This window comes from Streptomyces griseoruber, from assembly GCF_001514205.1.
Lineage (GTDB): Bacteria > Actinomycetota > Actinomycetes > Streptomycetales > Streptomycetaceae > Streptomyces > Streptomyces griseoruber.
On record NZ_KQ948763.1, the window covers coordinates 809084 to 865316 of the forward strand.

The window sequence follows — 56233 nt, forward strand, 5'->3', positions numbered from 1 at the left end:
CACCTGGGGCACGACGTTCTCGCCGTCGACCTCCACGACCGCGTCGGCGGGCGCGCGCAGGGCGGTGTGCAGGACCGCGCGGCCCTCGGTGGTGTTGATCTTCTCGCCGCGGAACATGGCGTCCCGCAGCCCGAACACACCGGTGGCGGCGGCCAGTTCGGTGAGCAGGGCCAGCGTCTCGTCGGTGACCAGGTTCTTCGAGTAGTCGATGCGCAGGTCGCCGACGCGCACCACGTACCGCTCCGCGCGCCCGGGGTCCGCCGCGAACAGCTCACGCAGACCCGGGGTTCCGTGCGCACGGTGGTCCGCCAGGGCGGCCCACTCGGGCCGCTCCGACAGCTGGGGTGAGTCAGACATGAGAGGGGTTCTCCTTGGTGCCCTCGCCCCTGAGGGCGATGGCGTACATCTCGTCCGCGTCGAGGCGCCTGAGCTCCTCGGCGATCAGTTCGGAGGTGGTGCGGACCTTCAGCGCGAGGGTGCGCGAGGGCTGGCCCGGCAGGGTCAGCGTGGCGAGGGGGCCCTCGGGGCGGTCGATGACGATCTCGCCGCCCGCGGTGCCCAGCCGCACGGCCGTGACGACCGGTCCGGCGGTGACGACACGGTCGATCCGGACCCCGAGCCGCGCCTCCAGCCAGCGCGCCAGCAGCTCGGCGGCCGGGTTCTCCGCCTCGGCCTCCACCGCCCCCGACACGATCGGCACCCGGGCCTGGTCCAGGGCCGCCGCCAGCATCGAACGCCACGGCGTCAGCCGGGTCCACGCGAGGTCGGTGTCACCGGGCGCGTAGGAACGCATCCGGGTCTCCATCGTCTGCAGCGGGTTCTCGACGGCATACAGATCGGTGATCCGGCGCTGCGCGAGCGCGCCCAGCGGGTCCTTCGACGGGTACTCGGGGGCGTCCACCGGCCACCACACGACGACCGGCGCGTCCGGCAGCAGCAGCGGCAGGACCACCGAGTCGGCGTGGTCGGACACCTCGCCGTAGGTCCTCAGGATCACCGTCTCGCCGGTGCCGGCCTCGGAGCCGACGCGCACCTCCGCGTCCAGCCGCGACTGCGTGCGCTCCCGCGGGGTGCGGGCGTGCCGCTTGATGACGACGAGGGTGCGCGAGGGGTGCTCGTGCGAGGCCTCCTCGGCCGCCTTGATCGAGTCGTAGGCGTTCTCCTCGTCCGTGACGATCACCATCGTCAGGACCATGCCCACGGCGGGTGTGCCGATGGCGCGGCGACCCTGCACCAACGCCTTGTTGATCTTGCTTGCCGTGGTGTCCGTCAGGTCGATCTTCATGGCCTGCGCCAGCTCCGTCCGTCTCGTGCGAGCATCTCGTCGGCTTCCTCCGGGCCCCAGCTGCCCGAGGGGTACTGCGCGGGCCGTCCGTGGGCCGCCCAGTACTCCTCGATCGGGTCGAGGATCTTCCAGGACTCTTCCACTTCCTGGTGGCGCGGGAAAAGGTTGGCATCGCCGAGCAGTACGTCCAGGATGAGGCGCTCGTACGCCTCGGGGCTCGACTCCGTGAAGGACTCGCCGTAGGCGAAGTCCATCGTCACGTCCCGGATCTCCATCGAGGTGCCCGGCACCTTCGAGCCGAAGCGGACGGTGATGCCCTCGTCGGGCTGGACGCGGATGACGATCGCGTTCTTGCCGAGCTCCTCCGTCGCCGAGGAGTCGAAGGGGGAGTGGGGCGCCGACTGGAAGACGACCGCGATCTCGGTGACCCGGCGGCCGAGCCGCTTGCCGGTGCGCAGATAGAACGGGACGCCGGCCCAGCGCCGGTTGTCGACGTTCAGCTTCACGGCGGCGTACGTGTCCGTCGTCGAGGCCGGGTCGATGCCCTCCTCCTCCAGATAGCCGCGCACCTTCTCGCCGCCCTGCCAGGCGCCCGCGTACTGCGCCCGCACGGTGTGCCCGCCGAGGTCCTCCGGCAGCTTCACCGCCCTGAGCACCTTGAGCTTCTCGGTGAGCAGCGAGGACGCGTCGAAGGAGGCGGGCTCCTCCATGGCGGTCAGCGCCATCAGCTGGAGCAGGTGGTTCTGGATGACGTCACGGGCCGAGCCGATGCCGTCGTAGTAGCCGGCGCGGCCGCCGATACCGATGTCCTCGGCCATGGTGATCTGCACATGGTCGACGAACGACCGGTTCCAGATCGGCTCGAACATGGTGTTGGCGAACCGCAGTGCCAGGATGTTCTGGACGGTCTCCTTGCCCAGGTAGTGGTCGATGCGGAACACCTGGTCCGGTTCGAACACGTCGTGCACGACCGCGTTCAGCTCACGGGCGCTCGCCAGATTGTGTCCGAACGGCTTTTCGATGACCGCCCGTCGCCAGGAGCCCTCCGGGGCCTTCGCCAGCCCGTGCCTCTTCAGCTGCTCGACGACCTTCGGGAAGAACTTCGGCGGTACGGAGAGATAGAAGGCGAAGTTGCCGCCCGTGCCGCGCGAGGTGTCCAGCTCCTCGACGGCCGCCTTGAGCTGCTTGAACGCCGTGTCGTCGTCGAAGTCGCCCGGCACGAACCGCATGCCCTCGGCGAGCTGCTGCCAGACCTCCTCGCGGAACGGGGTCCGCGCGTGCTCGCGCACGGCGTCGTGCACGACCTGCGCGAAGTCCTGGTCCTCCCAGTCCCGGCGGGCGAACCCGACGAGCGAGAAGCCCGGCGGCAGCAGCCCGCGGTTGGCGAGGTCGTACACGGCCGGCATCAGCTTCTTGCGGGACAGGTCGCCCGTCACCCCGAAGATCACCAGGCCCGACGGGCCCGCGATACGGGGCAGGCGCCGGTCACGGGGGTCCCGCAGGGGGTTGTCCCACACAGGGATGGTGCTCATTCCGCGTCAGCTCCCTTGCTCTGCAGCGACTTCGTGACCGTGTTCAGCAAGTCCTCCCACGCCGCCTCGAACTTGGCGACACCCTCGTCCTCCAAACGGGTGACGACCTCGTCGTAGGAGACACCGAGTGCCGCCACGGCGGCCAGGTCGGCGCGGGCCTGGCCGTAGCCGCCGGTGACCGTGTCGCCGATGACGGCGCCGTGGTCGGCGACGGCGTCCAGCGTGGCCTCCGGCATGGTGTTGACGGTGCCCGGCGCGACCAGATCGTCCACATACAGCGTGTCCTTGTATGCAGGATCCTTCACACCGGTGGATGCCCACAGCGGACGCTGCCGGTTCGCCCCCGCCCCGGCCAGAGCGGCCCAGCGCTCACCGGCGAAGACGCCCTCGTACGCCTCGTAGGCCAGCCGTGCGTTCGCCAGCGCCGCCCGCCCCTTCAGCGCGAGCGACTGGTCCGTGCCGAGGACGGTCAGCCGCTTGTCGATCTCGGAGTCGACGCGGGAGACGAAGAAGGAGGCCACCGAGTGGACGGTGGAGAGGTCCACGCCGTTGGAAAGCGCTTGCTCCAGGCCCGCCAGGTAGGCCTCCATGACCTCGCGGTAGCGCTCCAGCGAGAAGATCAGCGTGACGTTGACGCTGATACCGAGGCCGATGACCTCGGTGATAGCCGGGAGACCGGCCTTCGTCGCCGGGATCTTGATCATCACGTTGGGTCGGTCGACGAGCCAGGCAAGCTGCTTGGCCTCCGCTACGGTGGCCGCGGTGTCGTGGGCGAGGCGGGGATCGACCTCGATCGACACACGACCGTCGACACCATCCGATGTTGTGTATACAGAATGCAGGATATCGGCTGCCGCACGCACATCGGCCGTCGTCATCATTCGCACGGCCTCATCGACCGTCACACCCCGCACGGCCAGATCGGCGAGCTGCTCCTCGTAGCCCTCGCCGGAGCCGATGGCGGCCTGGAAGATGGACGGGTTGGTGGTGACGCCGACGACGTGCCGCGTGGCGACGAGGTCGGCGAGGTTGCCGGACTGGATCCGCTTGCGCGACAGGTCGTCCAGCCAGATGGAGACGCCCTCGTCGGACAGGCGCTTCAGGGCTTCCGCGGTGGGCGCGGTCGCTTCGGTCACTGTGATCATCTTCTTTCTGGCGTTCGGATCAACCACGCGCGGCAGCAAGGGATTCCCGGGCTGCGGCGGCGACGTTCTCAGGGGTGAAGCCGTACTCGGCGAACAGGGTGTCCGCGTCGGCGGAGGCGCCGAAGTGCTCGAGGGAGACGATGCGGCCGGCGTCCCCGACGTACCGGTACCAGGTGAGACCGATGCCCGCCTCGACCGCGACCCGGGCCTTCACGGCCGGCGGCAGCACGCTCTCGCGGTACTCCCGCGGCTGCTCCTCGAACCACTCCACGGACGGCATCGACACCACCCGCGTCCCGATCCCCTCGGACTCCAGCCGCTCCCGCGCGGCGACGGCGAGCCGCACCTCCGAGCCGGTGGCGACGAGGATGACCTCAGGGCTCTCCGTCGACGACTCGCGCAGGACGTAACCACCCTTCGCGGCATCGGGGTTGAGGGCGTACGCCGGCACGCCCTGCCGGGTCAGGGCCAGTCCGTGCGGGGCGGGGCGGGTGGCGTGCCGCCGGAGGATCTCGGCCCAGGCGACGGCGGTCTCGTTGGCGTCGGCCGGCCGGACCACGTTCAGCCCGGGGATGGCGCGCAGCGACGCCAGGTGCTCGACCGGCTGGTGGGTCGGGCCGTCCTCGCCGAGACCGATGGAGTCGTGCGTCCACACGTAGGTCACCGGCAGCTGCATCAGCGCCGACATCCGCACGGCGTTGCGCATGTAGTCGGAGAACACCAGGAACGTGCCGCCGTAGACACGGGTGTTGCCGTGCAGCGCGATGCCGTTCATCTCCGCCGCCATCGAGAACTCGCGGATGCCGAAGTGGATCGTACGGCCGTAGGGGTCGGCCCCGGGCAGCGGATTGCCCTCGGGGAGGAAGGAGGAACTCCCGTCGATCGTGGTGTTGTTGGAGCCCGCCAGGTCGGCGGAGCCGCCCCAGAGTTCGGGCAGGACCGCGCCCAGCGACCGGAGCACCTTGCCGGAGGCGGCACGGGTGGCGACGGACGTGCCCGGCTCGAACACCGGCAGTGCGTCCTCCCATCCTTCGGGGAGCTGTCCCGCCACGACCCGGTCGAACAGGGCGGCCCTCTCCGGGGTGCCGGCGCGCCACTCGGCGACCCGCTTGTCCCAGGCGGCGTGGGCCTCGGCGCCCCGGTCGAGCGCGCCGCGGGTGTGGGCGAGGACGTCCTCGTCGACCTGGAAGGACCGCTCGGGGTCGAAGCCGAGGACGCGCTTGGTGGCGGCGACCTCCTCCGCGCCGAGCGCCGAGCCGTGGGAGGCCTCGGTGTTCTGGGCATGGGGAGCGGGCCAGGCGATGATCGTGCGCAGTGCGACGATCGAGGGACGCGCGGTCTCGGCCCGCGCCGCCTCCAGGGCTGCATACAGGGCGTATACGTCGGTGTCGCCGTTGTCCGCGGGCTCCACGCGCCGCACCTGCCAGCCGTAGGCCTCGTACCGCTTCAGCACGTCCTCCGAGAACGCCGTCGCGGTGTCGCCCTCGATGGAGATGTGGTTGTCGTCGTAGAGGAGGACCAGATTGCCGAGCTTCTGGTGCCCGGCGAGGGAGGAGGCCTCGGCGGAGACCCCCTCCTCCAGGTCGCCGTCGGAGACGATCGCCCAGACGGTGTGGTCGAACGGGGACTCGCCGGCCGGCGCCTCGGGGTCGAACAGGCCGCGCTCGTAGCGGGCCGCCATCGCCATGCCGACGGCGTTGGCGACCCCCTGGCCGAGCGGGCCCGTGGTCGTCTCGACGCCCGCCGTGTGCCCGTACTCGGGGTGGCCCGGCGTCTTCGAACCATGGGTCCGGAAGCTCTTCAGGTCCCCCAGGTCCAGCTCGTAGCCGGAGAGGAACAGCTGGGTGTAGAGCGTCAGCGAGGTGTGGCCGGGGGAGAGGACGAAGCGGTCACGGCCCGTCCACTCCGGGTCCGCCGGATCGTGACGCATCACCTTCTGAAAGATCGTGTACGCGGCGGGCGCCAGGCTCATCGCGGTGCCCGGGTGGCCGTTGCCCACCCGCTGTACGGCATCCGCCGCCAAAAGGCGGGCGGTGTCGACGGCACGCCGGTCGAGTTCGGTCCACTCGAAACTGTTCGGAGTCTGCGTGCTCATCTTCAAGAAATCCTCGATGGGAGAGGGAGAAGCGTCCTAGCGCGTTCAAACTTAAAAGTCTGACTTTTACGGGGGAAGGTCTTCCTGTGTCAGCCTGTGGTGAAAGTGGGACACCGGCAGCAGCGGCAGGACGGCACGAGAACGACATGGCGGACATACGGCCCCAAGGCGGAACCGCCGGCGACGGCATCAGAACCCTCCCCTTCCCCGCCGAGCTGAGCGTCGGCGGTGTCGGTATGCAGGTCGGCCCCATGGGCGCGGGCCGCACCTGGCACGCCGACGACACACCGCTGGACCGCGTCCACCGCATCGACTTCCACGTGGTGATGCTGTTCGACGACGGCCCCGTACGCCACATGATCGACTTCGCGGAGTACGAGGCGACCACCGGCGAACTGCTCTGGATCCGCCCGGGCCAGGTCCACCGCTTCTCGAAGTCGAACGAGTACCGCGGAACCGTCCTGACCATGCAGCCCGGCTTCCTCCCCCGCACCACCGTCGAGGCCACCGGCCTCTACCGCTACGACCTGCCGCCCCTGCTCCGCCCGGACGCCCCGCAACTCGCCTCCCTGCGCGCCGCACTCAGCCACCTCCAACGGGAGTACGAGGACAGCGCACCCCTGCCTCCAGCCCTGCACACGGCCGTGCTCCGGCACTCACTCACCGCCTTCCTGCTGCGCCTCGCCCACCTCGCGACCAGCTCCGCGGAAGCCGGACGGCGCACCGAGTCGACGTTCACCCTCTTCCGGGACGCCGTGGAACGGGACTTCGCCACCCAGCACAGCGTCAGCGCCTACGCCGACGCCCTCGGCTACTCCCGCCGTACCCTCGTCCGCGCGGTCCGTGCCGCCACCGGCGAGACGCCCAAGGGCTTCATCGACAAACGGGTCGTCCTGGAAGCGAAACGGCTGCTGGCCCACACGGATCTGCCGATCGGGCGGGTCGGAGCGGCGGTGGGATTCCCCGATCCGGCGAACTTCTCCAAGTTCTTCCACCTGCATACAGGGATGTCGCCGGTGGGGTTTCGGGCGGAGCTGCGGTGAGGGGTGGGCGGGGCGGCCGGCGGTGGCGGCGGCGGTGGTGGATGGTGGATGGGTGTCGGTCTGCGGTCTGCGGTGGGCAGTCGACGGTCGGCGGTCGACAAGCGGCGGTCGACAGTCGGCGGGCGAACATGGACGGTCGCCGGTCGCCGGTCGCCGGTCGCCGGTCGCCGGTCGCCGGTCGCCGGTCGCCGGTCGCCGGTCGCCGGTCGCCGGTCGCCGGTCGCCGGTCGCCGGTCGGCGGTCGCCGGTTGCCGGTCGGCGGTCGCCGGGCGACAGTCGGCGGGCGATTGTAGACAGCCTTCGGCCGACCGGCGGGGTTGATCCCGGTGACGGTATGCGGTGAGACTCCCCTCTCATGACTGACTGGTTCCTTCAGCAAGGGCACGGCGTCCGGTTCGAGTGGGGTCCCGTCGGTGCGCGGGAGCTGGCCGGGGACGTCGCCTGTCTCGTGGTGGTCGACGTCCTCTCCTTCACCACCTCGGTCACCGTCGCCGTCGAGCGCGGAACCCACGTCTACCCGTACGCCTGGCGGGACGCGACCGCACGCGCCTTCGCCGACGCACGGGAAGCCGAACTCGCCGTTGGCCGAAGGGAGATGACCCCGGAGGCACCCTGGTCGCTCTCGCCCGCCGCTCTCCGTCGGGCGCCCTTCGCTTCCCGGCTGGTGCTGCCGTCGCCGAACGGTTCGGCGATCGCCGCGGCGGCCGGCGGCACGACCGTGATCGCGGGCTGTCTGCGCAACGCGACGGCCGTGGGACGGCGGCTCGCCGCTCAGGGGTACGGGACCGAGGACCGGCCGGTCGGTGTGGTCGCCGCCGGTGAGCGCTGGCCCGACGGCAGCCTGCGGCCCGCGCTGGAGGACCTGCTGGGGGCCGGTGCGATCATCGCGGAACTGCGTGCTCAGGGAGCCGGCCCGCTGTCGCCCGAGGCGTCCGCCGCACGGGCCGCCTTCATGGGGACTCCGGACGTGGCGGACACGGTGGCCGACTGCGCCTCGGGGCGGGAGCTGACCCGGGGTGGTTTCCCGGACGACGTGGTGATCGCGACTGAGCTGGACGCGTCCACCGCCGTGCCCGTTCTCACGGACGGGACCTTCACCGCCGTACCGGAGGCGGGGCGCCGCTGATCCGGTGCTGCCCTCTGCAAGGCTTGTGCCCGGTACGGGCCGGACGGTGAAAGGGCGCGCAGTGATCGCATTGGTGACCGGGGCGAACCGTGGCATCGGGCACGAGGTGTCCCGTCAACTCCTCGGTCTGGGCTGGACGGTACTGGTCACTGCCCGGTCCGAGCGGGCCGCGCGGGAGGCCGCCGCCCGGCTCGGTGCCGGCGCGCACCCGTTGCGGCTGGACGTGAGAAGCCCGGCCGACACGGAGGCAGTGGCCCGGGTGCTGCGGGAGCGGTTCGGTGGGCTCGACGTGCTGGTGAACAACGCGGCGATCACCTACGACACCTGGCAACGGGCCGTCGGCGCCGATCTGGACGTCGTACGCGAGGCCATGGAGACCAATCTGTACGGGCCTTGGCGGCTTGTGCAGGCTGTGCTGCCGCTGTTGCGGGCGAGCCGTCGGCCACGGGTCGTGAACGTCTCCAGCGAGGGCGGATCGCTGGCCGGAATGACCGGCGGCACGCCCGCCTACTCGGTGTCCAAGGCCGGGCTGAACGCGCTCACCCGGATGCTGGCGGGCGAACTGCGTGCCGACGGTGTGCTGGTCAACTCGGTCTGTCCCGGCTGGGTCGCCACCGACATGGGCGGTCCGGGCGGGCGGCCCGTCGCTGAGGGCGCCGCCGGGATCGTATGGGCCGCGACGCTCCCCGACGACGGCCCCACCGGCGGCTTCTTCCACGACGAGCGGCCACTGCCTTGGTGACGTTCCGTCAGATACCAGTCGGTGGTGGCTGAGTTTCCTCAAGTACGGCCCTTGGCAAGCTTGATGAGCAGCACCGCCTCGAGCGGGCGGATCGTCAGGTCCGGGCCTGCGGGACGCGCTCGGTTTGATCAGCCCGGCCCAGCCCGGCCCGGCCCGGCCCGGCCCAGCCCGGCCCGGCCCGGCCCAGCCCGGCCCGGACCGCCCGGCCCGTGCTGTCCGGTCCCGCCTCGCCCCGGCCGCAGTCGGGTCCGTGCCGGTGCTCCTCCTGTGCCGGAGCGGCGAAGGGGTCTTTCCCGCAGAGCAGTTGGACGGCAGCCGTGTTGCCGGCCGTGCGCCGCAGGGTGAGGAGGCGTTGGTCCGGCCCGCGGATGCTCGCCGAGGTCGCCGGGCTCTTGCGGGACGGGTCGGGGAAAGGGGCGGCGGGGCAGACCTCTTGCCCCGCCTGACGGGCGAATCGTGCGGTGCCGGGCCCCCGTTCGTGCGGGTGGGGGCCCGGCACCGGTGTGGGTCTGTGTCAGTGACCGAACGTGTACCAGTTGACGTTGACGAAGTCCGCCGACTGCCCGCTGGTGAAGGTGAGATACACGTCGTGCGTGCCGGTGACGGAGCTGATGTTGGCCGGAACCGTCTTCCAGGTCTGCCAGCCGCCGGTGTTGGCCACCGCGAAGCTGCCGATCGGGGTGCTGGTGGGGCTGTCCAGACGTACTTCGACCAGACCGCTGATGCCGGAGGCCGCGCCGCTCGCCACCCGCGCGCTGAACTGGGTCGCCGCCGTGGAGCCGAAGGTGACGCCCTTGTACAGCGCCCAGTCGCCGTTGGCGAGGTAGCCGATGTTCTGGCCGCCGCCGGTGTCGGTGGTGGTCTCGGTCGAGACGCCGGACTGGCTGTCGTAGGACTCGGCCTGGATCGTGGAGTAGGCGTCGCGGCTGCCGGACGTGGGCGAGGTGGTACCGCTCCCACTGCCCGCGGCCTGGAGCACCTGCACGTAGTCGACGACCATCGGGTGGCCCGACTCGGTGGCGCTGTCCAGGCCGCCGCCGAGGGCGTCGGGGAAGGCGCCGCCCATCGCCACGTTCAGGATGACGAAGAACCCGTGGTTGGTGGCGTTGGCCCAGGTGGTCGCGTCGACCTGACTTGCCGTCACCGTGTGGTAGTTGACGCCGTCGACGTAGAAGCGGATCGCCTCGGGGGAGACCGAGCGGTCCCATTCCATCGTGTAGGTGTGGAAGCCCGACTGGCAGGTGGTGCCGGGACAGGCCGTGGAGTTGCCGATGCCGGTGGTCTCGTTGCACGGGCCGCCCGGGTTGGTGCCGCAATGCATCGTCGCCCAGACCTTGTTGAGGCCCTGGACGTTCTCCATGATGTCCAGCTCGCCCACACTGGGCCAGTTCTGGTAGTTGCCACGGTAGGGGGCGCCGAGCATCCAGAACGCCGGCCAGTAGCCCTCGGCCGCGGTGCCGGTGACGTTCGGCATCTGCAGCCGGGCCTCCACGCGGAGTTTGCCGCCGGACGGGGGCTGGAAGTCGGTGCGGACCGTCTCGATCCGGCCCGAGGTCCAGTTGCCCGCCGAGTCGCGCAGCGGGGTGATGCGCAGGTTGCCGCTGCCGTCGAGGGAGACGTTGCTGGTGCTGCTGGTCATCGTCTCGACCTCGCCGGTGCCCCAGTTGGCGGGGCCGCCGGGATATGAAGTTCCGGTGCTGTACTGCCAGTTGGAGGTGTTGACACCGGTTCCCGCGGTGCCGTTGAAGTCGTCGAGGAAGACCTGGGTCCAGCCCGAGGGGGGCGTGGGAGCGGAGGCGTTCGCGGGCAGGGTGACGGCCGTCGCCGCCGCGGCCGCCAGACCGAGGGTGCCGAGGACGGCGATGAGGGCGCGTCGCCGTCTGGACATGCCGGAGGGAGCACTCATGGGGGGACCTCTCGGGTACGGAGGGGTGGGGTGCGGGTGACACTGTGGGAGCACGCTTTGAGAGCGCTCTCAAAGTGCGCCCAATGTGCTCTCCGTCCCGAGAGTCGTCAAGACTTAAAGCGAGGAAAGTCCTTTCGCTGCAAGGAAGTTCAGGGCGTGAAGCACGCAAACGGGCTAAACCGCGCTGCCCGCCTTCCAGTCCGCCCACGACAGGTTCCAGCCGTTGAGGCCGTTGGACGCCTCGACGGTCTTGTCGCCCGAGTTCTTCACGATCACCACGTCGCCGAGCATGGAACTCTCGTAGAACTTGTAGCCCGCGACCGAGCTGTCGCTCGCGCCCTTGGTGTCGTGCAGACCGACGCAGCCGTGGCTGGTGTTCTGGCTGCCGAAGACGGAGGTGGAGGCCCAGTAGTTGCCGTGGACGAAGGTGCCCGAGGTGGTCAGGCGCTGGGCGTGCGGCACGTCGGAGATGTCGTACTCGTCGCCGAGGCCGACCGTCGAGGACTCCATACGGGTCTGCTTGAACCGCTCGCTGATCACCATGATCCCGGCCCAGGTGGTGTGCTCGGCGTTGCCGCCGGAGACGGGGTAGGTGGCGTAGGTCGCCCCGTCCCGCTTGACCACCATCTCCTTGGACGACAGGTCGACGGTGCTGATCTGCTCGCGGCCGATGTGGAAGGTGACGTCCTTCGACTGTATACCGTAGACACCATCCTGTCCTTCGATGTCCTTCAATCGCAGACCGAGCGTGATCTTGGTGCCGGCCGCCCAGTACGTCTCCGGCCGGAAGTCCAGCCGGGTGTCGCTGAACCAGTGGCCCACGATCTCCACGGCCGGCTCGGCGGTCACCGTGATCGCCTTCTGTACGGCGGCCCGGTCCTTCACGGCCTTCGTGAAGTTGATCGACACGGGCATGCCGACGCCGGAGGTCGAGTTCGCCTCGGGGGTGAAATAGCCGACGAAGGTCTCACCGGGCGACTTGGTCGTGAAGGTGGCCGTCTCGGCGTCGGCGCCCTCGGCCTGCGCGGTGACGGTGTACTTGGTGCCCGAGTACGGGTTCTTCGACGACGTCCACCGGGTCTTCGCGTCGTTCAGGGAGCCCTCGAGCGTGGAGCCGTCGTTGCCCGTCACCTTCACGGACGCCAGGGTGCCGTCCGTCACCGCCACCTCGACGGGACTGCCGAAGGCGGCCTTCTTGGTGCCGTTCGCGGGGGTGACCGTGATCACCGGGGTCTTGGCGGCCGCCGAGGCCTTCGCCGCGGCGGACGCCTGGGCGCCGCCCGAGCCCTCCGAGGCGTCCGCCGACCCGGAACTGCAGCCGGTCAGCGCGGCGGCCGGAGCGACCCCCAGTACGGACAGGATCCCGCGCCGGGACCACCCCTGCGTCCGTTGCTCGGACCGGTTCGATATGTGCGAGACGCCCACGGCACGCCTTCCTGAGTTGTCCGCCTTTGCACCGGCATCCTGCGCCCCGCACATGGGTTGATCCTTTGAATACCCATACCGCAGGCTGAGATTTCCGTGAGGAGAGGCTGGGCGGAGGCAGGCGGAGAGGGGGCAGAGGAAGGAAGGGCGAAGAAAGGGAAAGAAAAGGATCGGGGTCGGAGTTGATCAGGGAAAGGAACCGGCGACACCCGTGATCATCGAGGAGCCCCGATGTCCGACGCGTCCGAAGCGCCCGCAGTCCGTGAACTCCGTCTCGTGGTGACCGCCGACGACTACGAGGAGGCCCTGCGCTTCTACCGGGACGTCCTCGGCCTCCCCGAGCGGGCCGCGTTCTCCTCGCCCGACGGTCGGGTCACCCTCCTTGACGCGGGCCGCGCCACCCTGGAGCTGACCGACCCGAACCACGCCGCGTTCATCGACGACGTCGAGGTCGGCCGCCGGGTGGCCGGACCCGTCAGGGTCGCCTTCCAGGTCGACGACTCCACCGCCGCGACCGCCCGGCTCGCCGCCGCGGGCGCCGAGGTGGTCGCCGAGCCGACCCGCACCCCGTGGAACTCCCTGAACGCCCGCCTCCAGGCTCCGGGCGCGCTCCAGCTCACCCTCTTCGAGGAACTCGGGGAGCAGGAGGACTGAGGAGCTTGGGGGGCGCCAGGAAATCGGGGAGCGGGAGGAAGCGCGACGGAGCTCAGTCCCGCGCCCCCTCCGGCTGCCACCCCAGCGCCCGTGAGATTCCGCGCGCGGCGACCCGTACGGCAGGGGCGAGGACCGGCACCTGGGCGTCGGCGTGGGGGACGACCACCGACACGGCGGCGACCACCGTACCGCCCGGCCCGCGCACGGGTGCGGCCACCGACAGGGCGTCGTCGGTGACCTGACGGCTGCTCACCGCGACGCCGGTGCGCCGGACTTCGGCCAGCATGCGGCGCAACCGGGCCGGATCGGTGACGGTGTGAGCGGTGTAGGACGCCAACCGTCCGGCACAGTACGTCTCTTGGAACGTCGCGTCGCCATGGGCCAGGAGGACCAGGCCGACCCCGGTGACGTGCAGCGGCCAGCGGGCGCCCACCCGGATGTGCACTCCGACGGCCGAACGCCCGGAGATCCACTCGGTGTAGACGACCTCGGATCCGTCCCGCACCGCCAACTGCACGTTCTCGTGGGTGGCTTCGTACAGGTCCTCCAGATACGGCAACGCCACCTGCCGCAGGGCCAGTCCGCGCGGCGCGAGCGCGGCGATCTCCCACAGCCGCAGCCCCACGTGGTAGAGGCCGGACGCGTCCCGCTCCAGCGCGCCCCATTCCGTCAGCGCTCCCACCAGCCGGTGGGCGGTGGTCAGGGTCAGCCCTGCGCGCCGGCCGATGTCGCTCAGGGACAGCGCCGGATGGGCGTGGTCGAACGCGGCGAGCACGGCCAGCAGCCGGTCGGGCGCGGAACGGGAGGTCATGGCGGGCCGGGAGTGCATGGCTGTGCCGGATTACAAGCCGGGCCGGGAGTGCGGGGCGGGGCGTCCCCGTTCCCCTCCGGTCGCTCCGGTCGCTCCGGTCGCTCCGGTCGCTCTGGTCGCTCTGGTCGCTCCGGTCGCTCCGGTCGCTCCGGTCGCCCCCATGGCATCAGCTCGGCCCGTCCTCGGTGACCCGCAGCAGCAGTGTGTGCAGCGTCTCGCGTTCGGCTGGGTCGAGCGGGCCGAGGAGCTCGTTCGTCACGCGCAGTCCGGCCTCGTCGGTGCCGCGCAGGAAGGCGCGGCCGTCCCCGGTGAGGACGACGATCCGGCTGCGCCGGTCGTCGGGGGCGGGCCGGCGTTCGGCGAAGCCCAGCTTCTCCAGGTCGTCGACCAGGCCGACGATCGCGCTCGGGTCGTAGCCGAGCCGTGCGCTGAGCTCGCGCTGGAGCGCGCCCTCGGCGGTGGCCAGGAAGCGCAGCACGGCGTAGTGGCGCAGGCGCAGCCCCGACTCCTGGAGGAAGGAGTTGAAGAGCTGGCCGGAGCGCAGGCCCAGCCGGTAGAGCAGATAGCCCGTGTCCGCGTGCAGTCCCCGCATCCACGGCTCGTTCCCGTCGATCGGGGCGGCGGCGTTCACTGCGTTGTCCTGGCGGGCGATGGCGGGCTCCCTGGTCTCGGCCCCCGTACGGCCGGCGGGGGCGGTGTGTCGTACAGATTCCAGCATGACTCACCCGCAGGTGGACAACAACTATTGACGTCAACAATTATTGCTCTTAGCTTCGATCTCGCAGCCGCACCTCCCGCCGCTCCACGTGACCCCCTCGTGGTCATGGCTCTTTCTGAAGGGACTCGCTCGTGACCAGCATCGATCTCACCGGCAAGGTCGCCGTCGTCACCGGCAGCGGCCGGGGCCTCGGCCTCGCGTACGCCCAGGCCCTCGCCGCACACGGCGCCCGCGTGGTGATCAACGACGTCGACGAGGCCGTGGCCGAGGCGGCCGTGAAGTCCATCGCGGAGGCCGGCGGCACGGCCGTCGCCGAGGTGGTCCCGGTCGGCACCACCGAGGCCGCCGAGCGGCTGGTGAACCGGGCGGTCGAGGAGTTCGGACGGCTGGACATCCTGGTCACCAACGCGGGCATCCTGCGCGACAAGGTGCTGTGGAAGATGACCGACGACGACTTCGACGCGGTGATCACCACCCACCTCAAGGGCACCTTCACCTGCGCCCGTGCCGCCGCCGTGCGGATGCGCGAGCAGGGCGAGGGCGGCACCCTGATCCTGGTCGGCTCCCCGGCCGGCCAGCGCGGCAACTTCGGCCAGACGAACTACGCCGCAGCCAAGGCCGGCATCGCCGCCTTCGCCCGCACCTGGGCCATGGAGCTGGGCCGCGCGAACATCACCGTCAACGCGATCGTGCCGGTCGCCGCGACCGCGATGACCGAGACGATCCCCGCCTTCGCCCCGTACATCGAGGCCATGCGCAGCGGCGAGCCGCTGCCGGACTTCCTGCGCAAGGGCGAGGGCTTCGGCACCCCCGAGGACTGCGCGGCGCTGGTGCCGTTCCTCGCCTCCGGGGCCGCCCGGGGCGTCACCGGCCAGGCCATCGGCATCGGCGGCGACAAGGTGGCACTCTGGTCGCATCCGCAGGAGATCAAGGCGGCCTACGCCGACGGCGGCTGGACCCCCGAGAGCCTGGCCGCCGCCTTCCCTACCTCGGTCGGCGCCGAACTGCAGACCGTCGGTATCCCGGCGCCCAAGTTCCCGGAGGCCTGACCCATGACGACCCTCAATGTCGAGGAACTCGTCGCGATCGACGTCCACACCCACGCGGAGGTGTCCTCCAAGGGGCACTCCTCCCTCGACGACGACCTGCACGACGCGTCCTCCGCCTACTTCAAGGTGGAGGGCAAGCGGAAGCCCACCCTGGAGGAGACGGCCGCCTACTACCGGGAGCGGAAGATGGCCGCCGTGATCTTCACGGTGGACGCCGAGTCCGCGACCGGCACGGCCCCCGTCCCCAACGAGGAGGTCGCCGAGGCCGCCGCCGCCAACGCCGACGTCCTCATCCCCTTCGCCTCCATCGACCCCTTCCGCGGCAAGGCGGGCGTCAGGCAGGCGCGCCGGCTGGTCGAGGAGTACGGGGTGAAGGGATTCAAGTTCCACCCCAGCATCCAGGGCTTCTTCCCCAACGACCGCGCGGTGGCGTACGACCTGTACGAGGTCATCGAGGAGACCGGCACCATCGCCCTCTTCCACACCGGCCAGACGGGGATCGGCGCCGGGGTGCCGGGAGGGGGTGGCATCCGTCTCAAGTACTCCAACCCCCTCCACGTCGACGACGTGGCCGCAGACTTCCCGCACCTCAAGATCATCCTGGCGCATCCGTCCTTCCCCTGGCAGGACGAGGCCCTCGCCGTCGCCACCCACAAGCCGGGCGTACACATCGATCTGTCCGGCTGGTCGCCGAAGTACTTCCCGCCGCAGCTCGTCCAGTACGCGAACACGCTGCTGAAGGACAAGGTCCTCTTCGGCTCCGACTTCCCCGTCCTCACCCCCGACCGCTGGCTCGCCGACTTCGACAAGCTGACGATCAAGGACGAGGTGAAGCCGAAGATCCTCAAGGAGAACGCCGCCCGGCTGCTCGGGCTGACGAGACCATAAGGGGCGTGGCAGATGCGCAACGAGGGACTGGGGTCATGGCCCGCACGCCGGGCACGCAAGACCCCGCACCGCACCGCGCTGGTCCACGGTGAACAGTCGACGGACTACCGCACATTGCATACACGCGTCACGCGGCTGGCCCACGCCCTGCGCGCCCGGGGCGTCCGGCGCGGCGACCGGGTCGCCTACCTCGGCCCGAACCACCCCTCCTACCTGGAGACCCTGTTCGCGGCCGGCACGCTCGGCGCGGTCTTCGTCCCGCTCAACACCCGCCTCGCGGGCCCCGAGATCGCCTACCAGCTCGCCGACTCCGGCGCCAAGGCCCTCGTCTACGGCCCCTCGCACGCGGGCCTGGTCGCGGGACTGCCGGGCAGCACGGACGTACGGACGTACCTCGAGGTCGGCGCCGAGTACGAGAAGGTGCTGGCCGCGGCCTCCGACGAGCCGATCGACGAGCCCGTCGGCGCCGACGACACCTGCATCATCATGTACACCTCGGGCACGACCGGCCGGCCCAAGGGCGCCATGCTCACGCACGGCAACCTCACCTGGAACGCGATCAACGTCCTCGTCGACACCGACCTGATCGCCGACGAGCGGGCCCTGGTCTCGGCGCCGCTGTTCCACACAGCGGGGCTGAACATGCTGACGCTCCCGGTGTTCCTCAAGGGCGGCACCTGCGTCCTGGTCGAGGCCTTCGACCCGGAGGCCACCTTCGACCTGATCGAACGGCACGGGATCACCTTCATGTTCGGGGTGCCGACGATGTTCGACCAGGTGGCCCGGCATCCACGCTGGGCCGACGCGGACCTGTCCAGCCTGCGCATCCTGACCTGCGGCGGCTCCCCGGTCCCGACCCCGCTGATCGCCGCCTACCAGGAACGCGGACTCACCTTCCTCCAGGGTTACGGCATGACCGAGGCGTCCCCCGGAACGCTGTACCTGGACGCCGAGCACGCGATCAGCAAGGCGGGCTCGGCCGGAGTCCCGCACTTCTTCAGCGATGTCCGTGTCCTCGCCCCCGACCTCACCCCGGTCGGCCCCGGCGAGACGGGCGAGGTCCTCGTCCGGGGTCCGCACGTCATGCCCGGCTACTGGGGGCTGCCCGAGGAGACCTCCGCCTCCTTCGCCGACGGCTGGTTCCGCAGCGGGGACGCGGCGAAGGTCGACGACGACGGTTATGTGTACATCGTCGACCGTATGAAGGACATGATCATCTCCGGTGGGGAGAACATCTACCCCGCCGAGATCGAGGACCTCCTCCTGGCCCACCCCGACATCGTCGAGGCCGCCGTCATCGGTGTGCGGGACGACAAGTGGGGCGAGGTGCCGCGCGCCGTCGTCGTGCCCCGCGAGGGCGCCGGACTGGACCCCGACGAGGTGCTGGCCTCCCTGGCCGGACGGCTCGCCAAGTACAAGATCCCCAAGTCGGTGGTGGTCGCGGACGAACTTCCGCGCACGGCCTCCGGGAAGCTCCTCAAAGCCCGGGTGCGCCAGCGCTTCGGCACCAACTCTTAGCTAAGGACAGCGATATGAGCATCACGGTCAACGGCCTCGACGAGCTGAAGAAGCTGGCCGGCAGCGACCTGGGCACCAGCGAGTGGATCGAGGTCACCCAGGAGCGCATCGACACGTTCGCCGACGCGACCGGCGACCACCAGTGGATCCACGTGGACCCGGAGCGCGCCGCGGCCGGTCCGTTCGGCGCCCCGATCGCCCATGGCTACCTGACCCTCTCCCTCTTCATCCCCCTGTTCACCGAGCTGCTGGACGTCCAGGGAGTGACGACGAAGGTCAACTACGGCCTGAACAAGGTGCGTTTCCCCTCGCCCGTGAAGGTGGGGTCCCGCATCCGGCTGGTCGGCAAGCTGGCCGAGGTCGAGGAGGTGCCGGGCGGGGTCCAGATCACCGTCGACGGGGCGATCGAGATCGAGGGCGGCGCGAAGCCCGCGGCGGTGCTGCAGAGCCTCTCCCGGTTCTACGCGTAGCGGAAAGCGGGGAACCACGCGACCGTCCTGGCCGGTCGCGTGGTTCCCCGACCCCTTTTCGGGATTCCTAGCGCACGACGTCGACGAAGACCGGGTTGGAGTAGAACCAGGTGTCCGCCCACGGGTCGCCGTCGCCCGGCTGGTGCGGGATCGGGCCGTGCGGGTCGACCGCCGCGCCGAGGTAGCCCGTTCCGTGCCGGTTGCCGTCGCTGCCGCGCAGCCGGACGTAGAAGGACTCGTCCCCGACGGTCAGCGGGATGCGCAGGGTGTACGTCCCCCTGCGGCCCGACACGTCGTCCGTGTGGACGACCCTCGTGTCGGGCGCCTGCCATGCGTCCCGGTCGGTCACCGGGCCGCGCACCGTGCCCCGGATCACGTCCACGTGCGCCAACTCCGGCAGGACCCCCTGGGAGTTGGTCCGGGAGGCGGTCGTCACGGTGACGTACAGCGTGATCCTCTCGCCCTTGCGGACCCGCAGCCGACCGCCGAGGGTGACGCCCCGGCCGCCGTCGCAGTCCCGCTTCACCCGCACCTCGAGCCCGTCCAGCAGATGCCCGTGGTCGAGCCAGACGCGGCCGGCCCGCAGGCCCTCCATCACGGCGCGGTAGCCGTAGCGGGTGACGCCGACATGGGTGCGGCTGAACTCGCCGGGCCAGAAGTCGCTTCCGGGCTGCGCGGTGTCCGTGTTCACCGGGTCGGGCAGTTTGCCGGTGTTGTCGAAGTTCTGCCCGGCCGGCCAGTCGCCGTTCTTCCAGGTGTCGAAGACGGTCCGGTGGTTGTCGGAGTTGGTGGTGATCGTGAACAGCCGGCCCTCGGCCAGCAGCGCGTCCCACAGACCGCCGACGGTCGCGGTCGCCCAGTCGAAGCCGCCGTACGTGAGATAGGCGTCCGCCGGGTAGCCCGACCACGACTGCGCCGAAGGCTTGTTCTCGTACTCGCCGCGGATCGAGGTGGCACCGCGCCAGCCGGGGATGGCCGCGCCCTGGGCGCCGGGCGCGCCCTCCATGCCGATCATGATCTCGGGGGCCGCGTCGCGCCAGTTGCGCATCTCGTGCGGGGAGTCGATGCCCAGGCGCAGCGGGTGGTTGGCGAGGACGAGGACGTCGTCGACATAGCCCGAACGGCGCTGCTCGGCCAGCCACTTGATCGCCTTCACGGCGTGGGCCTCGTTGCGGGCGGTGTCGGCGGCACCGGCGGAACCCTCGGTGTAGCCGAGCAGCTTGCCGTCGTAGGCGAGCTCGAACCGGGTCAGCAGATCGACCTCGTGGGCTCCCGGCGCGGCGAACACCGTGCAGTGCTCGGCGGCCGGGATGTACCACTCCAGACCCTGGAAGATCAGCCGGCGCGGGTTCTCCGCACGGGCCTTGAGGATCTCCTGGTGCTCCAGCGCGGCGCCGTAGTGGGCGTGGCCGAAGTTGGAGTGCTCGTTGAACACCATCCAGTCCAGGCCGTACCTGGCGGCGGCCCTGGCCTGCTGGGAGAACGTGTACTTGGCGTCGTGGCTGTAGACGGAATGCACGTGATGGTCGCCGACGAGGTACGCGAGGCGCGGGTCGTGGCCGCCGAGGCCGCCGAGGCCCCGGTCGGAGGCGGCGAACGCGGGCGTCACGGCCGGGCCGAGGGCGAACGCGGCGCCGAACAGACCGGCGCGGCGCAGGAGTCCGCGGCGGGAGACTCCCTGGGCGTCGAGGGAATCGGGGGAGACGGACGGGTCGGCCCACTCGGGGAGCTGCTGCTCGGTCATGTGGTGTGAGTCCTCTTCGGGGGCGTCAGTGGTTCATGAAGGAGGAGACGGGCAGCGCCCGCGCGACGATCCGGACGTCGCCGAGGCGGCCGTGCAGGATCTGGTCGATCTTCCCGCCGTACTCGTAGCCGCCGAGCAGCCACGGCAGTCCGACGGAGGTGATGCCCACGGCCTTCGCCTTCGGGTTGCGCACGACCGGGCAGCCCTCGACGTACAGCGTGGTGTGCGTGCCGTCGTTGACGACCGCGAGGTGCCACCAGGTCTCCAGCGGGGTCTCCTGGCCCCAGTTGGTGGCGATGCCCTCCTGGTTCAGCGGGCGCATCGCCCACTGCGGCTCGCGGTCGTTGGACAGCGACAGGGTGGCGAGCGGCTCGTCGGGGTCGTCGCCGGTCCTGCCCGCCGCGCCACCGGTTCCCGTCCGGCTGACCAGCCCCGACCAGGCGTGGTGCGCCGGGTCCCAGTCCGCCGGGAGACGGTAGAACGCCTCGAGGGTGTAACCGTCCTCGAATGTCGCGGAGTTCAGCGGAGCGCCGTCGACCGTGCGCAGGTACGCGCCCTTGAGCGGTGACTTGAAGCCGCGGAACTCCAGGCTGCCGTGCCCGGGTTGGTCCGGGTGGTGGTCGGAGGACCAGCCCAGGGTCCCGCCGCCGACGGTGACGAGGGTGAGGTCGTTGCCGCGTCCGGACAGGTCGCGGACGGTGCCGGAGACGGCCGTACCGTCGGCGTGGCCGTCGAAGCGCCAGTAGGCGGCCGTGTCGCGGACGAGGACCTTCGACGCCGGGCGCGCGGGGCGGGCCGGGACCGGGGCGAAGCCGGAGAAGCGGTCGGCGAAGTCGATGTCGACCGAGAACCGGTCGGCGTCACCGCTGAGTTCGATCTCCTGCCGCTCCAGTTCGTTGAGCCCCTTGGCGGCCCGGCCGAGGATCCACGGGGAGACGGTCTCCACGTCGATGACATTGCGGTCGAGATCGAAGCGGTACAGACGGATCATCGCCGCGCCGCCGAAGTAACGGTTCTGATAGTTCGTCAGGTGCAGATGGACGTCATGCCCCGCCGCGTTCTTGCGGGTCGCCCGGCCGGCGGGCCAGTAGTGCCCGTTGAGGGTGAGGAAGATCTGGTCGTGGCCGTGGATCAGCCGGTCCCACAGCTGCTGCCCGTACGCCGACAGGGAGTCGTCCTCGACGACCAGTTCGTGCGTGGTGAGGACGACCGGTGTCGTCGGGTGGGCGGCCAGGACCTCCTTCGCCCAGGCGTGCCCCTGGTCCGACAGCCGCCAGTCCAGCGCCAGCACCATCCACTCCCGCCCGGCGGCCCGGAACAGGTGGAAGGTGTTGTAGCCGTCGGGGGAGGCCCCGCCGAAGGAGGACTTCCCCCGGAACCGGCGGGGCCCGAAGGTGTCCAGGTACGGGGTCGACCCGCGCTGGTCGGTCGTCGAGGACTTCACGTCGTGGTTGCCGGCCAGGACGCTGTAGCCGACCCCGCGCCGGTCGAGCAGCTCGAACGCCTCCCCGATCGCGGCGAATTCGGCGGCCGCGCCGTTCTGTGTGAGGTCGCCGAGGTGGGACAGGAACACGATGTTCTCGGCGTTCCGGGACTTCTCGCCCCCGTGCTCCAGGAGGTACCGCAGGGACGCCTCCACCGGCGCCTTGTCGATGCTCGGACCGTCGAAGAGGTACTGGGTGTCGGGCATCACGGCGAGCGTGAAGCGGTGACCGGCGGTGTCCGGGCGCCAGGCGGCGGACGTCGCCTGCGCGGCGGCCGCCTCGGCGGAGGCCGAGGGCAGCGCTGCCGAGGCCGTGGCCGCGGCGCCGAGCAGCGCCGTGGCCCGCAGGAAGCTGCGTCGTCCGGCGCCGGCCTGCGCGGCCTCGCACGGTTCTTGGGCATGCGAAGTACACACGTGTGCTCCATTGGGGAAGAGCCGGGGAAGAGCTGGGGAAGAGCCGGGGAAAGTCCTTGCGGTGATGGGGGGTTACAGGGCGCGCAGGGTCCAGCTCCAGCGATGGACGCCCGGCGCGACGAGGTAGGAGGGGAAGGTGTCGGGACCGCACGAGGCCGTGCCGAGGCCCCGGTGCGCCGCGTCGACATGCACCACGCAGCCCGCGCGCGGCACCAGTTCGTCGTGATGGGCGGCGGCCGCCAGGTCGTCGGCGCGGTAGCGCGTGACGGAGACCTGCCGGGGCTCGTCCGGGGTGACCACGAGACCCGGCGCGTCCGGCCCGGAGAGCACGAAGCGCCGTACGCCGTGCCGGCCGCCGCTCTCCTGTGGACGCAGATAGGGGGTGAACAACTCGTCGACGGCAAGGGTGTGATGGCCCACCGGGGCGCCCCCGCTGCGGTCCGGGTAGGACTCCCAGGGGCCCTGTCCGAACCACTCCAGGCGGTCCAGCCCGGCGACCGTCTCGAAGACCGTCCCGACCCGCGCCACGTCGTCGAACTCCTCCGGCAGCTCGGCGAGTTCGTCCACCCGGATGCCGCCCTCGACAGGGGTGAACACCTGCCGGTGGCGGACCACGCCGGTGGTGCCCGCGTACTCCGCGAGCACGGTCACCGCGTCGCCGTCCCGCCGTACCGACACCACCTTGCGCACCAGGGCGTCGAGGCCCCACGTCCGCCAGCGCAGTGCCATGCCGCCCAGTTCGTCGTTGTCGGTGGGCGCCCGCCACAGGGACAGCACGGGCCCCGCGGTCAGCAGCGGATGGACCAGCAGCCCGTCCGCGTCGACCTCCACGGTGCCGGGCACCGGCAGCTCCTCGGCGGGCACGGCCGCCCGCAGCAGCACCTGCGGTGCGCACACCTCGGTACCGCGCGGAGCCCACGCCAGGTCCTCGGCGGTCGTCACCCGCAGCGTCAGCCATGCCTCGCCGCCGTCCTCCGGCAGCGCCAGCGGCAGCGGGACCACCGCCGTCTCACCGGGGAGCAGCGAGGGGAGTTCGGCGGGAGCGGTCAGCGTACGGCCGTCCGCGAGCGCCAGTCGCCACTCGCCCGCGAGCCACTGAAGGCCCCGGAAGTGCTGGTGGTTGGCGACGACCAGCCCCTCGTGCCGGAACAGCTCCAGCCGCACCGGCGCGGCGAGTTCACGGTGCTCGAACATGACGGGCTTCGGGGTGCGGTCGGGGAAGACCACGCCGTCCGCGATGAACGCGCCGTCGTGGTCCTTCTCGCCGAAGTCACCGCCGTACGCCCAGCGGTAGCCGGGGGCGGTGACACCGTTGTCGTAGAGCCCGGCGCCCCCACGCCCGACCGGTCTTCCGTCGTTCACGGACTGAAGGATTCCGTGGTCCCAGAACTCCCAGATGAACCCGCCCTGAAGACCCGGGGTGGCCTCGATGGCGGCCCAGTGGTCGGCCAGCGTGCCGTTGCTGTTGCCCATGGCGTGCGAGTACTCGCACTGGATGAGCGGCTTGGTCTGCTCCCCGGACAGCGCGTGCGCCACGCAGTCCTCCAGCGGCGCGTACATCGGGCAGGCGATGTCGGAGGCGAGGTCCGGGTCCGCCCAGCCGCGCTTGGCCGCCCCCTCGTACTGCAGCGGCCGGGTCGCGTCGTGCCGGCGCACCCAGCCGGCGGCCGCGTCGTGGTTGGCGCCGTAGTCCGACTCGTTGCCCAGCGACCAGATGATCACCGAGGGGTGGTTCTTGTCCCGCAGCACCATCCGCGACACCCGGTCCACGAATGCGTTCAGATAGCGCGGGTCGTCGGCGATCTCATGGGCGTGGTCGTGGGACTCGATGTCCGCCTCGTCGACCACGTAGAAACCGAGCTCGTCGGCGAGGTCGTACAGCGTCGGGTCGTTGGGGTAGTGCGCGGTGCGGATCGCGTTGAAGCCGAAACGCTTCAGCAGGACCAGGTCCGCGCGCATGTCGTCGTACGACACCGTCCGCCCGGTCAGCGGATGGAAGTCGTGCCGGTTCACGCCCCGGATGTAGATCCGCTCGCCGTTGACCAGCAGGTCCCGGCCGACGATCTCGACGTCCCGGAAGCCGACCCGGTGCCGTGAGCTGTCGGCGACGCCGCCGTCGGCGTGGTGCAGCCGCACCGTCAGGCCGTACAGTTCGGGCGTCTCGGCGGTCCAGGCGCGCACCTCGGGCACGCGCGTCTGCATCCGTGCCTCGCCGAGGAAGGCGGAGACCCGCTCGTCCTCGGCGTTGGCCCGGTCGAACCCGGTGTCCTGCGTGAGCTCCAGCCCGTCCAGCTCCCCGCTGACGTACCAGCCCTCGGGCAGTGCCCCGCCCGTGTCCCGCACCCGGCAGTCGACGCGCAGCTCCCCGTCCCGGGAGGCGCGCACGGTGACATCGGCCAGGTGCAGCGGGTCCGTCGTGTACAGCAGCACCGAACGGGTGATCCCCCCGTGCCACCAGTGGTCCTGGTCCTCGATGTGCGAGGCGTCCGACCACTTGACGACGGTCAGCCGCAGCGTGTGCCGGCCGCCCGGGCGTACGACGTCCGACAGATCGAAGTCGGCGGCGAGGTGGGAGTCCTTGGAGACGCCGACGGGGCGCCCGTCCACGTGCACCAGCAGCACGCTCTCGGCGGCGCCGACCTGGAGGACGATACGGCGGCCGGTCCAGTCGGCGGGGACGTCGATCTCTCGCTCGTAGACACCCGTCGGGTTGTCGTCGACGGGCGACAGTGGAGGGAATTCTGTATACGGCATACGGATGTTCAGATACTGCGGAAGGTCGACCGTCGACCGTAGCGGGTCGTCCGTGTTCTGCATGGTCCATACGCCCGGCACGGCCGCCGTCGACCAGGCACCGCCGACCGGCGCGTCCGGAGCGGACAGCAACTGGAAGCGCCAGTCGCCGTCCAGGGAGTGTGCTCCGGTGCGCCGGTCGACGGCGTTCATGGGCAGCCGCCCCCAGGAGGTCACCTCGGGGGCGGTCCAGGGGCGGAGCGTCAGCAGGGGGTCCGTCACTTGATCGCTCCCTTGGCGAGGTCGCCGATGATCTGGCGCGCGCCGACCGCGAACACGATGAGCAGGGGGATGAGCGCGAGCAGTGCGCCGGTCATGACCATTCCGTAGTCCGTCGTTCCGTGGGTTCCGTTGAGCTGGGACAGTGCGACCTGGAGGGTGACGTTGTCCGGGTTGGTGAGGGCGATGAGGGGCCAGGCGTAGTCGTTCCACTGGCCCATGAAGGTGAAGATGCCGAGGAAGGCCAGGCCGGGGCGGACGACGGGCAGGGCCACGTGCCAGTACTGGCGGAGGAAGTTCGCGCCGTCGATGCGGGAGGCGTCGAGGAGTTCGTCGTGGATGGCGCTCTTCATGTACTGGCGCATCCAGAAGATGCCGAAGGCGTTGGCGGCGGCCGGCACGATCAACGAGGTCATCGAGCCGATCCAGCCGAGCTTGGCCATGATGACGAACTGCGGGATGGCCGCGAGCTGCGCCGGCACCATGAAGATGATCATGAGCGAGGCGAACAGGAAGCGCTTGCCCGGGAACGGGAACTTGGCGAAGACGAACGCCGCCAGCGAGTCGAAGAACAGCACCAGGAACGTCACCGAACCCGCCACCAGGAGCGAGTTGGCCATCGAGCCGTAGAAGTCGATCGCGTCGAGGAGATGGCGGAGGTTGTCCAGGAAGTGGGTGCCGGGCAGCAGCTTCGGCGGGTAGGAGAAGATCTCGCTCGACGTGTGCGTCGACATGATCACGGCCCAGTAGAACGGGAAGGCCGAGAGCAGCACGCCGACGACGAGTGTCGCGTGCAGGGCGAGCGCGCGGCGCCGGGAACCCTTGATGGTTGCCATGGGGGTGGGGCCTCCTAGTCTTCGCCCCGGCGCTGCACCAGACGCCAGTTGATGATCGAGAAGAGGACGACGACGAGGAAGATGCCCCACGCCACGGCGGCGCCGTAGCCGAAGTCGTTGTTGTCGAAGGTCTGTTGGAAGAAGTAGAGGACCATCGTCCGGCCGGCGTGGCCGGGGCCGCCGGAGAACGTCGAGTCGTTGGAGGTGTTCTGCAGCAGGACCTGGGGCTCGGAGAAGCTCTGCAGACCGGTGACCGTGGAGATCACGAGCACGAACAGCAGCACCGGCCGCATCATCGGCAGCGTGATCCGGAAGAACGTCTGCACCGGACCGGCCCCGTCCATACGGGCTGCTTCATACAGTTCACCGGGGATCGTCTGCAGTCCGGCGAGGAAGATGATCGCGTTGTATCCCGTCCACTGCCAGGTCATCAGCGTGGCGACGGCGACCTTGATGCCCCAGGGCGTGTTCAGCCAGGCCACCTGGTCCAGTCCGACGGCCTGCAGCAGGGCGTTCACCAGGCCGAAGTTGGTGGAGAACACCGAGCCGAAGATGATCGCGATCGCCACGACCGAGGTGACGTTCGGCAGGAAGTACGCGAACCGGTAGGCGTTCTTGAACCGGACCGCCGAGTTCAGCAGCACGGCCGTCACCATCGCCAGGAAGATCATGGGGAAGGTGGCCAGCGCCCAGATGACGATCGTGTTCCCGATCGAGCTCCAGAAGTCGCTGTCGCCCAGCAGGTACTGGTACTGCGACAGTCCGGCCCACTCCATCGGGCCGAGCCCGTCCCAGCGGTGGAAGGACAGATACAGCGAGAAGCCGACCGGGACCAGGCCGAAGCAGATGAAGAGCAGATAGAACGGTGAGATCGCCGCATACAGATGCCAGTATGCGCGGAACCCCTTGCGGGGCGGGGGAGCGGGGGCGGACTCCACGGTGACCGTGGGCTTCTCCAGCGCGGTGGCCATCAGTGGCTCACCCCCAGATGGTCCGCGATCCGCCGGCATGTGCTCATGGCGTCCTTCCAGGCCTGGTCGGGGTTCTTGCCGAGGACGCCGACGTTCTTGATCTCGTCCTTGATCGGCTGGCCGAGCGCCACGTCGTAGGGGCTGTTGTAGGCGACGGCGATCTTCTGCGCGGCGGGCCCGAAGACGTCCATGGTGACCTGGCCGCCGAAGAACTCGTCGGGCTCGCGCAGCTGCCGCAGACCGTACGAGGCGGGCGTGGACGGGAAGAGGCCCGCGTCGACATAGCCCTGCGCCTGGTTGGCCGCGTCCAGCATCCAGGTGATGATCCGGAACGCCTGCTCGGGCTCCCGGCAGGCCTTGGTGATCGCCAGGAACGAACCGCCGTTGTTGGCGGGCCTGACCGGCATGTCGGCCACCCGCCACCGGCCCTTGGTCTTCGGGACGCCGTTCTTGATGTCGCTGGTCGCCCAGGAGGCACCGAGCTGGCTGGGCAGCTTGCCGTCCTGGAGGGCGGAGAGCTGGTCGGGGGTGCCGTTGACCAGGTCCGAGACGATCCCGCGCCGCTTGGCCTCGACGGCGAGCGCCCAGGCGGCGCGGATGTGCTCCTGGTCGCCGATGAAGTGGCGGTCCCTGTCGACGTACCGCTTGCCGCCCTGCTGCACCGCGTTCTCGAACACGGAGTTGACGTCGGTGAGCAGGTACGTGCCCGGGATCCGCCGCTTGAGCTGCTCGCCGGCCGTGAAGAACTTCTCCCAGGTGTCGAGCTCCCTCGACACGTCGTCCGGTTCGTACGGCAGCCCGGCCCGGCGGAAGACGTCGTACTGGTAGATGTGCGCGACCGGGCCGCAGTCGATCGGGAAGCCGATCATCGAGCCGTCGTCGGCGATGCCCTGGTCCCACTTCCACGCCAGGTACCGGCTCCTGTACTTCTCCGCGCCCAGCGTGCGCAGGTCCACGAACTGGTCGGCGTTGGGCAGGTAGGACGCCATGTCCTCGCCCTTGAGACCCGCGACGTCGGGGATGTGGGCGCGGCCGGCGAGGGTGGTGATCAGTTTGGAACGGTAGTAGCCGCCGATCTTGATGGCCTTGAGGTCGACCGTGCCGCCGTAGCGGGCCCGGGCCTTCTCGACGACGGTGTCGCCCAGACCGCCGTCCCAGTACCACAGGACCATGTTCCGGCCGGTCGAACCGGTCGGAACGGCACAGCCGGACGCCAGGCCGCCGAGCGCGGTCGCGGCCGTACCGGCCAGACCGGCGCGCAGCAGGCCTCTACGTGAGAGCCGCAACTGCTCCCACCGCCTTTCGGATCTGTTCGCGTCTTCACAGACGTGATGCACAACCAGGGGCAAAGCTTCGGGCAGGGAAAGAGAAGAGAGAGCTTCAGGGAGGGAAGAAGGAGGGGCTGGTCAGGCCGGCTGGGCGGGCGGGGTGACCGGGGCGTGGCGCACCGGCGGGCCGACGTCCGCCGGGATGCGGTCGGCGAGGAAGCCGTACGCCCGCCTCAGCTCCGGGTCCCTCAGCGACCGCCACCACCGGTCGACGCCGTACCATCCGGGCGCGGCGAGCGCTCCGCCGTGGTGGCGTACGGACAGGCCGGCGGCCAGTACGGCGAACCGCAGCCGTTCCTCCAGCGGCCAGCCGCCGAGCGAGGCGGCGACGAAGCTCGCGCCGAACACGTCACCGGCGCCGGTCGCGTCCACGACATCGATGTCAAGGGCCGGGACGTCCGCGTACTCGCCGGTCGTCTGGTCCACCGCGAGCGCGCCGTCGCCGCCCCGGGTGACCACGGCCACCGGCACCAGTTCGGTGAGTGTGCCGAGGGCCGCGACCGCGCTGTCGGTGCGGGTGTAGGCCATCGCCTCGGTCTCGTTGGGGAGGAAGGCGTGGCACAGGGCGAGTTGCTCGAGCAACTCCGCGGACCACTGCTGGGTGGGGTCCCAGCCGACGTCTGCGTAGATCCGGGTGCCGTTCGCCGCGGCCTTGGCGAGCCAGGCCTGCGGCTCGGTCTCGATGTGCACGAGCGCGGTGCGCGCCTCGGGCGGGTCGCCCATCAGGACGTCCTGGGAGTACGGCGGCTCCTGGCCGTGGGTGACGAGCGCCCGGTCGTGGCCGTGCGCGAGGGCGACGGTGACGGGGGTGGGCCAGTTCCGCGCGACCCGGGAGAGCGAGAGGTCGACGCCCTCCTGGCCGGCGATGACCTCCCGGCAGTACGCGCCGTAGAAGTCGTCGCCGAAGACCGTGGCGAGACAGGTGCGCAGGCCGAAGCGGGAGGCGGCGACCGCGAGGTTGGCGATGCCGCCGGGGCCGCAGCCCATGCCGGCGGTCCAGATCTCCTCGCCCGGCGTCGGCGGCTTGCCCAGGCCCGTGAGGACGAGGTCGTAGAAGAGCAGCCCGGTCAGCAGTACGTCGGGCCGGTCGTCGTCCACGGGGGCGTCCTCTCGTCGGTGCGGGATGTCGCTGTCGGGGAGCTCGTCAAAACTCTTCATTTCGTGACCGGAATCGTGCGACGCCAGCGGCCTCCGGTCAATACCCGAGCAGAACTGAGCATAGAAATGATTGAAGATGACGAGTAGTGTTCACGACGTGCTGGCAGAACGACGACATCAACTCATCCTGCGGGCCCTGCGCTCCGGTGGTCCCGCGGCAGTGACGGATCTCTCCGGACAACTCGGCGTGAGCCCCGCCACGATCCGGCGTGACCTGGTCAAACTCGAGGAGGAGGGCCTGCTCACCCGGGTCCACGGCGGGGCCGTCGTCGACGAGGGCGACCAGCCCTTCGCCGAGGTCGCCGAGGTGCGGGTGGCCGAGAAGGACGCGATCGCCGCGCACGCGGCGGCGATGGTCGCCGACGGCCAGTCGGTCCTGCTCGACATCGGCACCACCGCCTACCGCCTCGCCCGACAGCTGCACGGCCGCCGTCTCACGGTGATCACCAGCAATCTGGTGGTCTACGAGGAGCTCGCCGACGACGAGGGTATCGAGCTGGTGCTGCTCGGCGGGATGGTCCGCCGTGAGTACCGCTCCCTGGTCGGCTTCCTCACCGAGGACAACCTGCGCCAGCTCCACGCGGACTGGCTCTTCCTCGGTACCAGTGGAGTGCGCCCGGGCGGGCAGGTGATGGACACGACCGTCGTCGAGGTGCCGGTCAAACGGGCCATGATCAAGGCCGGTGACAAGGTTGTCCTGCTGGCCGACGCGGCGAAGTTCCCGGGTACCGGGATGGCGAAGGTCTGTGGTCCCGAGGACCTGGACGTGCTGGTGACGAACGCGCCGGTCGACCCGGCGACCCGCACCTCCTTCGAGGAGGCGGGCGTCGAGGTGGTCGTGGCAGGAAAGGTGCAAGCGTGAAGCTGACGATTCTGGGCGGCGGCGGGTTCCGGGTGCCGCTCGTGTACGGGGCGCTCCTCGGTGACCGGGCGGAGGGGCGGGTCACCGAAGTCGTTCTGCACGATCTCGACGACAGTCGACTGTATGCAGTCGCCCGTGTGCTGGATGAACAGGCCGCCGGCATCCCCGACGCCCCCACCGTCACGGCCACCACCGACCTCGACGAGGCCCTGCGCGGCGCCGACTTCATCTTCTCCGCGATCCGCGTCGGCGGTCTCCAGGGTCGCGCCGACGACGAACGGGTCGCCCTCGCCGAGGGCGTCCTCGGCCAGGAGACGGTCGGCGCCGGAGGCATCGCCTACGGTCTGCGGACGGTGCCCGTCGCCGTCGACATCGCCCGGCGGGTCGCCCGGCTCGCCCCCGACGCCTGGCTGATCAACTTCACCAACCCGGCAGGACTGGTCACCGAGGCCATGTCCCGCCACCTCGGCGACCGGGTCATCGGCATCTGCGACTCGCCGGTCGGCCTCGGCCGCCGGATCGCCCGGGTCCTCGGCGCGAACCCGCAGGACGCGTGGATCGACTACGTCGGCCTCAACCACCTCGGCTGGGTCCGCGGCCTGCGCGTCGCGGGCCGCGACGAACTGCCGCGCCTGCTCGCCGACCCCGACCTGCTCGGTTCCTTCGAGGAGGGCAAGCTGTTCGGTGTCGACTGGCTGCGGTCGCTCGGCGCCATCCCGAACGAGTACCTGCACTACTACTACTTCAACCGCGAGGCCGTCCGCGCCTACCAGCAGGCCGAGAAGACCCGCGGCGCCTTTCTGCGCGAGCAGCAGGCCCACTTCTACGAGGAGATGCGCGACCCCGGCGCGGTGGCCCTGGCCGCCTGGGACCGCACCCGCGCCGAGCGCGAGGCCACCTACATGTCGGAGAACCGGGAGACGGCCGGCGCCGGCGAGCGCGACGCCGACGACCTCTCCGGCGGCTACGAGAAGGTGGCCCTCGCCCTGATGCGGGCCATCGCCCGCGACGAGCGCACCACGCTCATCCTCAACGTGCGCAACCAGGGCACCCTGTCGGCGCTGGACGCCGACGCCGTCATCGAGGTCCCCTGCCTCGTCGACGCCAACGGCGCCCACCCGGTCGCGGTCGACCCGCTGCCCGGCCACGCCACCGGCCTGGTGTGCGCGGTCAAGGCGGTCGAGCGCGAGGTGCTGGCGGCCGCCGAGTCCGGGTCGTGGGCGACGGCGGTGAAGGCGTTCGCGCTGCATCCGCTGGTCGACTCCGTGAACGTCGCCCGCAGGCTCGTGGAGGGCTACACCGAGGTCCATCCGGGGCTCGCGTACCTTAGGCGCTGACGTAGAGAGAAAGCGCTTTCCGAGCCCGACGGCTCTCCCCACCCGGTTCCTACTTCCCGGTTCCCTGGAGACAACCCATGCACGACGAACGCCGCCGCATCGAGGAGCGCGTCGAGCGCGTCCACAACCAGCGCATCAAGCCCGCGATCTACGCGGCCACCGTTCCCTTCGAGGTCGAGGCCTGGCAGGCGCCGGGGGAGCCCGTGCCGTTCGAGGAGGCCGCGGGCGCCGTCTACGAGCCCTTCGCGATGGGCACCCCGTGGGGTCCGCCCTGGGGGACCACCTGGTTCCGGATGAGCGGGCAGGTGCCCGCCGAGTGGGCGGGCCGGCGCGTCGAGGCCGTCATCGACCTCGGCTTCGTCGGCGACTGGCCCGGCAACCAGGCCGAGGCCCTGGTCCACCGCACCGACGGAACCCCGCTGAAGGCGGTCAACCCGCTCAACCAGTACGTGGCCGTCGGCAACCCGGCGGCCGGCGGCGAGCGGATCGACTACCTGGTCGAGGCGGCCTCCAACCCCGACATCCTGGCGAACGACTTCGCCGAGCCGACGCTGCTCGGCGATGTACTGACGGCAGGCGACCGTCCACTGTATACATTCCGCCGCGCCGACCTCGCCGTCCTCGACGAGCAGGTCTGGCACCTCGACCTGGACCTCCAGGTGCTGCGCGAGCTGATGGTCCACCTCGGCGAGCACGAGCCGCGCCGCCACGAGATCATGCACGCCCTCGACCGTGCCATGGACGCCCTCGACCTGGACGACGTCTCCGGCAGCGCCGCCGCCGTCCGCGAGGTGCTCGCGCCCGTCCTGGCCCGCCCCGCGCACGCCAGCGCCCACACCATCTCGGGCGTCGGCCACGCGCACATCGACTCCGCCTGGCTGTGGCCGATCCGCGAGACCAAGCGCAAGACGTCCCGCACCTTCTCCAACGTGACGTCGCTGGCCGACGAGTACGAGGACTTCATCTTCGCCTGCTCGCAGGCCCAGCAGTACGAGTGGGTGCGCGACAACTACCCGCACGTGTGGGCCCGCATCCAGGAGTCGGTGAAGAAGGGCCAGTGGGCGCCGGTCGGCGGCATGTGGGTGGAGGCCGACGGCAATCTGCCCGGCGGCGAGGCGATCGCCCGCCAGCTCATCCACGGCAAGCGGTTCTTCATCGAGCACTTCGGCGTCGAGACGAAGGGCGTCTGGCTGCCGGACTCCTTCGGCTACACCGCCGCCTACCCGCAGCTCGCCAAGCTCGCCGGCAACGACTGGTTCCTCACCCAGAAGATCTCCTGGAACCAGACCAACAAGTTCCCCCACCACACCTTCTGGTGGGAGGGCATCGACGGCACCCGCATCTTCACCCACTTCCCGCCGGTCGACACCTACAACGCCCGCTTCAGCGGCGAGGAGATGGACCGCGCGGTCCGCAACTACTCGGAGAAGGGCGGCGGTACGCGCTCGCTCGCCCCGTTCGGCTGGGGCGACGGCGGTGGCGGTCCCACCCGCGAGATCATGGAGCGGGCCCGCCGCCTCGCCGACCTCGAGGGCTCGCCCAAGGTGGTCGTCGAGCACCCCGACCAGTTCTTCGCCAAGGCCCGCGAGGAGTACCCGGACGCCCCCGTCTGGGTCGGCGAGCTCTACCTGGAGCTGCACCGCGCCACCTACACCTCCCAGGCCCGCACCAAGCAGGGCAACCGGCGCAGCGAACACCGGCTGCGCGAGGCCGAGCTGTGGGCGACGACGGCCGCGCTGCACGCGCCGGGCTACTCCTACCCGTACGAGAAGCTGGACCGGCTGTGGAAGACGGTGCTGCTGCACCAGTTCCACGACATCCTGCCGGGCTCCTCGATCGCCTGGGTGCACCGCGAGGCCGAGGCCGAGTACGCCCGTGTCGCCGAGGAGCTGGAGGCGCTGACGGCGGAGGCGGTCGTGGCGCTCGGCGCGGGCGGCACCCGGGTGTTCAACGCCGGCCCGTACGACCGTGCCGAGGTGATCCGCACCTCGGCGGGCGCGCCGGCGTACGTCGAGGTGCCCGGGAGCGGCAGCGCGCCGCTCGCCGCCGCCGGCAGCTCGCCGCAGCCGGTGACGGTCTCCGGCGGCCGGGTGCTGGACAACGGACTGGTCCGGGTACAGGTGGCGGACGACGGCACACTGTCTTCCGTATACGACATCCGGGCCGGTCGTGAGGTCCTCGCCGGCCAGGGCAACCTGCTCCGGCTGCACACCGACCTGCCCAATTACTGGGACGCCTGGGACATCGACAAGCACTACAAGAACCGCTTCACGGACCTGCTCGACCCCGACTCCGTCACCGTCGTCGAGGACGACCCGCTGCTCGGCGCGATCCGCGTCACCCGCTCCTTCGGCAAGGGGTCGACCCTCACCCAGACGATCACGGTCCGGGCCGGCAGCCCGCGCATCGACATCGAGACCGACATCGACTGGCACGAGGCCGAGAAGATCATCAAGGCGGCCTTCCCGGTCGACGTGCGGGCCGCGCACTCCTCCGCCGAGATCCAGTTCGGTCATGTCCAGCGGCCCACGCACACCAACACCAGCTGGGAGTCGGCCCGTTTCGAGGTCTCCGGCCACCGCTGGGTGCACGTCGGCGAACCCGGCTACGGTGTCGCCGTCCTCAACGACTCGACGTACGGCCACGACGTCTCCCGCACGGTCCGCGAGGACGGCGGTACGACGACCACGGTCGCCCTCAGCCTGGTGCGCGCCCCGCGTATCCCGGACCCCGAGGCCGACCAGGGCCGGCACCGGTTCACCTACTCCCTGCTGCCGGGCGCCACGATCGGCGACGCGGTCGCCGAGGGCTACGCGCTCAACCTGCCGCTGCGGGTGGCGGAGTCGGCGGGCGCGGCGGAGCCGGTCGTGAGCGTGGAGGGCGACGGCGTGACCGTCGAGGCGGTCAAGCTCGCCGACGACCGGTCGGGCGATGTGGTGGTGCGTCTGTACGAGTCGCGCGGCGGCCGGGCCCGGGGCCTTGTGCGCACCGGGTTCCCGCTGGCCGGCTTCCAGGTCACCGACCTGCTGGAACGGCCCCGTGAGGAGGACGCGGAGGCGGCCACGGACGCCGGCGGCGCGGTCGAGGTGAGCCTGCGTCCCTTCCAGGTCCTCACGCTCCGGCTGCGGCGCGGCGCGTAGGGCCGGACCCCGTCCGGGCGGGCACGCCCGGACCTGTGCCGGGCGGGCACGGTACTGCACCACCGTGCCCGCCCTTCCCGCAGTCCCTTTCGTTGTCGAGGAGTTCAGCCGTGCCCATGCAACCCTGGTTCACCGACGCCAAGTTGGGGATCTTCGTCCACTGGGGCATCTACGCCGTCGACGGCGTCCAGGAGTCCTGGTCGTTCTACGACGACATCGTGCCGCACGAGCAGTACATGTCCCAGCTCGGCCGTTTCACCGGAGCTCGCTACGACCCGAAGGCCTGGGCCGACCTGTTCGCCCGCGCCGGCGCCCGGTACGCGGTGCTGACGAGCCGTCACCATGACGGTGTGGCGCTGTGGGACACGGCGTACGGCGATCTCAGCCTCGGGCGCGACTACCTCACCGGCTACGCCGACGCGCTGCGGGAGAAGGGCCTGAAGGTCGGCCTGTACTACTCCCACTCCGACTGGAACCACCCCGACTACGCCAGCACCCGCAAGCCGGGCCGCCCGCCGGAGATGGAGGACAACCGCTACTCGGAGTGCTCGGCACAGGACGAGGATCTTCAGGCCTGGGAGCGGTTCATCGCCTACCGGGACGGCCAGATCAGGGAGTTGGCCTCCCGCTACCGGCCCGACCTGATGTGGTTCGACGGGGAGTGGGACCGCAGCGAGGAGCAGTGGCGCATCCCCGAACTCGCGGCGCTCATCCGCTCGTACAGCCCGGACGTCGTCTTCAACGCCCGGATGCTCAGCGAGGGCGACTACGCGACCCCCGAGCAGGGCGCCCCGATCGTGCCGCCGGACGGCCCCTGGGAGCTGTGCCTGACGATCAACGACTCGTGGGGTTACCAGCATCACGACCACAACCACAAGTCCCTTGCCCAGCTGATCCGTTACTTCACGGAGACCATCGGCGGGGGCGGCAATCTGCTGCTCGACGTCGGCCCGATGGAGGACGGCACCGTCCCGCAGCCGCAGGTCGAACGGCTGGAGGGACTGGGGGAGTGGATCCGCAGGCACGCCGACGCCGTGTACGGGACGGTCCGCGGGCTGCCGGCCGGGCACCACTACGGTCCCAGCACCCTCTCCGCCGACGGCCGCACCCTCTACCTCACCCTGTTCGACGCCCCGCGCGCGGAGATCGGGGTACGGGGGCTGGCGACACCGGTGCGCAGGGTCACCGTGCTCGGCACCGGGACGGAACTCGGGCACCGGGTCGTGGGTGGGCTGCACGAGGCGGTCGGGGTGCTGTGGATCGACCCGCCGGCCGGGGCCGACCTCGACCCGTACGCCACCGTGCTCGCCGTGGAACTGGACGGTGAGCTGGAGCTCTACCGGGGCTCGGGCAGGTTCTGAGGATCCCGTGCGCCGTCACACCCAGCACACACCCAGGTGAGATCGCCCGCGCCTGGGGTTGTCCGACGGGCTGAGGACAGGGCGGGAGCGGGCGGCCGCTCCCCGTGACAGCGGCCGTCCGCCCCGATCCCCCGTGCCCCCGGGCATCCCCCATGACTCCCGGGGGCTGGTGCTTCCCCGATCCCCCGTGCACCGGACCCTGAACGGTGAACCCTGAACCGCGGTGCCTCCGCGCCGGCCCACCGGGACCCTCACGTTCCCCCGTCGTCCCCGGTGGGCCTTCACGGTTACACCCTTTAGAACCCGCACCTCGCTCCGTGATACACCCCGGGCGAAAGAAATTTCCTCGCGGGGGTTCGCCGGTTCAGCCGGTGAAGCCCGCCGTGATGGAGGTGAACTGCCAGGTGCTCTGGCTGATGCCGGAGCAGTTGCTCACCACGCCCCCGCCGGGGCAGGAGCGGTCACGGTTGACGGCCCAGTAGGCGAGCCGGGCGATGTGGTGCGAGTTCGCCCAGTCCCGGATCTGCGTCCAGATCGCCGGGGTGGTGTTCTCCTGCTGGTCGGACAGGCCGTTCATGCCGGAGATGCCGATGTGGGCGTAGGCGGTGGCGTCGTCCCAGCCGAAGGTGGACTTCAGCTTGGCCTTCAGCCCCTCCGTGGCGTTCACGGTGTTGCCGTACATGTCGGAGCCGCCGCCGAAGTCGAACGGCATGATGGTGAAGACGTCGATGTCGGCGCCGATCGACTTGGCCTGCTCGATGAGACGGTTGCCGTAGTACGACGGCCCGGTGGTCGAGGTGCCGAAGGTGACGATGGTCCTCAGCCCGGGGTTGTTGGCCTTCACGGTCTTCAGCGCGGTCAGGATCCTCGCCTGCACGGCCTCGTTCTCGAACTCGTCCGTGTTCTCGATGTCCATGTCGATCGCCTTCAGACCGTAGGCGTCGATCACCTTCTGGAGCGCGCCCGCCAGGGCGCTCGCGGAGGAGCAGTTGGCGCCGAGCTTGCTGCCCTGCCAGCCGCCGAACGACGGCACGATGTCGCCGCCCGCCGAACGGACCTGGTTGATGACACTCTGGTCGACTCCGCCCGTCAGCGGGCGGGTGCTGTCCCACATCGGGTTGCAGCCGCCCCCGTCCAGCATGAACGCCATCGTGAACCACTTCACGCCCGTCGCGCTCATCACCGTGGGCACATTCGGCGGATCGCCCCAGCCCTCGTACAGATAGGGCGCCGCCTGCTTGAACGCGGTCCCGCCACTGCCCGCGTTCGTCGTCACCGACACCGAGTTGGAGGCTCCGGAGACGTTCCCGGCGGCGTCGCGCGCCCGCACGCTGAAGGTGTAACCCGTGCTCGGGGAGAGCCCGCCCACGGTGGCGGACGTGCCGGAGACGCTCAGCACCCGCGAGGAACCGCTGTAGACGTCGTACGCCGTGACGCCGGTGTTGTCCGAGGAGGCGCCCCAGGTGAGCGACACGCTGGAGGAGGTCTTGCCGGTGGAGGTCAGCCCGGTCGGCGCACTGGGCGCCTGGGTGTCCGGGCCGCCGCCCCCGCCGCCCGGCCCGTCCAGACCGATGTCGTCGGCGTAGTAGGTGCCCTGGGCGTACCAGCCGTGCACATAGACGGTCGCACTGGTCTGCGCGGCACCGGTGGTGAAGGCCACCGACAGCCGGCTGTACGCCGACGGCGAGGAGGTCCAGGTGGAGGCGCCGCCGTCGACGCCGAGGTAGACGTAGCTGCCCCGGACCCAGCCGCTGAGCGTGTACGTCGTGTTCGGCTGGACGGGGACGGTCTGGCCGCACTGCGCGATGTCGCTCGAACTCACCGCCCCCGCGAGGGCCTTGGACCCGCTGTGCACGGGCGAGGAGACGACCTGGCCGAGGCTGCCGGTGCAGGACCAGGGGGAGAGGGAGCCGGATTCGAGACCGGGGTTGGTGAGGATGTTCGCCGCCTCGGCGGTGCCGGGCAGCGCGATGGCCCCGGCGAGCGCGAGTGCCGCGGAGCCCAGCAGGGCGAGAACTCGACGCCAGGGGCGTCTGCGGGGTGTCGTGCGCACGCGATCTCCCTGAAGGTATGGGGGTGTTCGGGAGTGCAGAACTGCAAAGGGGGGTGCGCAACAAAGTTGGTATGGACCAATCCGCCTGTCAAGGTGAGAGACGGAATTGGTCCATACCGGTGAGAGAAACGCCCGCTAGAGCGGCAGCACCTCCGCCGCGCCGGCGGGCGTCACCTCGACGACCCCGGTCTGCGCGGGGACGACGGCCTCGGCCTGGGCGGGCACGGCGGGCAGCAGCGGCTCGGTGCTGTCCTCGATCCGCTGGTGCGGCAGCGACACCGCACGCAGCGGCCGCGGCCCGGACACCACCGTGTAGTCCTGCCCGAGGAACGGCGGCACGACCTCGCCCGGGTCCTCCCCGAGCGCCAACTGCACAGCGGCCCAAGGGGCGTTGACCCCGCACAGCGACAGCTGGTGCAGCCCGCCGGCGGGGCGCGTGTTGACGTCCATGAGGACCGGCTCGTCGCCGAACATACGGAACTGGATGTTGGACAGGTAGTGCAGCCCGAAGCCCTCGGCGATGCGCCGGGCCGGCTCCAGCCACTGCTCCTGGAGGGTGAAGCCGCGGCGGCGGCCGTTCTTGGTGCGGCCGATGGCCATCCGCACCCGGTTGTCGGGGCCGGTGAGGCAGTCCACGGACACCTCCGGCTGCTCCAGACGGGGCATCACCAGCCAGTCCACGGCCTCGTCGGCCTGCTTCAGCGCCTCGACGACCATGTCCAGCTGGACGTACGGGGTCGGGAAGCCGCTGAGGTGCATGAGCGAGAAGGGGGCGCGCGTGATCACCCGGAAGCCCACCCCGCCGGCGCCGGACGCCGGCTTGAAGCACGCCCGGTACCCCGCCTCCTCCAACTCCTCCACGGCGGCGACGAGTTCGTCGGCGTTGCGGGCCCGGTGCCACGGCGGCACGGGCACACCGATCGCCCGGACGGCCTCGTACGCGACGACCTTGTCCTCGAACACGGCGACGGCCTCGGGCGTGGGCGCCAGCAGGGCCGTGCCGATCGCCTCGAAATCGGCGCGGTGCGCCACGATCGCCGCCTGCTCCAGCCGGGGCACGAACACGTCGATGCCGCGGCGCTGGCACTGGTCCAGCGCGTACTCGACGTAGGCGGCGGGTGACAGGCCCTCCGGCTCCAGGTCGGCGGTGTCGGCGGCGGCCAGCACGGGCGAGTCCGCGTCACCGTGCGTCGCATGGATCTCGACCGCGCGATCGCTCGGATTTCTCCGCAGCTGATCCATGAAGAACACGTTCTCCGCGTACGTGCGGTTGAGCCAGACGCGTACGCGAGAGACCATGCGAGGCCGCCTTTCAGGGTTCGCGGGCAGGGCAAAGCGAGCCCGTGCCCGGGCAGGGGGATTGGAGGGTCACCAAACCGCCCTGCTGAAGGGGCATCCATGGCGGTGGTGTTGGGGCGATCATACGGCTTCCCAGCCGTGCCGCGTGCAACGCGCGTGTTACGGATTTTCTGATCTTGTTCACCGATGTCATCCCGTCCGGTAAGGAAGTGACCGCTCGGTAACCATGGCGTACACCTGCGTGACACGACAGGGGCGGCCTTGTTCCGCGCCCGCGAATGTGCTGTCGTGGTGACCTTCGTGAGTGGTGAACGGAAGGACGCGAGGTGACGTCGACGGCCGGTGGTGCCGGGCAGCTGCTGGCCATCAGTGATCTGCACATCGGCTATCCCGAGAACCGTGCCCTGGTCGAGCGGATGGCGCCGGACACGGACGAGGACTGGCTGCTGGTGGCCGGGGACGTCTCGGAGAACGTGGCCGACATCCGCTGGGCGCTGAAGACCCTCGCCGGCCGTTTCCGCAAGGTGGTCTGGGTGCCCGGCAACCACGAGCTGTGGACCCACCCCTCCGACCCCGTCACCCTGCGCGGCGTCGCCCGGTACGAGCATCTGGTCGGCCTGTGCCGGGACTTGGGCGTGGTGACGCCCGAGGACCCCTACCCGGTGTGGGAGGGCCCGGGCGGCCCGGTGGCCGTGGCGCCGCTGTTCCTGTTGTACGACTACTCGTTCCTGCCGGCCGGCTGCACGACCAAGGCCGAGGGGCTCGCGTACGCGCAGGGGACCGGCATCGTCTGCAACGACGAGTATCTGCTGCACCCCGACCCCTACCCGACCCGCGAGGCCTGGTGCCGGGCCCGGGTCGCCGAGACCGAACGCAGACTCGCCGAACTGCCCGACGATCTCCCGGTCGTTCCCGTCAACCACTATCCGCTGCACCGCCACCCGATGGACGTGCTGTGGCATCCGGAGTTCGCCATGTGGTGCGGCACCGGGCTGACCGCCGACTGGCACCGCCGCTTCCGCGTGGCGACCATGGTCTACGGCCATCTCCACATCCCGCGCACCACCTGGCACGAGGGCGTCCGTTTCGAGGAGGTCTCGGTGGGCTATCCGCGCGAGTGGCGCCAGCGTGTGCAGCCGCCGGGCCGGCTGCGCCGCATCCTGCCCGCACCCGCCGAGGACACGACCCTGACGCGGCGGCAGACGCCGGCGGAGAGCGAGGACCGGTGATCGAGGAACTGCTGCCGGAGTCCGTGGTGGCCGTCGAGGCCTTCGGGGAGGAGGGCGTCCGGGAGTTCGGGGACGCGCCGCTCTACCCCGAGGAGGAGGCCCTGGTGGCGCGCGCGGTGCCCAAGCGGCGCCGGGAGTTCACCGTCGTACGCTCCTGCGCCCGGCGCGCGATGGAGAAGCTCGGGGTGCCGCCGCAGCCGGTGCTGCCCGGCGAGCGCGGCGCGCCGCAGTGGCCGGACGGCCTGACCGGCAGCATGACCCACTGCGAGGGCTACTGTGCCGCCGCCCTCGTCCGCGCCGCCGACCTGGCGGCCCTCGGCATGGACGCCGAGCCCCACGAGGCGCTCCCGGAGGGGGTGCTGAAGGCCGTCGCCCTGCCCGCCGAGCAGGAGCGGCTCGCACGGCTGAGCGCCCGGCGGCCCGAGGTGCACTGGGACCGGCTGCTGTTCAGCGCCAAGGAATCCGTCTACAAGGCGTGGTTCCCCCTCACCCGTAAGTGGCTGGACTTCAGTGAGGCCGACATCGACGTCTCGGCCGGGACGGACGGGGAGGGGCGCGGCACCTTCCGCGCCCGGCTCCTCGTGCCCGGACCGGTGCTCGGCGGCCACCGGCTCGGGCACTTCGACGGCTCCTGGACGGTCCGCCGCGGCCTGGTGGCCACGACGGTCACCGTCCACCACCGCTGACCCGGCCGCGGCCCGGAGCCCGGAGCCGGAGCCCCGTCACGGGGCGGGGCACCAGCTCTGCAGCAGTCTGAAGAACTCCTCCTCGTTGCCCGCGAGTCCCGCCTCCGCCAGTGCCCGTTCCGCCTCCGCCAGCACGGCGGGCGGGACCACCCGGGGTACATCCCCGCCGAAGGCGGCCCGGACGGTGTGCAGCAGCCGCAGATAGGCCTGGACGGCGGTGCGCTCGCGGTCGGTCAGTACGGCAGTGGGCATCATCGGTCGGCTCTCCCCGTCTCGGCGTCGTCTCCACGCCGCCGGGGCGGCGCGGACGCCGCCCTGCGACGGCGCACCCCCCAGCTTGCCGCCCACCACTGACAATCCGGTCGCACCGCCCCCGGTTCGCCCGCTTAGCGGAGGTGAAACCTCTCCGAAATCCCCGGGTGGAAACGCTCCCTACGCTGGGAGGAAGCGGTGTCGACCAGGGAGGAGGACGGGTGTTCGACGTCTCGATGCGGCGTCCGCTGGGCGCCGTCGGACCGCGCGCCGCGGGCGGCCGGGAGCCGGCCCTCGAGTACCGGGTCGTGCACGGTCACCGGCGTGCCTTCCGCCGGGCCGGACAGGGCCCCGCGCTGGTTCTCGTCCACGGCATCGGGGACTCCTCGGCGACCTGGGCCGAGCTGATCCCCGGCCTCGCCCGCACCCACACCGTCGTCGCGCCCGACCTCCTCGGCCACGGCGCCTCCGACCGGCCGCGTGCCGACTACTCGGTCGCCGCGTACGCCAACGGACTGCGCGACCTGCTGACCACGCTCGGCATCGAGTCGGCGACCCTCGTGGGGCACTCCCTCGGCGGGGGAGTGGCGATGCAGTTCGCCTACCAGTTCCCCGAGCGCACCGAACGGCTCGTCCTCGTCAGTGCCGGAGGAGTGGGCCGCGAGGTCACCCCCGCCCTGCGGCTGGTCTCCCTGCCCGGCGCCCATCTCGCCCTCTCCGCACTACGGTTGCCCGGCATGCGTACCCAAGTCGGCCTGGCAATTGGGCTGATGAAGCTTCTGGACACCGATCTCGGCCAGGACGCACCCGACTTGCTCCACCTCGTCGACGCCCTGCCGGACGCCACCTCCCGTGACGTCTTCGTCCGCACCCTGCGTGCCGTCGTCGACTGGCGCGGGCAGGTGGTGACCATGCTCGACCGCTGCTATCTGACCGCCGGGATGCCCACCATGCTGCTGTGGGGCGACCGGGACAGCGTGGTGCCGGTCCGGCACGCCCACCGCGCCCACGAGGCGATGCCGGGCAGCCGGCTGGAGATCTTCGAGGGCGCCGGGCACTTCCCGTTCCACACCGACCCGGCCCGGTTCCTCGCCCTGGTCGAGGAGTTCACCCGTACCACCGCCCCGGCCGACTGGAGCCGCGACCACTGGCGCCGGCTCCTGCGTGAGGGCCGCCCGCGGGCGCACCCCGACCTGCCCGAGGCGGCTGTGCGGGAGCTGCGGGAGGCGAGCCGCCGCAGCGCGACCTGATGGCCGTACGCAGAGGTCAGTTCTTCGGTCCCAGATAGCCGAGCGACGCCTCGATGCGGCCCGCCAGATCATCACGGCCGCGGCCGCGCGGGGACGAACCGGCGAGCCACGCGCGGCACTTGCTGGCGAGGAGCAGGCCGAAGCTCTCGGCCTCCTTCTCGTCGGAGAGGTCGAAGCGGGTGCGCGCGGCGACCCTGCGGACCGTCGCCTGGAGGTCGGCCCCGTCGGTGAGTAAACGCGCCGCGACCGAGGCGCCCTCGACGTGAAGGCCGCAGTGGCCCGCGTTCATGTGCCACAGTTCGTGCCCGAGGATCACCAACTGGTGGTCGGGCGCGGTGCGTTCCTCGATGACGACGAGGTCCTGGTCGGCCATGTCGAGCCACAGCCCGCTCGCGGTGTCGGTCGGGAAGGCCGCCGTGCGGAAGTGGACGGGCCGGCCGCGGCGTCTGCTCATCCCGTCGCAGAGCGCGGTGTACAGGTCGGCCGGCGCGGCGGGCGCCGGCAGGGTCAGTTCGGAGACGAGTCCGCCGCACAGACGGCGCATTTCCCTGGCGATGCCCACTGTTCTCCCCCGGATCACGACTCGGGCCGCTTCACGCTCTCCAGGAGCATGTCCAGCCACTCCGCGACCTTGTCCCGGTGCTGGTCGGTGGGCAGCTGGGCCGCCCGCCAGGCGATCCCGCGCACGCCGTGGTCCTGGAGCAGCCGCTCCAGCGGGTCCTCGGCGGCCGCGGCCGCCTCCCGTGCGGCGAGCTTCTGCAGCAGTTCCTGCTCGGTGTGCTGGAGGGCGCCCGCGAGGGCCTCGGGGTCCTCCGCGGTCAGGAAGCCGGCGTGCACCCGGAAGAACCGCTGGATCGCGTCACAGTGCTCCATCGTGGGACGGCGGTCACCGTTGATGAGGGCGCCCGCCTGCTGCCGGGACATGCCGGCTCCGTCGGCGATCTCCTGCTGGGTGTACTTGCGGCCGTTGGGCTTGAGCCGGGTGCGGCGCAGCAGGTCCAGGCGCTGCAGGAAACGGGCCTGGACATCGGGCTCGCCCGCCGGGCGGCCGCTCAGCAGGGCCTTGACGACGGACTCGGGGACCCCGGAGGCGACGGACAGCCGTCCGGTGTCGAAGACCTCCGCGTGCGGCACACCGAGCCGGTCGGCAGTTACGGCGACACGGGCGACGACGGCCGACAGCGGCACCGTCGCCGTGGCGCCCGGAACCTCGAAGCCATCCGACACCGACAGGTCTCCTACGTCTCTCACGTCGCTTTCACCGGCACAGGCCCACCGCACAGGCGATCGCCGTGAACTGCGTGGAGACTAGCCGGTCTTTCGAACTCACATCCAGGTCTCGCCACAACTGTGGCCAATTTCAGCCGTCAATGAGCATGGAATGCCACGATAGTTGACACGTCACGTACCCGGGCAGCAGGATCGGGGCGCCGCGTGAAGGCGGCACCGGCAAGAGGGGTGACCTCCCGATGGCGTTTCAGGCAGGAGGGCAGCGGTCCGCACCGCGGCCCGTCCCCGAGAGTCCCGAGGCCCAGGCGTATCTCCAGGACTACGCCGTCTACTTGGAAGCCGTCCCCTTCCCGTCCGTCGTCCTCGACCACCGGTGGGACGTGGTCCTGGCCAACACCGCTTTCGAGACACTTTTCCGTGAGGTCGGCCCGCATCCGACGGCCCAGCCGGGCGACAACTTCCTCCGGTTCGTCCTCTTCCACCCCGACGCGGCCTCGGTCCTCGGCGACCACGAGGCCAGCTGGTGTCTGCCGATGCTGGCCTGCTTCGCGGCGGCCGTGGAGCGGCACGGGCACGACGCCGGGCTCCAGGCGATCCGCCGGGAGATCGCCCAGGACCCGATCATGGAGGCCGCCTACCGCCAGGGTCTGCCGCACTGGATCCGCGCGGTCGGCGAGGTCGCCGTGGAGCACGACGGGGCGGTCCGCCCGCTGCACCACCCCGACCCGCGCCGGGGCGCCACCCGGTGCCGTATCGTCGGCGAGACCCCGCGGGCCCTGCGGGACATGGGATACACACGGTTGACGATGGTGTTCCAGGAGCCCCGCCCGGCGCCCGCGCCCCGCAGAGCCCGCCGTACCGCCACCCGGCGCAGTGCGAGCCACCTCAGCGTGGTCCCCGCCCCCCGGGCCTGACCGGGCACCGTCGGCGTTCAGGTCGCCGACGGCGCCCGGTTCGGCGAGGCGTGCGGCCGGGCCGCTCACGGCCCCTCGTCACCAGGACCAGCGGCACGCTCCCGCACGGCACCAGCGGCCTCGTCGATGTCGTGGGTGACGAACACGGCGGTCATGCCGCGCTCCCGCCACAGACCCCGGACGAGGTCCTCCAGATCGGCGCGGGTCTGGGCGTCCACCGCCGCGAACGGCTCGTCCATCAGCAGCACCCGGGGCTCGTAGGCGAGCGCCCGGGCGATCGCGACCCGCTGCTGCATCCCACCGGACAGCTGCCACGGGTACGCCCCCGCGGCGTCCGCGAGCCCGACCGAACCCAGTGCGTCGGCCACCAGCCCGGGTCAGAGATCGAGGACGAGTTTCCGGCCCCTGCACCGGGACACGCAGATCATCATCGTCTCGCCGGCCGCCCGTTCCTCGGCGCTCAGCACGGAGTCCCGGTGCTCCGGCGTGCCGTCGAGCACGTCTGTCTCGCAGGTGCCGCAGGTGCCCTCGGAGCAGGAGTACAGCACCTCGATGCCGGCGGCGCGCACGGTGTCGAGGACGGAGACGCCGGGCGCGACGGTCAGTGTCCGGCCGCTCTGTGCCAGCTCCACCTCGAACTCGGCGTCCTCGTCCGTCTGTTGCTGCCTGGGCTGGAACCGCTCGATGTGCAGGGCCCCGGCCGGGCAGCGCTCCTCCACCGCGTCGAGGAGCGGCCCGGGACCGCAGCAGTAGACCAGTGTTCCCCCGGGCAGCGCGTCGAGCACCGGGCCGAGGTCGAGCAGCCCGGTCTCGTCCTGCGGGGCGACGGTCACCCGGTCGCCGTACCGGGCCAGCTCCTCGGTGAACGCCATGGAGTCGCGGCTGCGGCCGCCGTAGAGCAGGGTCCACTCGGCGCCGGCGGCCTCGGCCGCCGCCAGCATCGGCAGGAGCGGGGTGATGCCGATGCCGCCCGCGACGAAGCGGTAGCGCGGAGCGGGATGCAGGGCGAAGTGGTTGCGAGGGCCGCGCACTCGGACCTTTGCGCCCTGCCTCAACTGCTCGTGCACATAGGCCGATCCGCCGCGCCCGTCGGGTTCGCGCAGTACGCCGATCCGCCAGGCGGAACGGTCCGAGGGGTCGCCGCACAGCGAGTACTGACGTTCCAGATCCGGCCCGAGGAGGACATCGACATGAGCGCCCGGCTCCCAGGCCGGGAGCGGCTCGCCCAGCGGGTGGCGCAGGGTGAGGGCGAGCACGCCGTCGGCGGCCGGCTCCCGTCGCTCGACGACGAGTTCGGCCTCGTACACGTCACTCATGAAGCGCTTCCTCGCGGCTCGTGTCCTTCGGGGTGGCCGAGCATCCACTCCCACATCTCGACCGGGTCCTGGGCGGAGTGCTCGGCGCCGCAGTGACAGGTGCCGTGCAGCACATCGGTGCCCGGAAGCCAGTCGATGCGGTAGATCTCGCCGGTGGGGCTGTTGCTCACAGGACCCTCTCCACCGGCTTGTCGCCCTCCTCGACCAGCCGGGCGAGGATCCGGCGGGCCGCCAGACCGCCGGTGTCGATGTTGATGCTCAGCTCCTGGTAGCCGGCCCGCTCCGAACCCAGCGTCCGCTGGAGGAGGTTGAGCGCGTCGACGTCCTGCATGACCACGGTGTGGTTGTTGCTCCGCAGGAACTCGGTGACCTCGTCGTCGTCCGTCGCCCAGTCCCGCGAGACCATCCAGAAGTCGTACACCTTGCCGTCGGTGGACGGGGTGATGGCGTACGTGATCTCGGTGTGGAAGCCGTTCGGATCGCTGCCGTCGGCCTCCGGCAGCACGCCCACCGGCGCGATCCTGCTGTGCAGCAGGTACAGACAGGGGGCGTGGTACTCGATGTCCTGCCAGCGGGTGATCCGGCCCTCGATACCGGTCGAACGGGCGTAGAACGGCGGGCACTCGGCGTCGGCCATGTGCCGGCTGACCCGGACGACGCCCGCGCCCTCGTCGACCTCGGTGGTGATCGGCGTCTCGGCGACCTCGGGGGTGCCGATGTAGCCGCCGTGCAGATACGTCTCGTGCGAGAGGTCGAGCAGGTTGTCGACGAGCAGCCCGTAGTCGGCGTCGATGGGCTCCATGCCGCGCACGGTGGTCCAGCCGGGGGAGTCGAGGTGCCGGGCGCGCGGGATCGTCAGCGGGTCGGCCAGCGCCGGGTCGCCTATCCACACCCACACCAGGGCGTCCTGCTCGACGACCGGGTACGACGCGACGCGGGCCGTGCGCGGGATGCGTTTCTGGCCCGGCACGTACACACAGGTGCCGCTCGTGTCGTACGTGAAGCCGTGGTAGCCGCACACCAGTCGGTCGCCGTCGAGCCGGCTGGGCTTCTCGTGCAGCGGGAAACGGCGGTGCACACAGCGGTCGGCCAGCGCGACCGGGGTCCCCTCCTCCTCCGTCCGGTAGAACACGAGGGGCTCGCCGAGGACGGTCCGGCCGAGCAGTTCCTCGCGCCCGACCTCGTGGCTGTAGGCGGCGACGTACCACTGGTTCCTGGCGAAGGCGGTCGTGTGCGGCATGGATGCGGCTCCCGTCGTTGGGTGGTGGCGCCATCGTCCGGAAGGGCGTCGCGGGGGCGCAATACCTCTTCCGTCTTACGGAAGGGGCAGGGGAAATTGCCTGTTCAGGGCGCGTGATCGTCTGTGGGAGCGACATGAGGAGCGCGCTGAGCCGACGACCTTGCTGGGCGTTTCCGTCGATGATTGTGTCGAGCTTTACACTCCCGCTTTGCGAGACATAGCAGCTCTGAGCATTTTGTGTTGACTATTGCGCCGCAAGCTGGTGGTACACCGGCAGAAGTTGTGTCGCCGCAGATCAACCTTGATCGTTTCCGCGTTGACAGGCCATGGGGTCAGGAGCGGGGTGAGAGGGCGTGATGGCAGGCAGTGCGAGACCGATTGCTGAGGCTGTGGCCTTGAGGGGCGCCCCCGAGCAGATTCTTGGTCTCATGGTTGTGCACGTGCGGTACCCGCACTGACCTGTGGAAACGGGGCTGCTGCCGTCGGCGGAGGACGCATCAGTCCGGGAATGGCCCGGATCTTGGACTCGGGCGCGCGCCTCAGACCATCCTGGGAGCCCAGGATGGACGGCAGGCTTTTCAACGCACCCTGCTGCCGAGTGGCGGGGGCTCGGTGGGCGGCGTAGCGCCGGGATGCTTGGTCCTGGGGTGGCCCGCCGGATGTTGGCGACCGGGGGTGTTGAAGGAGCGAATCTCGCTGTGGAGCAGAGCAGCGGACTCATAATCCGTCGGCCGTGGGTTCGAGTCCCACCCGCCCCACTTGTGCAGGCTTCTGACCTGCGGAAACGTTCAATTTGTCCTGTTGGATCGTCAACTTCGCCTGAACGGAAAGAATCCGCTGCGCGCGAGTTTGGCCTCGGTGTCGGCGCCTGTAGCGCGAATGCCCCCTGACCTGCATGGACGCTCCGGCTCGTAGCTGTTGAGGCTTGCGGTAAATGGCTCCTGTGGCTGGTTGCGCGCTCGATTCTGGACGCTGGCTGGACGCGAGGAAACCGGAGGGACTCGCTCCGGCGCCGATCCGTCCACTTTTGCCTGCTCGAGTTATGGCCGACGTGGCCGGTCGGTGTGCTAGAGAAACGGCCCGTACTGAAAACGGCCCCAGGTCGCACCAGGGAGTCACTCCCAGGGCCTCACGGCTTCCTCGAGGCGTGCAAGGCGAGGGCTGCCTGCGTACTTAGGGTCGGCCCAGCCGCATGGCGTCCCGTTCGTGATCGTCCGAGGCCGAGGAGTGGGAGGGGTCAGTGAGAGTCGCGGGCGTTGCGGCGGAGGCCGGCCTCGATTCTTGACTCCGGTATCTGTCCGCAGGACGCGGTATTGGTCATGTTCGTGACACGCGGTACGGTCTGGTGGATATCGACGACGGCAGGACGGAAGCCGGTGGGAATCCGGCACGGTCGCGCCACTGTGTGCCGCCGACCCGCGAGGGGTGGCGGCGAGTCAGACCCGTAGCCGTCGTCATGTGCACCACCGAGATGGGACGCGAACTCCCAGAGGAGGCCCTGCCATGGCGCAGCATGTCGCCCCGCCGACTGCCACCACTCCCGCTCTTCCCGCCAAGCTGCCGATCGGCGCGATCGCTCCGTGGGCGGTCTTCTTCGGCATCCTGATGCTGGTCCTGCTGTACTTCGTCGGCTCCGAGCAGGGCGCCACCTCCGTGTTCAACGGCACGGACGTCCACGAGTGGGTGCACGACGCCCGCCACCTGCTCGGTTTCCCCTGCCACTGACGCAAGGGAAACCGGCCATCCCATGAACTCCGCAACGGTAAGAAACCTGCTCGTCCGCGGCATGCTCGCCGGCCTCGCGGCCGGTGTGCTCGCCCTGGTCGTGGCCTACCTGCTCGGCGAGCCGTACGTCGACAAGGCGATCGCTTTCGAGGAGGCGCACTCCCACGAGCACGAGATGGAAGTCGTCTCCCGCTCCCTTCAGTCGACCGCCGGTCTGGCCACCGGCGTCCTCGTCTACGGGGTTGCCTTCGGCGGCATCGCCGCCCTCGCCTACGCCTTCGCACTCGGCCGCGTGGGCCGCTTCAGTCCCCGGGCGACTGCGCTGCTGCTGTCCGGCTGCGCCCTGCTCGCCGTCTACGTCGTGCCGTTCCTGAAGTACCCGGCCAACCCGCCGTCCGTCGGCAACCCCGACACCATCGGCAGGCGCACCACCCTGTACTTCTTGATGATGCTGCTCAGCGTGCTCCTCGCGATCGCCGCGACCATCCTCGGCAAGCGCCTGGCGCCCAGCCTGGGCACCTGGTGGGCGACCGTGGCCGCGGTGGCCGCCTTCGCGGTCGTGATCGGGCTCGCATTCGCGTTCCTGCCGGTCATCAACGAGGTGCCCCAGGAGTTCCCGGCCACCGTGCTGTGGCGCTTCCGCCTCTCCGCGCTGGCCATCCAGCTCACCCTGTGGACCGGGTTCGGGCTGGTCTTCGGCGAGTTGGCCCAGCGGCTGCTGAACCCCAAGCCCGCCACGGCCGCCACCGCGCGCCACCCGGTGGCCGCCCCCAACTAACAGGAGCCGCCACACGTTCGAGGGCCCACGGAACCATCCGGGGGCCCTCTCGCGTTCTTCCGACACCCGACCCGGACCCGGTATGACGCAACGACCGACCGACCTGGCCCGTCTGCCCGCTCCTGCCGACAGGACGGGGACGACCGAGGCGAGCAGCGGAGGACCTACGTGCCCAGACGCCCCCAGCCCCGCCACATCACCCTCGGCGGCCGTGAGGCGGTCGCCCTGCCCCTGGAGGAGTACGAGCAACTGATCGCGAGCCGCCGCCAGATCGGTGGCCAGAGCGCCCGGGTCAGGGTGCTCGCCGAGCAGGCCAAGCGGACGGAGCAACTCCTGCGCGATCTGGAGCGCCTGATCGCCGTTCCCGAGGACGGCGGCACGGTGGCCGAGCTCTCACCGCCGGGCTGCACCACCGCGTGCCGCACCGGCCGTGCGGCTGAGCGGGAGGACGCCGACTGCCTGCGGTGCGCGATCGCCGCACTGCTGCGCCGTCACCGCAACTCGGCCACATGAGCGGCGATTCAGCTGCCGATGGCGTGCGGACCGAGCGGGTGCCCCATGCGCAGGTTCCAGCGTCCGGACCGTCCGCTGATCTCCGTCGCGGTCAGCGGCGCCACGTCGGCACGCCAGAACGCCGCCACCGGCGCTCCCAGCACCCGCACCACCACCGCGCGCACGACATCCGGCTCCACCACGGCGACCGTACGACCGTCCACCTCCCCCATGTTGTCCAGCCAGCGTCCGATGCGCTGACACAGGTCCTGCACCGACTCCCCGTCGTGGGGGGCTGAGGCCGGGTCTGCCAGCCACTGCGCCACTGCATCCGGCTCGGCCGCGCCGACCTCGTCGAGCGTGCGGCCCTGCCATCGGCCCACCTGGGGCCGGCGAGTTCGGCCACCGGTTCGGCATCGGCGAGTCCGAGTGCCGCGGCCGTTTCCTGGCAGCGCACGCCGGGCGAGGAGACGACCCGGTCGGCCGGACGCAGCGTGCCGGCCGCCGCCCGGGCCTGCGCCCTGCCCGCGTCGTCGAGCGGGGTCCGGCTGTCGTCGAAGCGGGCCTGGCGCAGCGACGGGTTCGTCGCGGGCGAGATGAAGGTGACGCGGCTGGTCACGCGGTCGCTCCTGCCGTCGGGGAATCGTGGGGTGCAAGTCTTCGCTGCCCGGGGCACTGCCCGAGCACGCGCACGCTACCGTCCGTAGCAGCGGGTTCTCCTGCCGAGTCCGGCGAACGGCCGGGGCCGGAGCTCAAGCACTCCGCCTCGGCCGTCGCTGCCGTCAAGAGGCGGGCAGCTCACTCCTCACCGTGCGTGCCGCGGCGACCAGGTTCTCCAGGGAAGCCCGGGTCTCGGGCCAGCCGCGGGTCTTCAGCCCGCAGTCGGGGTTGACCCAGAGACGTTCGGCGGGAATCGCTTCAAGCCCCGCTCGCAGAAGGGCTGCTGCCTCCACCGCGCTCGGTACGCGCGGGGAGTGGATGTCGTACACGCCCGGCCCCGCCTCGCGCGGGTAGCCGTGCGCGGCGAGTTCGCGGGCGACCTGCATGTGAGAGCGGGCGGCCTCCAGGCTGATGACGTCGGCGTCGAGGTCGTCGATGGCCTGGACGATGTCACCGAACTCGGCGTAGCACATATGGGTGTGGATCTGGGTGTCCGGTCGTACGCCGCCGGTGGTGAGCCGGAACGCCTCCGTGGCCCACATGAGATACGCCGGACGGTCGGCGGCCCGGAGGGGGAGCGTCTCGCGCAGTGCGGGCTCGTCCACCTGGATGACTGAAGTCCCGGCCGCCTCAAGGTCGTTGACCTCGTCGCGCAGGGCGAGGGCGACCTGGCGGGCGGTGTCGCCGAGGGGCTGGTCGTCGCGGACGAAGGACCAGGCGAGCATGGTGACCGGGCCGGTGAGCATGCCCTTGACCGGCTTCGGGGTGAGGGACTGGGCATACGTCGTCCAGCGCACCGTCATCGCTTCGGGACGAGAGATGTCGCCGGCCAGGATCGGCGGGCGTACGTAGCGGGTGCCGTAGGACTGCACCCAGCCGTGCTGGGTGGCGAGGTAGCCGGTGAGCTGCTCGGCGAAGTACTGGACCATGTCGTTGCGTTCTGGCTCGCCGTGCACCAGGACGTCCAGGCCCGCCTTCTCCTGAAAGGAGATCACTTCGCCGATCTCCGCCCGGATGCGCTCCTCATAGCCGGCCGTGTCGATCCGCCCGGCACGCAGGTCGGCACGGGCGGTGCGCAGTTCGCCGGTCTGCGGGAACGAGCCGATGGTGGTCGTGGGTAGCAACGGCAGCTGCAGATGGGCGCGTTGGGCGGCGGCACGCCCCCGGTACGGGTGGGATCGGCGGCTGTCGTACGCGGTGATCGTCGCCGCCCGTGCGCGGACGGCAGGGTCGTGGGTGATCGGTGAACTCGCCCGGGAGGCCAGGTCGGCGCGGTTGGCGGCCAGTTCCGCCGTGATCGCGTCGGTGCCCTGGGTGAGGCCCCTGGCGAGGGTGACGATCTCGCTGGTCTTCTGCTTCGCGAAGGCCAGCCAGCGCAGGATCTGCGGGTCGATGTCCTTCTCGGCGGCGGCGTCCAGCGGCACGTGCAGAAGGGAGCAGGAGGCGGCCACGTCGACGCGGTCAGCGAGCCCGAGGAGGGTGCCGAGGGTGGACAGGGACTTATGAAGGTCGTTGATCCAGATGTTGCGGCCGTTGACCACACCGGCGACCAGGCGCTTGCCGGGCAGGCCGCCCACCGCCGCCAGGGCGTCCAGGTTGGCGGCGGCCGCCTCGGTGAAGTCCAGCGCGAGACCCTCGACCGGCGCCTTCGCCAGCACCGGCAGGGCGTCGCCGATCCGGTCGAAGTACGAGGCCACCAGCAGCTTCGGCCGGTCGGTCAGGGCGCCGAGATCGCGGTAGGCGCGTGTCGCGGCGTTCAGTTCGGCCGGGGTGCGGTCCTGGACGAGGGCGGCCTCGTCCAGCTGCACCCACTCGGCACCGGCGGCGCGCAGGTCGGCGAGCAATTCGGCGTACACAGGGAGCAGCCGGTCCAGGAGGGTGAGCGGCTCGAAGTCCGCGGCCACGCCGGGCGCGGGCTTGGCGAGCAGGAGGTACGTGACAGATCCGACCAGTACGGGCCGGGCGGTCAGGCCCTGGGACAGGGCCTCCTTCAGCTCGGAGACCTGCTTGGCGGGGTCGGCCGTGAAGACGGTGTCCGGGCCCAGCTCGGGGACCAGGTAGTGGTAGTTGGTGTCGAACCACTTGGTCATCTCCAGTGGAGCGACCTCCTGGGTCCCGCGGGCCATCGCGAAGTAACCGTCCGTAGCGTCGGCGTCCACGGCGGCGCGGTGCCGGTCGGGAATCGCGCCGACCATCACGGTGGTGTCGAGGACGTGGTCGTAGTACGAGAAGTCACCGGTGGGCACCTCGTGGATGCCGGCCTCGGCGAGCTGCTGCCAGTTGCTCCGGCGGAGCTCGGCGGCGGTTGCGTGGAGGGCGTCGGCGGTGACGCGGCCCTTCCAGTAGCCCTCGATGGCCTTCTTCAGTTCCCGGTTCTGGCCCTGGCGGGGGTAGCCGTACACGGTGGCCCGTGCTGCCGCGGCTGCGGACTTTGCTGTCACGGAGATCTCCTTCGCGAGATGAATCCCTGAGATCCCGGGGACGGGACGAGAGCGCGAAGGGAACGACGAACCGGACGGCCACGACCCCGCGCGGCATGGGCACGGTCGCTCCGTCTGGTGTGTACGCCGACCCGCCCTCGAGGTCACCGGGATGTCCGCGCACGGAACGGTCCGCACGCGGGCAGTTGGCAGGTCTTCGGACTCGCGGGCACGCCCTCCTCGGAGGACACCTACTGGCCGTCGCTTCCCGGGCCCGGTACGTCGGACCCAGTGCTTTATGACGGCGGTCGTTCCCGCTCACCGCTGCGGGGCAGTCCCGGATTCCCACCGGGTTCCCTCTTGCGACGCGCCTGCCTGGCGGGCAGGGCGAACCAGCTGCAAGGCCAGCGTACACACCGGTCCGAGGGTGCGGACCGCCTTCCTTGAGCTGGCGCGATCGTCCTTCATCCCTTCGGCGCGATCCTGTCAGGCCTCATTGAGACCGAGTTGATGCCGGAAGGACAGGGACAGAACGACAAGGGCTGATTAGCCCCAACATGGTCAACTTGGCCCGGGTACGCCGCCTGCTCCCCCTCGCCCTGCTCTTGGCCTCCGCGGTAAGCGCCGCCTGCACGGCTCTGGCCTGGCTGCTCGCCGTCACCGCATACATTCCATTGTCCGATGCCTATCGGGTCGGCTCCCAATTGAATGCGGCTGGACGCTACTCCCTCCCGCCGTGGCGCTGATGTTCTGGGAACTGCGTAACTCCGGCAGTGAGGAGGCGGGAGGCGGCCGCCCCAGAGGTCATACCGGTAAGTCCCTTCGCCTAGCTGGATACCGTGCGTACGACGGTCAAGAGCGGGCGCGCGGCGACGGCCTTGGTCGCCGCTGCTGCCGCGGCCCTGCTGATCATCGTCTGCGGAGGCCAGGACACATCGGGTCGGCAGACCTCCCCCGGACAGAGCGTGAGCCTGGGTGCGTTGGGCACCGAGAAGCCCGCGACGGGACAGGCCGTCGCCGCGCTGGAGAGGTCCGTGCCGTAGCGCGTCTCCATCCCCTCCATCGGCGTCTCCAGCACGCTGGAGACGCTCGGACAGAACAGGGCCATGACGACCCCCAAGGACCCCGATCTGGCGGGGCTGGTACGAACCCGGACCCACTCGCGGCTCCGAGGGGCCCGCCGTGATCGCCGGACACGTCACCTGGAACGACGCGGACGCGGTCTTCAAGAAGCTGAAGACGGTGAAGGCTGTGGACACGGTTGAGGTGGAACGCGAGGACGGAAGGACCGCCACGTTCACGGTGGAGCGGGTCGAGGAGTACGAGAAGGCCGAGTTCCCGACCCTGGAGGTCTACGAGAACATCGACCAGGCGGGGCTGCGACTGGTCACCTGTGCGCCGAGTTCGATGTTCAACGGCGCTACCAACCCAGCGACACCGCCATGTCCGTGACCTGGACGCGCTCAGTGGCCGACCCATCGTTGCGCCGCACGCGCGCGTGCCGCCCGGAGGGGGCGTTCTGTCCGACGGGCTGGATCTCGATGTCGTGCTCGGCGCGCAGCCGTCGCAGTCTGTGCCTCCCGATCGCGAGGACGTCCTTTCTTCCCCTGCTGCCCGCGCCTGTGAGTGGGCACGGTCCGTGTTCCCCCGATCGGCCTCACAGGGGTTGTGGTGCGAGGGCGCGGGCGGGGTGGCGGGGGCCCAGGAAGACCACGATTCCCTCGCCGTCGGGGGAGGGGTGGGTGGCCTGGGCCCAGCCGCGGCCCCGGTAGAAGGACATCGCCCGCGTCGACCGCACCGAAGTCAGCAGCCAGGAGCGGCCGTCGGGGGCGTCCTCGGTGACCGCGGCCAGCAACTCGCCCGCGAGACCGGTGCCGCGGGCCCCGGGGAGGACGGCGAGTTCGTCGATCTCCCGGGCCCCGCACAGCCATGCGGCGGTGCGCTCGGGACCCAGCCCCGCAGCAGCCTGCGGATAGCAGCGGTCGGTGGGGAAGGGGGCCGGCGTGGTCCAGGCCGTCGCGAAGCCGAGCAGGTCGGATCCGGCGAAGGCGAGCACCGCGATGAAACCGGGGCGCCGCACGTTCACCGGAAGCCGCTCCCCGAACTCGACGGCCTTCTCCTCGTCCTCGTTCCAGGGCGGCGCGCAGAAGGCGTCGGCGTACACGGAGCGCAGGGCAGTGGTGTGGGCGAGCAGGTCGCCGTCTCTGAAGACGCGGACGGCGGGGACGGCGGGGACGGCGGGGACGGCGGGGACGGCGGGAATTGCCGGGCTGACGGGGCTGTCCGGGATGTCCATCAGGCCGCCACCGCCCCGGCCGTCGAGACGGGGTTGAGGGAGGCGCACTCCAGCGGCGCCGACGGGTCGATGGACACGTCCAGCGGCGCCGGCTCCGCCCCGGCGCGGACCAACAGGTCGCCCACGGCGGCGATCATCGCGCCGTTGTCCGTGCACAACTTCAGTGGCGGCACGCGCAGTTCGATCCCGGCCGCCCGGCACCGCTCCTCGGCCAGCCGCCGCACCCGCGAGTTGGCGGCGACCCCGCCGACCACGACCAGCGTCCCTACGCCGTGCTCGGCGCAGGCCGCGACCGCTTTGCGGGTCAGTACGTCGGCCACCGCCTCCTGGAGCGAGGCCG

49 protein-coding genes, 3 pseudogenes and 1 riboswitch (1 of these 53 only partly in view) are annotated in these 56233 nt (G+C 70.7%); of the genes and pseudogenes, 20 read left to right on the top strand and 32 right to left on the bottom strand.

Going from position 1 to position 56233, the window contains the following annotated elements:
• The 5 genes and pseudogenes from AQJ64_RS03420 to tkt all read right to left on the bottom strand — a co-directional run.
• Window positions 1–357 (bottom strand): annotated as a pseudogene (locus AQJ64_RS03420) (glucose-6-phosphate isomerase); the annotation flags it as partial.
• Entirely contained in the window at window positions 350–1285 is a 936-nt protein-coding gene (gene opcA, locus AQJ64_RS03425; protein WP_055635891.1) for a glucose-6-phosphate dehydrogenase assembly protein OpcA, read from the bottom strand. The pseudogene AQJ64_RS03420 and the gene opcA, both read right to left, overlap by 8 nt.
• Window positions 1282–2817 carry a glucose-6-phosphate dehydrogenase gene (zwf, locus tag AQJ64_RS03430; RefSeq protein WP_055635892.1) on the bottom strand — a complete coding sequence of 512 codons (1536 nt, stop codon included), beginning with the start codon at window positions 2815–2817 and terminating at the stop codon, window positions 1282–1284. Before zwf ends, opcA begins: the two co-directional genes overlap by 4 nt.
• Complete coding sequence (gene tal, locus AQJ64_RS03435) at window positions 2814–3962, bottom strand: transaldolase (RefSeq protein WP_055635895.1); 1149 nt, start codon at window positions 3960–3962, stop codon at window positions 2814–2816. The genes zwf and tal overlap by 4 nt, the downstream gene beginning before the upstream one ends.
• A 19-nt stretch (window positions 3963–3981) precedes the next feature.
• A complete protein-coding gene (gene tkt / locus AQJ64_RS03440) occupies window positions 3982–6057 on the bottom strand; it encodes a transketolase (RefSeq protein ID WP_055635893.1) in 2076 nt (691 codons plus the stop codon).
• 146 nt (window positions 6058–6203) lie between these two features.
• Here tkt and AQJ64_RS03445 point away from each other — a divergent pair, with 146 nt between their 5' ends.
• The 3 genes from AQJ64_RS03445 (at window position 6204) to AQJ64_RS03455 (ending at window position 8968) form a co-directional block, all read left to right on the top strand.
• Complete coding sequence (locus AQJ64_RS03445; protein WP_055635894.1) at window positions 6204–7100, top strand: helix-turn-helix domain-containing protein; 897 nt, start codon at window positions 6204–6206, stop codon at window positions 7098–7100.
• A 355-nt stretch (window positions 7101–7455) separates the two neighbouring features.
• Window positions 7456–8226, top strand: coding sequence for a 2-phosphosulfolactate phosphatase (locus tag AQJ64_RS03450; RefSeq protein ID WP_055637701.1), 771 nt, complete (start codon window positions 7456–7458; stop codon window positions 8224–8226).
• Between the two features lie 61 nt (window positions 8227–8287).
• On the top strand, window positions 8288–8968 hold the full coding sequence (locus AQJ64_RS03455; RefSeq protein ID WP_059202397.1) for an SDR family NAD(P)-dependent oxidoreductase: 681 nt from the start codon (window positions 8288–8290) through the stop codon (window positions 8966–8968).
• Between the two features lie 94 nt (window positions 8969–9062).
• Here the strand turns inward: AQJ64_RS03455 and AQJ64_RS48885 are convergent, their stop codons facing one another.
• The 3 genes from AQJ64_RS48885 to AQJ64_RS03465 form a co-directional block, all read right to left on the bottom strand.
• The gene (locus AQJ64_RS48885; RefSeq protein ID WP_159060272.1) at window positions 9063–9467 is read right to left on the bottom strand and encodes a hypothetical protein; all 405 of its coding nucleotides are present in this window, start codon (window positions 9465–9467) and stop codon (window positions 9063–9065) included.
• Between the two features lie 15 nt (window positions 9468–9482).
• On the bottom strand, window positions 9483–10874 hold the full coding sequence (locus tag AQJ64_RS03460; RefSeq protein WP_055634587.1) for a glycoside hydrolase family 16 protein: 1392 nt from the start codon (window positions 10872–10874) through the stop codon (window positions 9483–9485).
• 174 nt (window positions 10875–11048) lie between these two features.
• Window positions 11049–12299, bottom strand: coding sequence for a L,D-transpeptidase (locus tag AQJ64_RS03465; RefSeq protein ID WP_055634586.1), 1251 nt, complete (start codon window positions 12297–12299; stop codon window positions 11049–11051).
• A gap of 231 nt (window positions 12300–12530) precedes the next feature.
• On the opposite strand from AQJ64_RS03465, the gene AQJ64_RS03470 reads away from it, so the two are divergent.
• Entirely contained in the window at window positions 12531–12953 is a 423-nt protein-coding gene (locus AQJ64_RS03470; protein WP_055634585.1) for a VOC family protein, read from the top strand.
• A gap of 52 nt (window positions 12954–13005) precedes the next feature.
• On the opposite strand, the gene AQJ64_RS03475 is transcribed toward AQJ64_RS03470, so the two are convergent.
• Window positions 13006–13764, bottom strand: coding sequence for an IclR family transcriptional regulator (locus AQJ64_RS03475; protein ID WP_055634589.1), 759 nt, complete (start codon window positions 13762–13764; stop codon window positions 13006–13008).
• Between the two features lie 166 nt (window positions 13765–13930).
• Entirely contained in the window at window positions 13931–14482 is a 552-nt protein-coding gene (locus AQJ64_RS03480) for a MarR family winged helix-turn-helix transcriptional regulator (RefSeq protein ID WP_240512661.1), read from the bottom strand.
• Between the two features lie 131 nt (window positions 14483–14613).
• Here AQJ64_RS03480 and AQJ64_RS03485 point away from each other — a divergent pair, with 131 nt between their 5' ends.
• From AQJ64_RS03485 to AQJ64_RS03500, 4 genes are read left to right on the top strand one after another with little or no spacing between them, the layout of a single operon-like run.
• On the top strand, window positions 14614–15531 hold the full coding sequence (locus AQJ64_RS03485; RefSeq protein WP_055634584.1) for an SDR family NAD(P)-dependent oxidoreductase: 918 nt from the start codon (window positions 14614–14616) through the stop codon (window positions 15529–15531).
• A 3-nt stretch (window positions 15532–15534) separates the two neighbouring features.
• Window positions 15535–16419: an amidohydrolase family protein gene (locus AQJ64_RS03490; RefSeq protein ID WP_055634583.1), complete on the top strand. Its 885-nt coding sequence runs from the start codon at window positions 15535–15537 to the stop codon at window positions 16417–16419.
• 12 nt (window positions 16420–16431) lie between these two features.
• The gene (locus AQJ64_RS03495) at window positions 16432–17937 is read left to right on the top strand and encodes an acyl-CoA synthetase (protein WP_055634582.1); all 1506 of its coding nucleotides are present in this window, start codon (window positions 16432–16434) and stop codon (window positions 17935–17937) included.
• 14 nt (window positions 17938–17951) lie between these two features.
• Window positions 17952–18407, top strand: a complete 456-nt coding sequence (locus AQJ64_RS03500; protein ID WP_055634581.1) for a MaoC family dehydratase — start codon at window positions 17952–17954, stop codon at window positions 18405–18407.
• 67 nt (window positions 18408–18474) lie between these two features.
• Here the strand turns inward: AQJ64_RS03500 and AQJ64_RS03505 are convergent, their stop codons facing one another.
• The 7 genes from AQJ64_RS03505 to AQJ64_RS03535 form a co-directional block, all read right to left on the bottom strand.
• Window positions 18475–20151 carry a PHP domain-containing protein gene (locus AQJ64_RS03505; protein ID WP_055634580.1) on the bottom strand — a complete coding sequence of 559 codons (1677 nt, stop codon included), beginning with the start codon at window positions 20149–20151 and terminating at the stop codon, window positions 18475–18477.
• A gap of 25 nt (window positions 20152–20176) precedes the next feature.
• The gene (locus tag AQJ64_RS03510) at window positions 20177–22048 is read right to left on the bottom strand and encodes a LamG-like jellyroll fold domain-containing protein (protein ID WP_055634579.1); all 1872 of its coding nucleotides are present in this window, start codon (window positions 22046–22048) and stop codon (window positions 20177–20179) included.
• Between the two features lie 72 nt (window positions 22049–22120).
• Window positions 22121–25063, bottom strand: coding sequence for a glycoside hydrolase family 2 TIM barrel-domain containing protein (locus AQJ64_RS03515; protein ID WP_055634578.1), 2943 nt, complete (start codon window positions 25061–25063; stop codon window positions 22121–22123).
• On the bottom strand, window positions 25060–25896 hold the full coding sequence (locus AQJ64_RS03520; protein WP_055634577.1) for a carbohydrate ABC transporter permease: 837 nt from the start codon (window positions 25894–25896) through the stop codon (window positions 25060–25062). The genes AQJ64_RS03515 and AQJ64_RS03520 overlap by 4 nt, the downstream gene beginning before the upstream one ends.
• Before the next feature lie 14 nt (window positions 25897–25910).
• Window positions 25911–26867 (bottom strand): carbohydrate ABC transporter permease, encoded by a 957-nt coding sequence (locus AQJ64_RS03525; RefSeq protein WP_055634576.1) that lies wholly within the window; start codon window positions 26865–26867, stop codon window positions 25911–25913.
• Complete coding sequence (locus tag AQJ64_RS03530; RefSeq protein WP_059202398.1) at window positions 26867–28153, bottom strand: ABC transporter substrate-binding protein; 1287 nt, start codon at window positions 28151–28153, stop codon at window positions 26867–26869. The genes AQJ64_RS03525 and AQJ64_RS03530 overlap by 1 nt, the downstream gene beginning before the upstream one ends.
• A 120-nt stretch (window positions 28154–28273) precedes the next feature.
• On the bottom strand, window positions 28274–29293 hold the full coding sequence (locus tag AQJ64_RS03535) for a carbohydrate kinase family protein (protein WP_059202399.1): 1020 nt from the start codon (window positions 29291–29293) through the stop codon (window positions 28274–28276).
• A 157-nt stretch (window positions 29294–29450) separates the two neighbouring features.
• Between AQJ64_RS03535 and AQJ64_RS03540 the strand changes: the two genes are divergently transcribed.
• From AQJ64_RS03540 to AQJ64_RS03555, 4 genes are all read left to right on the top strand, one after another.
• Window positions 29451–30215, top strand: coding sequence for a DeoR/GlpR family DNA-binding transcription regulator (locus tag AQJ64_RS03540; protein WP_055634772.1), 765 nt, complete (start codon window positions 29451–29453; stop codon window positions 30213–30215).
• Window positions 30212–31552 carry a 6-phospho-beta-glucosidase gene (locus tag AQJ64_RS03545; RefSeq protein WP_055634771.1) on the top strand — a complete coding sequence of 447 codons (1341 nt, stop codon included), beginning with the start codon at window positions 30212–30214 and terminating at the stop codon, window positions 31550–31552. The genes AQJ64_RS03540 and AQJ64_RS03545 overlap by 4 nt, the downstream gene beginning before the upstream one ends.
• A gap of 77 nt (window positions 31553–31629) precedes the next feature.
• Window positions 31630–34692: an alpha-mannosidase gene (locus tag AQJ64_RS03550; protein WP_055634770.1), complete on the top strand. Its 3063-nt coding sequence runs from the start codon at window positions 31630–31632 to the stop codon at window positions 34690–34692.
• A gap of 110 nt (window positions 34693–34802) precedes the next feature.
• Window positions 34803–36053 carry an alpha-L-fucosidase gene (locus tag AQJ64_RS03555; protein ID WP_206189734.1) on the top strand — a complete coding sequence of 417 codons (1251 nt, stop codon included), beginning with the start codon at window positions 34803–34805 and terminating at the stop codon, window positions 36051–36053.
• Between the two features lie 364 nt (window positions 36054–36417).
• Here AQJ64_RS03555 and AQJ64_RS03560 read toward each other — a convergent pair whose 3' ends face one another.
• Complete coding sequence (locus AQJ64_RS03560) at window positions 36418–38106, bottom strand: carbohydrate binding domain-containing protein (RefSeq protein WP_055634768.1); 1689 nt, start codon at window positions 38104–38106, stop codon at window positions 36418–36420.
• A 135-nt stretch (window positions 38107–38241) separates the two neighbouring features.
• On the bottom strand, window positions 38242–39405 hold the full coding sequence (locus AQJ64_RS03565; protein WP_055634767.1) for an ATP-grasp domain-containing protein: 1164 nt from the start codon (window positions 39403–39405) through the stop codon (window positions 38242–38244).
• A 326-nt stretch (window positions 39406–39731) separates the two neighbouring features.
• On the opposite strand from AQJ64_RS03565, the gene AQJ64_RS03570 reads away from it, so the two are divergent.
• Together AQJ64_RS03570 and AQJ64_RS03575 are read left to right on the top strand one after the other, a co-directional pair.
• Window positions 39732–40634, top strand: coding sequence for a metallophosphoesterase family protein (locus tag AQJ64_RS03570; protein ID WP_055634766.1), 903 nt, complete (start codon window positions 39732–39734; stop codon window positions 40632–40634).
• Window positions 40631–41320 carry a 4'-phosphopantetheinyl transferase family protein gene (locus AQJ64_RS03575; RefSeq protein ID WP_055634765.1) on the top strand — a complete coding sequence of 230 codons (690 nt, stop codon included), beginning with the start codon at window positions 40631–40633 and terminating at the stop codon, window positions 41318–41320. The genes AQJ64_RS03570 and AQJ64_RS03575 overlap by 4 nt, the downstream gene beginning before the upstream one ends.
• A 36-nt stretch (window positions 41321–41356) precedes the next feature.
• Here AQJ64_RS03575 and AQJ64_RS03580 read toward each other — a convergent pair whose 3' ends face one another.
• On the bottom strand, window positions 41357–41572 hold the full coding sequence (locus AQJ64_RS03580) for a hypothetical protein (protein WP_055634775.1): 216 nt from the start codon (window positions 41570–41572) through the stop codon (window positions 41357–41359).
• A gap of 236 nt (window positions 41573–41808) precedes the next feature.
• Here AQJ64_RS03580 and AQJ64_RS03585 point away from each other — a divergent pair, with 236 nt between their 5' ends.
• Complete coding sequence (locus AQJ64_RS03585) at window positions 41809–42822, top strand: alpha/beta fold hydrolase (RefSeq protein WP_055634774.1); 1014 nt, start codon at window positions 41809–41811, stop codon at window positions 42820–42822.
• 16 nt (window positions 42823–42838) lie between these two features.
• On the opposite strand, the gene AQJ64_RS03590 is transcribed toward AQJ64_RS03585, so the two are convergent.
• Both AQJ64_RS03590 and AQJ64_RS03595 read right to left on the bottom strand, forming a co-directional pair.
• Window positions 42839–43366, bottom strand: a complete 528-nt coding sequence (locus AQJ64_RS03590; RefSeq protein ID WP_055634764.1) for a hypothetical protein — start codon at window positions 43364–43366, stop codon at window positions 42839–42841.
• A 32-nt stretch (window positions 43367–43398) separates the two neighbouring features.
• Window positions 43399–44049 (bottom strand): helix-turn-helix domain-containing protein, encoded by a 651-nt coding sequence (locus tag AQJ64_RS03595; RefSeq protein ID WP_055634763.1) that lies wholly within the window; start codon window positions 44047–44049, stop codon window positions 43399–43401.
• Window positions 44050–44291: 242 nt separating this feature from the next.
• Between AQJ64_RS03595 and AQJ64_RS03600 the strand changes: the two genes are divergently transcribed.
• On the top strand, window positions 44292–44966 hold the full coding sequence (locus AQJ64_RS03600; protein ID WP_055634762.1) for an MmyB family transcriptional regulator: 675 nt from the start codon (window positions 44292–44294) through the stop codon (window positions 44964–44966).
• 116 nt (window positions 44967–45082) lie between these two features.
• Here AQJ64_RS03600 and AQJ64_RS03605 read toward each other — a convergent pair.
• The 4 genes and pseudogenes from AQJ64_RS03605 to AQJ64_RS03615 form a co-directional block, all read right to left on the bottom strand.
• Window positions 45083–45337 (bottom strand): annotated as a pseudogene (locus tag AQJ64_RS03605) (ATP-binding cassette domain-containing protein); the annotation flags it as partial.
• Between the two features lie 6 nt (window positions 45338–45343).
• Window positions 45344–46282, bottom strand: coding sequence for a PDR/VanB family oxidoreductase (locus AQJ64_RS03610; RefSeq protein ID WP_055634760.1), 939 nt, complete (start codon window positions 46280–46282; stop codon window positions 45344–45346).
• Window positions 46279–46452, bottom strand: a complete 174-nt coding sequence (locus AQJ64_RS49530; RefSeq protein ID WP_099053990.1) for a hypothetical protein — start codon at window positions 46450–46452, stop codon at window positions 46279–46281. Before AQJ64_RS49530 ends, AQJ64_RS03610 begins: the two co-directional genes overlap by 4 nt.
• Entirely contained in the window at window positions 46449–47522 is a 1074-nt protein-coding gene (locus AQJ64_RS03615; protein WP_055634759.1) for an aromatic ring-hydroxylating oxygenase subunit alpha, read from the bottom strand. The genes AQJ64_RS49530 and AQJ64_RS03615 overlap by 4 nt, the downstream gene beginning before the upstream one ends.
• A 1503-nt stretch (window positions 47523–49025) precedes the next feature.
• Here AQJ64_RS03615 and AQJ64_RS03620 point away from each other — a divergent pair.
• The 3 genes from AQJ64_RS03620 to AQJ64_RS44940 all read left to right on the top strand — a co-directional run bounded on the left by AQJ64_RS03620 (window position 49026) and on the right by AQJ64_RS44940 (window position 50538).
• On the top strand, window positions 49026–49247 hold the full coding sequence (locus AQJ64_RS03620; protein WP_055634758.1) for a CbtB domain-containing protein: 222 nt from the start codon (window positions 49026–49028) through the stop codon (window positions 49245–49247).
• Between the two features lie 22 nt (window positions 49248–49269).
• Window positions 49270–50025, top strand: a complete 756-nt coding sequence (locus tag AQJ64_RS03625) for a CbtA family protein (RefSeq protein WP_055634757.1) — start codon at window positions 49270–49272, stop codon at window positions 50023–50025.
• 168 nt (window positions 50026–50193) lie between these two features.
• On the top strand, window positions 50194–50538 hold the full coding sequence (locus AQJ64_RS44940; RefSeq protein WP_063788752.1) for a hypothetical protein: 345 nt from the start codon (window positions 50194–50196) through the stop codon (window positions 50536–50538).
• Window positions 50539–50546: 8 nt separating this feature from the next.
• On the opposite strand, the gene AQJ64_RS52200 is transcribed toward AQJ64_RS44940, so the two are convergent.
• From AQJ64_RS52200 to AQJ64_RS47680, 4 genes and pseudogenes are all read right to left on the bottom strand, one after another.
• Window positions 50547–50750 (bottom strand): hypothetical protein, encoded by a 204-nt coding sequence (locus AQJ64_RS52200; RefSeq protein WP_425315607.1) that lies wholly within the window; start codon window positions 50748–50750, stop codon window positions 50547–50549.
• Window positions 50751–50857: 107 nt separating this feature from the next.
• Window positions 50858–51193 (bottom strand): annotated as a pseudogene (locus tag AQJ64_RS52205) (histidine phosphatase family protein); the annotation flags it as partial.
• A gap of 106 nt (window positions 51194–51299) precedes the next feature.
• Window positions 51300–53618, bottom strand: coding sequence for a 5-methyltetrahydropteroyltriglutamate--homocysteine S-methyltransferase (metE, locus tag AQJ64_RS03640; protein WP_055634756.1), 2319 nt, complete (start codon window positions 53616–53618; stop codon window positions 51300–51302).
• A 170-nt stretch (window positions 53619–53788) separates the two neighbouring features.
• Window positions 53789–54009, bottom strand: a riboswitch (cobalamin riboswitch).
• 414 nt (window positions 54010–54423) lie between these two features.
• Window positions 54424–54705, bottom strand: coding sequence for a hypothetical protein (locus AQJ64_RS47680; RefSeq protein WP_055634755.1), 282 nt, complete (start codon window positions 54703–54705; stop codon window positions 54424–54426).
• 74 nt (window positions 54706–54779) lie between these two features.
• On the opposite strand from AQJ64_RS47680, the gene AQJ64_RS47685 reads away from it, so the two are divergent.
• Window positions 54780–55049, top strand: a complete 270-nt coding sequence (locus tag AQJ64_RS47685) for a sortase domain-containing protein (protein ID WP_055634754.1) — start codon at window positions 54780–54782, stop codon at window positions 55047–55049.
• A 205-nt stretch (window positions 55050–55254) separates the two neighbouring features.
• Here the strand turns inward: AQJ64_RS47685 and AQJ64_RS03655 are convergent, their stop codons facing one another.
• Both AQJ64_RS03655 and tsaD read right to left on the bottom strand, forming a co-directional pair.
• The gene (locus AQJ64_RS03655) at window positions 55255–55893 is read right to left on the bottom strand and encodes a GNAT family N-acetyltransferase (protein WP_079061467.1); all 639 of its coding nucleotides are present in this window, start codon (window positions 55891–55893) and stop codon (window positions 55255–55257) included.
• On the bottom strand, window positions 55893–56233 hold the final stretch of the coding sequence (gene tsaD, locus AQJ64_RS03660) for a tRNA (adenosine(37)-N6)-threonylcarbamoyltransferase complex transferase subunit TsaD (protein ID WP_055634713.1). The gene runs 712 nt beyond the window's last position; the window shows 341 of its 1053 coding nt (coding positions 713–1053); the start codon falls outside the window, past its right edge; its stop codon occupies window positions 55893–55895. Before tsaD ends, AQJ64_RS03655 begins: the two co-directional genes overlap by 1 nt.

Bases quoted from the DNA above. Each gene is read 5' to 3' on its own strand.
- opcA (WP_055635891.1), bottom strand. From the start codon at position 1,285: ATGAAGATCGACCTGACGGACACCACGGCAAGCAAGATCAACAAGGCG.
- zwf (WP_055635892.1), bottom strand. From the start codon at position 2,817: ATGAGCACCATCCCTGTGTGGGACAACCCCCTGCGGGACCCCCGTGAC.
- tal (WP_055635895.1), bottom strand. From the start codon at position 3,962: ATGATCACAGTGACCGAAGCGACCGCGCCCACCGCGGAAGCCCTGAAG.
- tkt (WP_055635893.1), bottom strand. From the start codon at position 6,057: ATGAGCACGCAGACTCCGAACAGTTTCGAGTGGACCGAACTCGACCGG.
- AQJ64_RS03445 (WP_055635894.1), top strand. From the start codon at position 6,204: ATGGCGGACATACGGCCCCAAGGCGGAACCGCCGGCGACGGCATCAGA.
- AQJ64_RS03450 (WP_055637701.1), top strand. From the start codon at position 7,456: ATGACTGACTGGTTCCTTCAGCAAGGGCACGGCGTCCGGTTCGAGTGG.
- AQJ64_RS03460 (WP_055634587.1), bottom strand. From the start codon at position 10,874: ATGAGTGCTCCCTCCGGCATGTCCAGACGGCGACGCGCCCTCATCGCC.
- AQJ64_RS03470 (WP_055634585.1), top strand. From the start codon at position 12,531: ATGTCCGACGCGTCCGAAGCGCCCGCAGTCCGTGAACTCCGTCTCGTG.
- AQJ64_RS03475 (WP_055634589.1), bottom strand. From the start codon at position 13,764: ATGACCTCCCGTTCCGCGCCCGACCGGCTGCTGGCCGTGCTCGCCGCG.
- AQJ64_RS03480 (WP_240512661.1), bottom strand. From the start codon at position 14,482: ATGCTGGAATCTGTACGACACACCGCCCCCGCCGGCCGTACGGGGGCC.
- AQJ64_RS03490 (WP_055634583.1), top strand. From the start codon at position 15,535: ATGACGACCCTCAATGTCGAGGAACTCGTCGCGATCGACGTCCACACC.
- AQJ64_RS03495 (WP_055634582.1), top strand. From the start codon at position 16,432: ATGCGCAACGAGGGACTGGGGTCATGGCCCGCACGCCGGGCACGCAAG.
- AQJ64_RS03500 (WP_055634581.1), top strand. From the start codon at position 17,952: ATGAGCATCACGGTCAACGGCCTCGACGAGCTGAAGAAGCTGGCCGGC.
- AQJ64_RS03505 (WP_055634580.1), bottom strand. From the start codon at position 20,151: ATGACCGAGCAGCAGCTCCCCGAGTGGGCCGACCCGTCCGTCTCCCCC.
- AQJ64_RS03520 (WP_055634577.1), bottom strand. From the start codon at position 25,896: ATGGCAACCATCAAGGGTTCCCGGCGCCGCGCGCTCGCCCTGCACGCG.
- AQJ64_RS03525 (WP_055634576.1), bottom strand. From the start codon at position 26,867: ATGGCCACCGCGCTGGAGAAGCCCACGGTCACCGTGGAGTCCGCCCCC.
- AQJ64_RS03550 (WP_055634770.1), top strand. From the start codon at position 31,630: ATGCACGACGAACGCCGCCGCATCGAGGAGCGCGTCGAGCGCGTCCAC.
- AQJ64_RS03565 (WP_055634767.1), bottom strand. From the start codon at position 39,405: ATGGTCTCTCGCGTACGCGTCTGGCTCAACCGCACGTACGCGGAGAAC.
- AQJ64_RS03580 (WP_055634775.1), bottom strand. From the start codon at position 41,572: ATGCCCACTGCCGTACTGACCGACCGCGAGCGCACCGCCGTCCAGGCC.
- AQJ64_RS03585 (WP_055634774.1), top strand. From the start codon at position 41,809: ATGCGGCGTCCGCTGGGCGCCGTCGGACCGCGCGCCGCGGGCGGCCGG.
- AQJ64_RS03590 (WP_055634764.1), bottom strand. From the start codon at position 43,366: ATGCGCCGTCTGTGCGGCGGACTCGTCTCCGAACTGACCCTGCCGGCG.
- AQJ64_RS03600 (WP_055634762.1), top strand. From the start codon at position 44,292: ATGGCGTTTCAGGCAGGAGGGCAGCGGTCCGCACCGCGGCCCGTCCCC.
- AQJ64_RS03610 (WP_055634760.1), bottom strand. From the start codon at position 46,282: ATGAGTGACGTGTACGAGGCCGAACTCGTCGTCGAGCGACGGGAGCCG.
- AQJ64_RS03615 (WP_055634759.1), bottom strand. From the start codon at position 47,522: ATGCCGCACACGACCGCCTTCGCCAGGAACCAGTGGTACGTCGCCGCC.
- AQJ64_RS03620 (WP_055634758.1), top strand. From the start codon at position 49,026: ATGGCGCAGCATGTCGCCCCGCCGACTGCCACCACTCCCGCTCTTCCC.
- AQJ64_RS03625 (WP_055634757.1), top strand. From the start codon at position 49,270: ATGAACTCCGCAACGGTAAGAAACCTGCTCGTCCGCGGCATGCTCGCC.
- AQJ64_RS52200 (WP_425315607.1), bottom strand. From the start codon at position 50,750: ATGGGGGAGGTGGACGGTCGTACGGTCGCCGTGGTGGAGCCGGATGTC.
- AQJ64_RS47680 (WP_055634755.1), bottom strand. From the start codon at position 54,705: ATGGCCCTGTTCTGTCCGAGCGTCTCCAGCGTGCTGGAGACGCCGATG.
- AQJ64_RS03655 (WP_079061467.1), bottom strand. From the start codon at position 55,893: ATGGACATCCCGGACAGCCCCGTCAGCCCGGCAATTCCCGCCGTCCCC.